Origin of the sequence: Bradyrhizobium sp. Leo170 (assembly GCF_004296405.1) — a bacterium.
Lineage (GTDB): Bacteria > Pseudomonadota > Alphaproteobacteria > Rhizobiales > Xanthobacteraceae > Bradyrhizobium.
In genome coordinates, this window is record NZ_PSRR01000001.1 from 56,442 (window position 1) to 104,710 (window position 48,269).

32 protein-coding genes and 1 pseudogene (1 of these 33 only partly in view) are annotated in these 48,269 nt (G+C 62.7%); 24 read left to right on the forward strand and 9 right to left on the reverse strand.

Going from position 1 to position 48,269, the window contains the following annotated elements; all coding sequences use genetic code 11:
* On the reverse strand, positions 1–2,155 hold the 5' portion of the coding sequence (locus CWO89_RS00265; protein WP_245475596.1) for a NosR/NirI family protein. Its footprint begins 116 nt before the window's first position; 2,155 of the gene's 2,271 nt are visible here — the first part of the coding sequence; the start codon lies at positions 2,153–2,155; its stop codon lies beyond the left edge, outside the window.
* 192 nt (positions 2,156–2,347) lie between these two features.
* Here CWO89_RS00265 and CWO89_RS00270 point away from each other — a divergent pair, with 192 nt between their 5' ends.
* Entirely contained in the window at positions 2,348–3,238 is an 891-nt protein-coding gene (locus tag CWO89_RS00270) for a ferritin-like domain-containing protein (protein ID WP_130576579.1), read from the forward strand.
* 68 nt (positions 3,239–3,306) lie between these two features.
* Here the strand turns inward: CWO89_RS00270 and CWO89_RS00275 are convergent, their stop codons facing one another.
* Together CWO89_RS00275 and CWO89_RS00280 are read right to left on the reverse strand one after the other, a co-directional pair.
* Positions 3,307–4,068, reverse strand: coding sequence for a slipin family protein (locus tag CWO89_RS00275; protein ID WP_130576581.1), 762 nt, complete (start codon positions 4,066–4,068; stop codon positions 3,307–3,309).
* The gene (locus CWO89_RS00280) at positions 4,058–5,458 is read right to left on the reverse strand and encodes an NfeD family protein (protein WP_130576583.1); all 1,401 of its coding nucleotides are present in this window, start codon (positions 5,456–5,458) and stop codon (positions 4,058–4,060) included. The genes CWO89_RS00275 and CWO89_RS00280 overlap by 11 nt, the downstream gene beginning before the upstream one ends.
* 261 nt (positions 5,459–5,719) lie before the next feature.
* Here CWO89_RS00280 and CWO89_RS00285 point away from each other — a divergent pair, with 261 nt between their 5' ends.
* The 8 genes from CWO89_RS00285 to CWO89_RS00320 all read left to right on the forward strand — a co-directional run bounded on the left by CWO89_RS00285 (position 5,720) and on the right by CWO89_RS00320 (position 15,140).
* The gene (locus tag CWO89_RS00285; RefSeq protein WP_130576586.1) at positions 5,720–8,578 is read left to right on the forward strand and encodes an ATP-binding protein; all 2,859 of its coding nucleotides are present in this window, start codon (positions 5,720–5,722) and stop codon (positions 8,576–8,578) included.
* A 215-nt stretch (positions 8,579–8,793) separates the two neighbouring features.
* Complete coding sequence (locus CWO89_RS00290; protein WP_245475597.1) at positions 8,794–9,786, forward strand: FAD-dependent oxidoreductase; 993 nt, start codon at positions 8,794–8,796, stop codon at positions 9,784–9,786.
* A gap of 146 nt (positions 9,787–9,932) precedes the next feature.
* Positions 9,933–10,793, forward strand: a complete 861-nt coding sequence (locus CWO89_RS00295) for a branched-chain amino acid ABC transporter permease (RefSeq protein WP_130576589.1) — start codon at positions 9,933–9,935, stop codon at positions 10,791–10,793.
* A 20-nt stretch (positions 10,794–10,813) separates the two neighbouring features.
* The gene (locus CWO89_RS00300) at positions 10,814–11,728 is read left to right on the forward strand and encodes a branched-chain amino acid ABC transporter permease (RefSeq protein ID WP_245475598.1); all 915 of its coding nucleotides are present in this window, start codon (positions 10,814–10,816) and stop codon (positions 11,726–11,728) included.
* Positions 11,718–12,488, forward strand: coding sequence for an ABC transporter ATP-binding protein (locus CWO89_RS00305; protein ID WP_130576594.1), 771 nt, complete (start codon positions 11,718–11,720; stop codon positions 12,486–12,488). Before CWO89_RS00300 ends, CWO89_RS00305 begins: the two co-directional genes overlap by 11 nt.
* On the forward strand, positions 12,481–13,185 hold the full coding sequence (locus CWO89_RS00310) for an ABC transporter ATP-binding protein (RefSeq protein ID WP_130576597.1): 705 nt from the start codon (positions 12,481–12,483) through the stop codon (positions 13,183–13,185). The genes CWO89_RS00305 and CWO89_RS00310 overlap by 8 nt, the downstream gene beginning before the upstream one ends.
* Positions 13,186–13,205: 20 nt before the next feature.
* Positions 13,206–13,964, forward strand: a complete 759-nt coding sequence (locus CWO89_RS00315) for an enoyl-CoA hydratase/isomerase family protein (protein ID WP_130576600.1) — start codon at positions 13,206–13,208, stop codon at positions 13,962–13,964.
* 33 nt (positions 13,965–13,997) lie between these two features.
* Complete coding sequence (locus tag CWO89_RS00320; protein ID WP_130576602.1) at positions 13,998–15,140, forward strand: acyl-CoA dehydrogenase family protein; 1,143 nt, start codon at positions 13,998–14,000, stop codon at positions 15,138–15,140.
* Positions 15,141–15,211: 71 nt separating this feature from the next.
* On the opposite strand, the gene CWO89_RS00325 is transcribed toward CWO89_RS00320, so the two are convergent.
* Together CWO89_RS00325 and CWO89_RS00330 are read right to left on the reverse strand one after the other, a co-directional pair.
* The gene (locus CWO89_RS00325) at positions 15,212–16,630 is read right to left on the reverse strand and encodes a cytosine permease (RefSeq protein WP_130576605.1); all 1,419 of its coding nucleotides are present in this window, start codon (positions 16,628–16,630) and stop codon (positions 15,212–15,214) included.
* 310 nt (positions 16,631–16,940) lie between these two features.
* Positions 16,941–17,435: a MarR family winged helix-turn-helix transcriptional regulator gene (locus tag CWO89_RS00330; RefSeq protein WP_349644853.1), complete on the reverse strand. Its 495-nt coding sequence runs from the start codon at positions 17,433–17,435 to the stop codon at positions 16,941–16,943.
* 163 nt (positions 17,436–17,598) lie between these two features.
* Between CWO89_RS00330 and CWO89_RS00335 the strand changes: the two genes are divergently transcribed.
* The 14 genes from CWO89_RS00335 (at position 17,599) to CWO89_RS00400 (ending at position 43,874) form a co-directional block, all read left to right on the forward strand.
* The gene (locus tag CWO89_RS00335; RefSeq protein WP_130576608.1) at positions 17,599–18,876 is read left to right on the forward strand and encodes an amidohydrolase/deacetylase family metallohydrolase; all 1,278 of its coding nucleotides are present in this window, start codon (positions 17,599–17,601) and stop codon (positions 18,874–18,876) included.
* Between the two features lie 129 nt (positions 18,877–19,005).
* Complete coding sequence (locus tag CWO89_RS00340) at positions 19,006–21,297, forward strand: xanthine dehydrogenase family protein molybdopterin-binding subunit (RefSeq protein ID WP_245475601.1); 2,292 nt, start codon at positions 19,006–19,008, stop codon at positions 21,295–21,297.
* The gene (locus CWO89_RS00345) at positions 21,294–22,130 is read left to right on the forward strand and encodes an FAD binding domain-containing protein (protein WP_130576623.1); all 837 of its coding nucleotides are present in this window, start codon (positions 21,294–21,296) and stop codon (positions 22,128–22,130) included. Before CWO89_RS00340 ends, CWO89_RS00345 begins: the two co-directional genes overlap by 4 nt.
* Complete coding sequence (locus CWO89_RS00350; protein WP_130576625.1) at positions 22,127–23,332, forward strand: xanthine dehydrogenase family Fe-S subunit; 1,206 nt, start codon at positions 22,127–22,129, stop codon at positions 23,330–23,332. The genes CWO89_RS00345 and CWO89_RS00350 overlap by 4 nt, the downstream gene beginning before the upstream one ends.
* A 77-nt stretch (positions 23,333–23,409) precedes the next feature.
* The gene (locus tag CWO89_RS00355) at positions 23,410–24,564 is read left to right on the forward strand and encodes an ABC transporter substrate-binding protein (RefSeq protein WP_130576627.1); all 1,155 of its coding nucleotides are present in this window, start codon (positions 23,410–23,412) and stop codon (positions 24,562–24,564) included.
* Between the two features lie 242 nt (positions 24,565–24,806).
* Complete coding sequence (locus CWO89_RS00360) at positions 24,807–25,679, forward strand: branched-chain amino acid ABC transporter permease (protein ID WP_028164695.1); 873 nt, start codon at positions 24,807–24,809, stop codon at positions 25,677–25,679.
* The gene (locus tag CWO89_RS00365) at positions 25,676–26,719 is read left to right on the forward strand and encodes a branched-chain amino acid ABC transporter permease (RefSeq protein WP_130576629.1); all 1,044 of its coding nucleotides are present in this window, start codon (positions 25,676–25,678) and stop codon (positions 26,717–26,719) included. Before CWO89_RS00360 ends, CWO89_RS00365 begins: the two co-directional genes overlap by 4 nt.
* Positions 26,719–27,501, forward strand: coding sequence for an ABC transporter ATP-binding protein (locus CWO89_RS00370; RefSeq protein WP_130576632.1), 783 nt, complete (start codon positions 26,719–26,721; stop codon positions 27,499–27,501). The genes CWO89_RS00365 and CWO89_RS00370 overlap by 1 nt, the downstream gene beginning before the upstream one ends.
* On the forward strand, positions 27,494–28,198 hold the full coding sequence (locus CWO89_RS00375; RefSeq protein ID WP_165420929.1) for an ABC transporter ATP-binding protein: 705 nt from the start codon (positions 27,494–27,496) through the stop codon (positions 28,196–28,198). Before CWO89_RS00370 ends, CWO89_RS00375 begins: the two co-directional genes overlap by 8 nt.
* Before the next feature lie 231 nt (positions 28,199–28,429).
* Positions 28,430–29,068, forward strand: coding sequence for an STN domain-containing protein (locus tag CWO89_RS00380; RefSeq protein ID WP_165420930.1), 639 nt, complete (start codon positions 28,430–28,432; stop codon positions 29,066–29,068).
* Positions 29,065–29,688, forward strand: coding sequence for an RNA polymerase sigma factor (locus tag CWO89_RS00385; RefSeq protein ID WP_130576637.1), 624 nt, complete (start codon positions 29,065–29,067; stop codon positions 29,686–29,688). Before CWO89_RS00380 ends, CWO89_RS00385 begins: the two co-directional genes overlap by 4 nt.
* On the forward strand, positions 29,685–30,695 hold the full coding sequence (locus tag CWO89_RS00390) for a FecR family protein (RefSeq protein ID WP_130576639.1): 1,011 nt from the start codon (positions 29,685–29,687) through the stop codon (positions 30,693–30,695). The genes CWO89_RS00385 and CWO89_RS00390 overlap by 4 nt, the downstream gene beginning before the upstream one ends.
* A gap of 157 nt (positions 30,696–30,852) precedes the next feature.
* Positions 30,853–42,951 (forward strand): filamentous hemagglutinin family protein, encoded by a 12,099-nt coding sequence (locus CWO89_RS00395; protein WP_130576641.1) that lies wholly within the window; start codon positions 30,853–30,855, stop codon positions 42,949–42,951.
* Between the two features lie 518 nt (positions 42,952–43,469).
* The gene (locus CWO89_RS00400) at positions 43,470–43,874 is read left to right on the forward strand and encodes a PAS domain S-box protein (RefSeq protein WP_130576643.1); all 405 of its coding nucleotides are present in this window, start codon (positions 43,470–43,472) and stop codon (positions 43,872–43,874) included.
* Positions 43,875–44,485: 611 nt separating this feature from the next.
* Here the strand turns inward: CWO89_RS00400 and CWO89_RS00410 are convergent.
* Positions 44,486–45,508: an LLM class flavin-dependent oxidoreductase gene (locus tag CWO89_RS00410; RefSeq protein ID WP_130576673.1), complete on the reverse strand. Its 1,023-nt coding sequence runs from the start codon at positions 45,506–45,508 to the stop codon at positions 44,486–44,488.
* Positions 45,509–45,746: 238 nt separating this feature from the next.
* Between CWO89_RS00410 and CWO89_RS00415 the strand changes: the two genes are divergently transcribed.
* Positions 45,747–46,568, forward strand: coding sequence for an LOG family protein (locus tag CWO89_RS00415; protein WP_207234366.1), 822 nt, complete (start codon positions 45,747–45,749; stop codon positions 46,566–46,568).
* A 51-nt stretch (positions 46,569–46,619) separates the two neighbouring features.
* Here CWO89_RS00415 and CWO89_RS00420 read toward each other — a convergent pair whose 3' ends face one another.
* The 3 genes and pseudogenes from CWO89_RS00420 to CWO89_RS00430 form a co-directional block, all read right to left on the reverse strand.
* Positions 46,620–46,856, reverse strand: a complete 237-nt coding sequence (locus CWO89_RS00420) for a hypothetical protein (RefSeq protein ID WP_130576649.1) — start codon at positions 46,854–46,856, stop codon at positions 46,620–46,622.
* Between the two features lie 166 nt (positions 46,857–47,022).
* A complete protein-coding gene (locus CWO89_RS00425) occupies positions 47,023–47,781 on the reverse strand; it encodes an SDR family NAD(P)-dependent oxidoreductase (RefSeq protein WP_130576651.1) in 759 nt (252 codons plus the stop codon).
* Between the two features lie 79 nt (positions 47,782–47,860).
* Positions 47,861–48,269 (reverse strand): annotated as a pseudogene (locus CWO89_RS00430) (ROK family protein); the annotation flags it as partial.

Here is a 48,269-nt window from a genome sequence, read left to right on the forward strand (position 1 = left end):
CGCCGGCACGCATCGAGGACGACGACATGGCCTGGAACTTCTCACGCTTGAGCCGCACCTGGATCATGTGCGGGCAGCGCTGGTCGTCGTAGTAGAGCTCCTGGCAGTGCATGCAGTAGATGCACTCGTTGACGTTGATGTGCCCCTCGGGATGGATCGACTGCACCGGACATTCCTTGGCGCAGCGCTGACAGGGCGAGCCGCACTCCTTCCAGCGGCGCAGCCATTCGAAGGTCCGGACGCGGCCGGGGATCGCCAGTGCGGCGCCGAGCGCGCAGAGGTAGCGGCAGAAGAAGCGCTCGATGAAAAGGCCGATGAAGAGCAGGCCGCCCGCATAGGCGACGAACGGCCAGCTACGGGCGAATTTCAGGATGATCGCGGTCTTGAACGGTTCGACTTCCGCGAAGGTCTCGGCAAGCGCAACCGAGTAGAGCGACAGACCGAACAGGGCGAGGAAGATGATGTATTTGATCGGCCAGAGACGCTCGTGAAGACCCCAGGGCACCGTGATCTGCGGCACCTTGAGCCATTTCGCGACCGTATTGGTCAGCTCCTGCAGCGCGCCGAACGGGCACAGCCATCCGCAGAACGGACCGCGTCCCCAGAACAGAAGTCCGGCAGCGATTGCCGACCAGAGCACGAAGATCAGCGGCGCGGCAAGAAAGAACTCCCAGTGAAAGCCGGTCACCAGCGCGTTCGTGAAGGTCACGACGTTGACGACGGAGAGCTGGGCGTTGGCGTACCAGCCAAGCCAGATCAGCACGAAGGCGAGATAGCCCCGGCGAACCCAGGTATAGAGCGTCGGCCGTCGCACCAGGATGTTCTGAAAGAAGAAGATGGCGGTCAGTACGATCAGAGCTATCGCCGTGATCGCGATAGAGGCCGGCTGCGAGCGCCAGATCCGCGTCCATAGCGGCTCTTCGCCGTCCTCCGCTGGCAGGGACACCTGTGCGCCCGGAGCGGAGGTTTGCGTCGCCGGCGTGCCGGACGGCACCGTCACCGGACGTTGCTCGGACCGCAGGTAGCGATCGGGCAGATTGTAGTCGAGGTCGAAGGTGAGAAACGCCTTGTCGCGGCTGCCGACGTTTCTTTGCACGAGCAACTGCAATTCCCAGGGCCGCGTCGGGTCGAGCGTGAATTCGGGCGGCGTGACGAACAATGCGATTTCGTGGAAGTCCGGCGCGCCGTCGGCGGCAAGCGCGCCCAGGCGCGTATGATTCCGGTCGCGGAAGCGGGTGCTGGAGCCTTCCTGAAGGATTTCGACGCGGTCGAAAATGCCGCCGCGCACATAGGCAGAGCCCTTGAAGGAATAGATGCCGTCGCCAGCGATCATGATCGCCTGCTGTCCCGGCTGCAGGCGCTCCTTCAGCCGCTCATAGCCCTCGTCGCCGAGCAGGCTGCGGCCGATCGTCTCGGCGCTGGCAAGCGTAACAGAGAGGTCGATGAAGGTATCGCCTGGCTCGCCCGCTTCAGGGTTCTGTGCGGCGGCCGTGTTTCCCGATTTCGCGAATGCATCATTGACCTCGCCGATCGTCAGGTGCAGCCGCCGCACCGAGCCGTCGCCGACAAGGCTGGCCCAGTTACGAATCTCGCTCTTTCCGAGGTCAAGCGTCTTGGTGACCGGCGGCAACGCCGCCGCGACGCTCCCGCCGCCAATTCGTCCGGTTCGAATCAGCCGTACCGCGGAGCGTACGATGCTGTCGCTCATGACCAGCACGGTCACGGTCGCGCCACTGATGATGTCGACCTGCGGCGGCCGTTCCGCACCTCGCGCGATCGGCCTCATATCCTTGCCAATCAAGCTGTTTACGGCGGCGACGATACGCGGCTCCGGAATTCCGATCAGGACGATCGGCTCCTTGTGGTCGATGAGCTTCAGGCCCCTGACGATGCCGTCGGAATCGATGCCGACCAGGATGTGGATCGGCTTGCCCGAGTAGCCGACCGAATTGGCGAAATCCGAGTTGAGATAGACAAAGCCCTGCAGTTGGTCGCCGCGATAGACGGGAACAATCGGCGGGTCGCCCTGCGGCGGACCGAAGCGATCCGCACCTGTGAAGAAGTCGCTGGGTTGGGCTTTTGGCAGATAGGTGGCGAGATCGCTCGCAGCCAGGGCCGCGCGTGTCCAGAAGATGATGCCAACGGCGACAATCACGGCCAGCGCGAATGCGACCGCTCGTCGGCGGCCATGACACGCTGAACTGGGACAAGGGGGCGTCGGCGCTAACAACCCTAAAGGGATCACCGATCCAACCACCGAAAGTTGACTCCTGTTCAGACCGGCTGTCTAGTCGTAACCGGGACACGCGAGTTTGTTCTGGATCAAACACAGCTATGCAGGTGGCTCATGCTGCTAACGCGAGCATTGCTTTTGAAAGACGAACCGGCGGGAACCTTGCAGTCGCTGCATGAGCTGTTTGCGCTTGCCAATGCGATGGAGAAGGAGGCCGCGGATCGCTATTCGGAGCTTGCCGAAGAGATGCGGGCGCAGGACAGAAATGATCTTGCGGCAGTTTTCGTGCAGCTTGCGGCCGCCGAGCGCGAGCATGTCGATAGTGTGACACGTTGGTCGCTGTCGCGCTGTGGCAAGGCGCCTGATCCGGCACTGGTGCGCTGGGATGCACCGGAGACTTTCGATGCCGAGACCATGGCCGAGATCAAGGCGTCGCAGCTGACGACACCTTATCGTGCCCTGGCGATGGCGGTGCGCAATGAAGAGCGCGCGTTTGCCTTCTGGTCCTATGTCGCGGCGTTCGCCGCCGATTCCGAGATCAGGAAGGCCGCCGAAGCCATGGCACGGGAGGAGCTTGCGCATGTGGCGACCCTGCGCAAGGAGCGGCGGAGCGCCTATCACCTTGAGCACAAGGAGCGCGCGGGTGAGGGGGCCGCTGACGCGGCAGCGCCGGTGGATGCCGGCGCGCTGGAATCTCGTCTGGCCGTGCGGCTCGCGGAGCTCGAGGCGCGCGTCCTGGGACGTTCGCAGAGCCGAGCTCATGAGCTTTGCGAAGAGGCCGAACTGATGTCGACCCGAGCCGCCGGATTCGAATCGTTTGCTGCGGCGTTGCAGGAAGCCGATGCCCAAACCATCGCCGAGGCTCTGACCGACGCCTATCTCGACGGTGCCGAACGCTCGGACGATCCGGCGCGTGTCGAGCTTCTGCAGACGCTGGCGGAGCGTGCCATCGCGCGGCTTGCCTGGCTGCGCAGCCTGGAGCCCTTTGTTAGGGCGAAAGCGTGATGAGCTTGGGACTCATCATATCGCGCTTGCATCACACAATTTCCGCCCCTTCAGGCACATGACCTTGGTCACGTTGACTCGCCCCGCAGACCGAGGCGATCAAACAGATTGATCGGGAGTGGGAAGACCACGGTCGAGGACCGTTCGCCCGCGATGTCGTGCAGCGCCGCGAAATAGCGTAGCTGCATCGCCTGCGGCTCCTGGGCGAGGATCCGGCCGGCCTCGACGAGCTTTTCGGCGGCCTGCTGCTCGCCCATCGCATTGATCACTTTGGCGCGTCGCAGCCGTTCCGCCTCGGCTTGCTTGGCTATCGCGCGCACCATGGTTTCGTTGAGATCGACATCCTTGATCTCGATCGACGTGACCTTGATGCCCCAGACGTCGGTCTGCTTGTCGAGGCTCTCCTGGATGTCGGCGTTTAACCTGTCGCGTTCTGCGAGCATCTCGTCGAGTTCGTGCTTGCCGAGTACCGAGCGCAGCGTGGTCTGTGCGAGCTGGCTGGTCGCGGCCATGTAATCGCCGACCTTGATGATCGCGCGCTCGGCATCGACGATGCGAAAGTAGAGGACGGCGTTGACCTTGACCGAGACGTTGTCGCGCGAAATCACGTCCTGCGGCGGCACGACCTGCACCATCACCCTGAGATCAACCTTCACGAGTTGCTGCACGACTGGAATGAGGATGATGAGGCCCGGGCCCTTCACGCCGGTGAAACGGCCGAGCGTAAAGACGACGCCGCGCTCATATTCTCGCAGGATGCGAACGGCCTGGGTCAAAAAAAGGATGACGATCAGCACAAGCGCTGCATAGGTCAAGTAATCAAGCATCATGATGTATCTCCTTCGCCGGTCGGGACTGGCGCCGCACCACCAGCGTCAGATCGATGATGTTGGCGACTTCAACCACCTCGCCCGGCTTGAAGGTTTCGGTGCCGCGCGCTTGCCATCGCTCGCCGTGCGTGAAGACATGACCTTCATTCTCGGACCAATCGAGGACCTTGGCGGACAGGCCTCGCATGGCTTGCGCGCCGACGCGGACCGGACCGCTGCGAGCGCGCCGAAGCGAACCGAGCACGACGAGAACAAAGCCGATGAACGTCGCCGTCACGATGGCGATGAGCCACCACGACAGTCGGTAGCCCGGCGCTTCGACCCTGAAGAGCATAACCGCTCCCAGCACAAAGGCGATGACTCCGCCGAGGCCGATCACGACCGTCGGGTTGAAGGCCTCGAAGGCGAGAAGCGCGATCCCGACCAGCATCAAGGCGAGGCCGGCGTAGCTGATCGGCAGCAAATTGAGGGCGTAGAGGCCCAGCAGCAGGCAGATCGTGCCGACGACGCCGGGGGCGACCGTGCCGGGGGACATGAATTCGAAGATTAGCCCGTAGACGCCAACCATCAGGAGAATGAACGCGACGTTGGGATCAGTGATGACCGCCAGGAACCGGGAGATCCATCCAGGATCGATTATTTCGACGACGGCGTCCTTCGTCGCCAGACGTTGCGTCTTGCCACTTGCAACCTCGACAACGCGACCATCGACCTTCGCGCGCAGTTCGACCGGATCGCGTGCGATGAGATCGATGACATGTTCGTGCAACGCGCCGTTGGCGGAGAGGGTGGCGGCCTCGCGCACCGCCTTCTCGGCCCAGTCGGCATTGTGGCCACGCAGTTCGGCGAGGCTGCGGATGAGGGCGACGGCATCATTCGTCACCTTTGCCGTCATGGCATCCTTTGGCTCGTGCTGGCGGTCGCTATCCTTGCTGTCTTTGCCCTCCTTGTCCGGGGTGCCACCCGGCAGACCCGGTATCGGACCGCCAATCTGCACCGGCGTCGCCGCACCGATATTGGTGCCCGGCGCCATTGCCGCGATATGGGTTGCATAGAGAATATAGGTCCCAGCGCTTGCGGCGTGGGCTCCGGAGGGAGCGACGTAACCGATGACAGGCACGGGCGAAGCGAGCACATCCGAGATGATCTCGCGCATGCTGGTGGTGAGACCGCCCGGTGTATTCAGACGCAGGATGACAATGTCTGCGCGTCGTTCGGCTGCTTTGGCCAGAGCGTCCTTCACGTAACTTGCCGACGCCGGCCCGATCGCTCCGTCGAGCGAAATAGTCAGTGCAAGACTGCGGTTCTCCTCCGCTAAGCCGGGAAGGAGCGAGACAACCAGAGCGACGATTGCAATCGCCGCAACGAGGGCCGCCTTTACGGTCTGCACGGCAAGCACTCCCTTGCCAAAAATATGGGGTTCCGTTCCGGAACCTCAATGGCCACGAACCACCGCACGCGCATGCCGTTGTGCAGTGCGATAGCTGGCACTCGCTTCCATTCTTGCAGAGCCTGAACCGATCAAGCGTGGCAAGCTTCGGCCCGGCGCACTCCTCACTTCGTTCTCGCCGGCGGCTTGTTTCTTTCGACCGGGCTGATGATAGGCTGCTAGCCTGGGTGGAAATTTAGAAACTCCTTGGGGCTTCTCCAAATGACGGCCGCATCAGGCCAGCGCCCCATCTATGCATGCGCGGGATGGGAAATCGATCTTGCCAGACGGGAATTGCGCTCTCAGGGAGCACCCGTACCTTTGGGCGGACGGGCCTTTGAAATCGTTGCAGAATTGGTCCAGGCAGAAGGCGAGCTGGTTTCCAAGAGTGATTTGACCAAGCGGGTTTGGCGGGGCGTATTCGTCGAGGAGGGCGCGCTTCGCGTGCACATCGCGGCGATCCGCAAGGCCCTCGGTCCGGATCGCGACATGCTGGCCACGACGGTCGGCCGGGGATATCGCCTTCTGGGATCATGGCTCATCCGGCATGTCGATGCGCCGGATCAGCCGGCCGCGCCCGAACTGTCGCCGTCGACCAACATTCCGGCCGCGACGTTCGATCTCATCGGTCGCGCTACGGCGATCGGTCATCTGTGGGAGCTTCTGTCAGCCTACCGAGTTGTGAGCCTCGTCGGGCCCGGCGGGATCGGCAAGACGGCGCTGGCGCTGCAGGCGGCCAGATCGCCGCCGTTCGGACTGACCGCCGACCGATTCCTCATCGAACTGGCCTCGCTTTCAAATTCCGAACTCGTGCCTTCAGCGGTTGCCGGCGTACTCGGCATCAAACTGGAAGGTGAAGAGATCTGCGCAGAGGCCATCGCGCGTGCCATCGGAGCACGGCAATTGCTGCTCGTTTTCGACAACTGCGAGCATGTGATTGGTGCCGTAGCCAGGCTGACCGAGACCATCGTCAGCCGCTGCTCCGGCACCACCATTATCGCGACCAGCCGCGAGGCCTTGCGCATCGATGGCGAGCATGTCTATCGCGTGCCTCCGCTGGAAGTGCCGCCTGAGCCTCTGCTCGCACCGGACGCCATCTTTGAACACACCGCAGTCGAGCTGTTCATGACCAGGGCGAAGGCGCAGGGCTCTAGTTTCGAACGCGACGAGGAGAACCTTGGCGCCATCGCCGCCATTTGCCGCCGGCTGGACGGCATTCCGCTCGCGATCGAGTTTGCCGCGGCACGTGCGACGATGCTTGGCCCGCCCAAGATTGCGGCGCTTCTGGACGATAGATTCAAATTCCTCACGACGGGCCGGCGCACCGCGCTGCCCCGGCAGCAAACGCTGCGCGCGACGCTCGACTGGAGCTATGACCTGCTGCCGGAGGCGGAGGCGCGGGTCTTGCGGCGGCTCGGCATATTTGCCGGAGACTTCCTGCTCGACGCGGTGATTGCGGTCGCCGGCGATCGCGAGAGGGGCGAAGTCACCGACCAGCTTGCCAACCTGGTCGCCAAGTCGCTTGCCGTCGCCGACATCCGTGGCGACCGGCCGCACTACCGCCTGCTGGATACGACGCGCGCTTACGCGCTGGAAAAGCTCCATGGTTCCGGGGAATATCCCGACGCCGCGCGCCGTCACGCGCAATATTATCGTGGCTTCTTCGCCAATGCAGAAGCCGAAAGCGAGTTGAAGCCGCAAGCGGAGTGGCTTGCCATCTACGGCCGGCACATCGACAACGTGCGTACCAGCCTTGATTGGGCATTCTCGCCCAGCGGCGATGCGCAGACCGGCGTGGCATTGACCGCGGCCGCGGTGCCGCTGTGGGTGCAACTGTCGCTGCTCGCGGAGTGCCGCGAGCGCACTGAGTTGGCGCTGGCAAGGATCGACGAAGCCACCCCTGGCATGTCGCGCCTGCGCATGCAGCTTTCGGCGGCACGCGCCTGGTCGCTGATGTACGGCGTCGGCAGGGCTCGCGAGGCCGGTCCCGCCTGGGCCTTGGCCTTGCAACTCGCGGAGCAACTCGGCGACGCCGACTATTTGCTGCGCGCGCTGTGGGGACTGTGCATCGATCAGTTCAACAATGGCGAGTTTCGCAAGGCGCTGGAATTCGCGTACCGCTTCGCCGAGGTCGCGGACAGCTCGAGCAACTCCGTCGACCTGATGATGGCCGACCGGCTTCTCGCCACCACGCTGCATTACCTTGGTGACCAGAACCTTGCGCATCATCACATCACGCGGACCTTGTCGCGCCTTTCGGATTTATCGCCAAAGCCGCAGGTGATCCGCTTTCGCTTCGATCTCCGGGTATCGGCGCACTATTTCCAGGCTCGCATCCTGTGGCTGATGGGGCTAGCCGACCAGGCCTTGCGCGTGGTCGAACACAACATCGAGGAAGGCCGGGCGAGCGGGCACGCCCTGACATTCTGCAGCGTGCTGGGGCAGGGCGCCTGCCCGATCACCTTCCTTGCCGGCGACCTCGATGCCGCGGAACGCTACTGTGCGCTATTGATCGAGCATACCGAGCGGCACCCGATCCGGCTGTGGAATTTATGGGCGCGCGCCTTCAGGGGCATGGTGATGGCAAGGCGTGGCGGCGTTGCCACAGGATTGCCGGTGCTGCGAAAGGCGCTCGAAGTGGCCGGCGAAGCGCGGTTCCTGCCACGCTTCCTGCTTCCGCTTGGCGAATTGGCAGCCTGTCTCGGCGAGGCCGGCGAAGTCGCGCAGGGGCTTGCCGCCGTCAATGAGGCGCTTGCGCGCTCCGAGGCGAGGGAAGAGCAATGGTACCAGGCCGAGCTGCTGCGTATCAAAGGCGAGCTGCTGCTCCGCGCCAGCGAACATCGCTCCGTTGTCGCCGCCAAGCAGTCCTTCGACAAATCGCTCCAGGTGGCGCGTAGCCAGGGCGCGCTGTTTTGGGAGCTGAGGACGGCAATCAGTCTTGCTCGATTGAGAGCCAGTCAGGACCGTTCTGCCGACGCACACCACATCCTTGCCTCCGTGTACGGAAAGTTCACCGAGGGTTTCGAGATTTCGGACCTGCGAAACGCAAGAGCAATGCTGGCGCAGCTTTCGACCGAGTGAGCCGCCTTGGCGCGATCCGCGGCTGCTCGCATCGTTCGGGTCGTACCAAGTCCCGCATTATCCGTTTTTCCGGGCCCATCCCATCGACAGCGCGCTGCTCTCGCCGCGCATGAGCTTCTCTTAATTTCCCGGTTTTTTGCGCCCGCGCGTCTTGCAACGGACGAGCGGTTGAGATATTTGTAATACATCACTACTATACTAATGAGGACTCAACGTTGGACGTTCGCGGTTCCATTCGAGTTGATAGCGATGTCTTGATTGTCGGGGGTGGAGCAGCCGGTGTTGCGGCGGCTATCGCCTCTGCGCGTCAGGGGCTGAGCGTTACGCTGGTCGAGCGCTACGGTTTCTGCGGCGGCGGTGCTGTCGCCGGGCTCTCAGGCACCGTCTGCGGTCTTTACGAAGCGACGAATAATATTGCGGCGGGCCCGCAACAGGTCGTTTTCGGTTTCGCCGACGAGTTTTGTCGGAGGCTCGAGGCGATGGGAGGGCTCGGCGCGCCATTGCTCTACGGCAAAACATGGGCTCGCGTCCACGACCCGCTGGTGTGGCGTGAGGCTGCAGATGCGATGCTGCGGGAAGCAGGCGTCCGCGTCATCTTCCATGCGGTTGCCCAGTCCGTGCGAATGGAGGGCGACAAGGTCGAAGGACTTGGCATCTGGACAAAGCAGGGGCCGGTGGATGCACGCGCGAAGGTCGTGATCGACGCGAGTGGCGATGCCGATGTGGTCGCGATGGCAGGGCTGCCGAATTTCATCGGCGACAACGGCGCGGTGCAAAATCCGACGATGATCTTCCGTATGATGGGAGTCGATGTCGAGCGCTTTGTCGGCGAATACGGCGTCGACACGATCATGCCGGAGAAGGTCTCCGCGATGATCCGCGCCAAGCACAATGCCGGCGACTACAAGCTCCCACGCGCCAAGATCTGGTTGTTTCCTACCACGCGTCCGGGAGAGCTACTGTGCAATTGCACGCGCGTGATCGGGCCGGATGGCCGAGAGCTGAACACGCTATCTTACCGGGACTTTACCGACGCGGAAATCGAAGGTCGGCTGCAGGCTCGCGAATACCGTCGACGATGTTGCCAAGATCCGGTCTGCGTTGCTGGCCATGACTTACGACGGGTTGTGGAAGATCCGATACGACAAGACCGGGGAGGCGGTGTTCGGGTTCGACGTGGTGCATGTGCGCAAGGGCGGCTCGATTGAAATCGTCAAATACGATCCGACCAAAGAATAGCTGAGATCGTCGCGCTTCGGCTTTCCCGGAATGTCTTCTTGGTCCGGGAAAGCCCCTCCATCGATGAGGGGAGGGGCATTTGCCATGGCGTGCTCTCCTAACGGACACAGTATCCATGTCGCAGCTAATTATCGGGCAGATGCTCAACGGCGTGATCGTCGGCTCGCTCTACGGCATCATCGCGCTCGGCGTGACGCTCACCTTCGGTTTGACCGGCATTGTGAATTTCGCGTTGGGCGCCTTCATGATGCTCGGCGCCTACACAACGTGGTATTTCTACGATGTGCTCGGCTTGCCGTATGCGTTGGCCGTGCTTGGCGCCGTCTGTGCCGTCAGCGTCGTCGGCTACGTCTCGGATCGCGCGCTGTTCCAATTCACGCGCGGCAATCTCGTCAATGGCTTGCTTGTGTCGATCGGCATGATCTCGGTATTCGAGGCGCTCGTGCTGGCGGCCTTCACCACGACGCCGAAGGACCTCACTTACGTGCTGCCTGGCGCGTTGAACATCGCGGGGATTATCCTTCCCAAGATCAAAATCGTTGTCTGCGTCGTCTTCCTGGCCGTGATATTCGGCACTTATCTCGCGTTGACGCGCACTTGGCTTGGCCGTGCGGCGTTCTCCTATGCGCAGAATCCCGAGGCGGCTGCGCTGATGGGGGTTCACACCGGACGATTGCAAACGATCGTCGTCGTGTACTCGACGGCGCTCGCAGGTCTTGGCGGGGGGCTCTACGCCAGCATGTACTCCATCGAGCCGACGATCGGCTCCGGATACATTCTAAAGGCGGTGGAAGCTGCGATCCTTGCCGGCGTCGGAAGCGTCATTGGAGCGTTGGGTGGCGGCATCATTCTCGGTATCAGCGAGAACATAGGATCCGTCTTCCTTCCATCCGCCTTCCGTGACGCCTACGGGCTCGTCTTCCTGATCGCGATTCTCCTCGTTCGTCCGGGCGGCCTCTTTGGAGATCGGCCATGAGATACGCCATCGCCATCGGATTGCTCGCCGCGCTGCTGGCGCCGCTCATAGCTCATAGCGATTCGGTTCTTGCCATTGCGATTTACGCCTTCATGGCTGCGTCGCTGGCGGTGAGCTTCAATCTGATATTCGGATTCACCGGCCAGTTGTCGATGTTCCACGCGGCATCCTTCGGCGTGTCGGCCTACATCGTCACGATCCTCGTCACGACGTTCGGCTGGAATTTCTGGTTGGCCATAGCTCCTGCCCTCGCCGTCGTTCTCATCCTGTCGCTGATCGTTGGAACAATTTGTTTCCGGTTCAAGCTGAAAGAGTTCTACTTCGCCGTGGTCACGATGGCGTTTTCGGAGGTGCTGCGGTTGATCATTCTGAACTGGAACGGAATGACGAACGGCTCACTTGGCATCACCGTCGTGGACAGGCCGAGCCTCTGGACGCCGATTGGAAACGTTGCGATTTCGGGCGGGGTTGCCTGGTACTACCTGACGCTGGCACTGTTGGTTGTCGTATACGTCGTCTGCCATGGGGTCCTTTCGTCGTGGATCGGACGGTGCCTTGCAGCGATCCGCCTGAACGACCAGTTAGGCGAAACCCTGGGTATCGATGTTTTCAAATACAAGCTGCTGAGCTTTGCGATCGGAAGCGTGCTCGCAGGCTTGGTCGGCGCCTTCTACGGGTTCTATTCAGGTTTCGTTGAGCCGCACTATCTCTCGATACCACTCGGGCTAGACATTATTGCGATGGTTCTGCTCGGCGGGGTTGGGTCGCTGATCGGGCCCGTGATCGGCGCCTTCGTATTGACGGCGCTTCCTCACGTCATCGAGTTGAGCGCGGAGCTCCGTATCGCGCTCTACGGTTCGATTCTGGTCTTTGTCATCCTGGTCATGCCGAAGGGCATCGTTGGCCTGATCGGGAGCAAAAGAAATGCTGCTTGATATCCGGAACCTGACCAAGCGCTTCGGCGGTCTGACAGCCGTTTCGAACGTCTCCTTCGGAATCGAGCGGGGCGAAATCATCGGAATCTTCGGACCCAACGGCTCCGGGAAGACCACGACGCTCAGTCTGATCGCGGGAATTCTCGTGCCGACGGACGGCAGCATTGTCTGGAAAGGCAAGGATATCAGCGCGGTTCCGCCGTTTGAAGTTGCGCAGCATGGACTGGTGAAGACGTTTCAGAATCCGCAACTGTTTCCCGAGCTGACTGTCGCCCAGCACATGCGCATTGCATGTCACCTCCATATCAAACGCGCATTAGGCTTCGGTCGCGTGTGGTCACTATTCGGAGGCATGCCCGCTGAGCTGAACGGCACGCTGACCCGCAAAATCGACCAGATGCTCGAATTGTGCAGGCTGGCCGATAAGCGAAACGAAGAGGCGGGAGCTCTGTCCTATGGGGGCGAGAAGATGTTGGGCGTCGCAATGGGAATGGTTTGCGAGCCCGAACTGCTGTTGCTCGACGAGCCGGCCTCGGGTCTCGGCCACGATGAGATCATGAACCTCGACGCGGTCCTGCGCGATTTGAGAACGCACGGGGTGACGCTCTGCATCATTGATCACAAGGTTGGGTTCCTGGGCCGGCTGGCGGATCGCTCGATCGCACTTCATCACGGCGCGGTCATCGCCACCGGAAAGACCGCAGACGTTCTCGCCAACGAAGCAGTCATCGAGGCTTATTTGGGCAAGAAGCATGCTTGATGTCACCGATCTCAACGTCAGTTACGGCAAGCAGAAGGTCCTTAGAGGAATATCCTTTGAGCTTCGGCAGGGCGAAGTCGTCACGCTGATCGGGCCGAATGCCGCCGGAAAATCAACGACCTTGCGCACGCTTGCCGGGTTGAAAAGGAGCGACTCCGGAAAGATCGCCTTCGACGGCGGTGACATGGCTTCCATATCGACAGCCGAGCGCGTCAAGTGCGGGCTGGTGCTCGTTCCGGAAGGCCGCCAGATCTTTCCGCGAATGTCGGTCCATGAGAACCTGTTGATGGGAGCTTACCATCGGTCCGATCGCGACCATGTCGAAGACGATATCGAACGCATCTTTTCCATGTTCCCTCGTTTGCGTGAGCGCAGCACGCAGCGAGCTGGCTCGATGTCGGGTGGCGAACAGCAGATGCTCGCCATCGGACGTGGATTGATGTCTCGGCCGAAGTTGATGCTGCTCGATGAGCCGACACTGGGTCTCGCGCCGATCATTATCGAAGAACTTGGGCGGATCATCCGCAATCTGGCCAAGGAGGGCCTTGCGATCCTGCTCGCGGAGCAGAATGCGGTGATGGCTCTGGGATGCGCGGATCGCGCCTACGTGCTCCAGTCCGGCGACATCGTGACGTCGGGTGATGCGAAACGGCTCTCGGAGGCTCCCGAGGTCAAGCAGATGTATCTTGGCGCGTGACGTCTATTTGCTGGTGATCCATGAGCGATAAGCAGGAAGTTGTTGGTCTGGAGAAGCGGGGTGACGTTGCGGTCGTCACCTTGTTGAGGTCTTCGCGCCGCAATTCGATGAATCAGGAACTCGTGGACGGGGTGAGGGCGGCCCTGATCGAGCTGGATCGCGATGAGAGTGTCGGCGCCATCGTTCTCGTCGGTGCGCCACCTGGCTTTTCCGCCGGCAGCGACCTGAAGTTCATCGGTGCGCTCGGTCTCGAGGCGATGGGGCGGTTCGAGCAGGAATGCGGGGACTTGGGCCGCCTGATCGGTTTCATCAGCAAGCCCGTCGTTGCCGCGGTTGAAGCGTTCGCGATCGGTGGCGGATTTACATTCGCCACGTGTTGCGACGTCGTTGTCGCTGGGCGCGGATCGAAGTGGAGCTTGCCCGAGGTGCCGCATGGATGGCTCACTCCCTGGGGCATCAAGTCGCTGGTTGCTCGCGTAGGGCTGGTCAAGGCTCGTTTGCTCTGCTTCTGCCTTGAGCCGCTGACCGCCGAAGGGGCGCGAGAACTCGGCGTCGTCGATTATTGTTGCGATGATGGCGAGGCGCTTTCGACCGCTGTCAGTATCGCCGAAAAGCTGGCCTTGCTCCCAAGGCCGGCAGTTGCGGCAACCAAGCGCTTCTTTTCTGGCTATCTGATGGAAAATGCCGAGGCGATGGACTTCGAAGCCAATCGCCTCTTCCTCGACAATTGTCGGGAGAGAGCCGCCCAGGCGACCCTTGACAAGTTCCGGCACCGCTGATGGCCGCCATCCCAACCAGAAAGGACTGGACCGATGCTCCTTGACCTCAATGAAGAAGAAAGACTGCTGAAAGAAGGTCTCGAACAGTTCGCCGAAGGTTCGATCCGGCCGAAGATCAAGCCGTTCGTGGACCGGCATGAGTTTCCCACCGAACTCGTCAGAGAGTTTCTCTCGCTCGGCTTCATGGGTACGGCCTACGATCCGGATTTCGCCGGCGGCGGACTTGGCACCCGAGGCGCGGCGATCGTGGCCGAGACGTTGGCTCGCGCAGAGCCGGGCTTCGCGGCGATCTATCTTTGCAACAGTGCGCCGATGACGGTGATCGCACGCTACGGCTCCGACGAAATCAAGAAGAAGTGGCTGGAGCCGCTATGCCGCGGCGATTTCATCGCCTCGTTTGGTGTCACCGAACCCAGCGGCGGGTCGGACGTCGCCAGCATCAAGACACGGGCCGTGGAAGATGGCGATTCCTTTGTGCTGTCGGGATCGAAGGTGTTCTCCACGAATGCCGGCACGCCTCTGCACGGAGTGTCGACGTTCGTCGCTGTCACTGACCCGGAGCTGGGCCCCAAGGGACTCTCGACCTTCGTCGTGCCGGTTGGAACGCCTGGCTTCAAGGTCGGCAAGCCCGGCCGCAAGATTGGCTGGCGGATTGCAGATTCGGTGGAGCTGTTTCTCGATGAATGCCGCGTGCCAAAAGCGAATATGATCGGCAATCGTGGGGACGGATTGAAGCAGATACTTACCACTCTAAGCATCGGCCGCATTCTTGTTGGCGCCACAGGCCTGGGGCTCGCCCGCAAGGCGATGGACCTCGCGAAAACCTACGGGGCAGGTCGCAAGATCGGCGGAGTGCCGATATTCAATCACCAAGGACTGACATTCCCGCTGGCCGACGCGCTTACGAAGATTCACGCGGCCGAACTCATGATCCGCAATGCTGCCTGCTTGGCAGACGCGGACCGGCCATTCCGTCTCGAAACATCCATGGCCAAGTTATTTGCGACCGAAATGGCGGATGAAGTTGCCGATATCGCTCTGCAGGTTCACGGCGGCTACGGTGCGTTCGAAGAGTATGAGGTGTCCGGGCTCCTCGGCGAAGCACGGGTCCTTCGTATCCTTGAGGGTACAAGCGAAATCCAGCGTCTGGTGATCGCTCGTGAGCTGATGGCGTAACGCACTGCTAAGATCGGATTGCCTACATGCCCGTTGCCCGGGGCGACGTCAGGTGATGATCCACTATCCCTTCACTGGCTCGCGCTGGTCGCGGCAATAGGCGTGGTGGCGGTCGCGCGCTTGCTGAGTGCCAGATATACTGCGGCCGATACGCCGATGCCGAACAGCCAGCTCAAATCCGCGCCGCCGAGGAGGCCGGTCGAGATCGGACCCTGCAGTGCGCTAACGAGGCCGTCTTCCACCGACCAGCCGGCAACGAGACCCGCGAAGAAGGCGATGATCCCGCTCCAATTGATGTCGCCATAGGCGCTGGTCTCCGGCGAGCGGTAGAGTTCGGCGACGTCGATCTTGCCCCTTCGCTTGATGTAGAAATCGGCGAGCACGACGCCGGCCCACGGGCTCATCCACAACAAGAGGCTGATCATCCAGTTGTCGAACGCCTTCGCAAACGACGGCGCGAAGATGAAGTACAGCGTGACCAGATAGCCGGCGATGCCGACGATGATCGCTAGCGCGACGCGCGAGAGCCTGAAGCCTGCGCTGAGCGCGGCGAGCGCAGCCGAATAGACATTGAGGATATTGGTCGCAATCGGTCCGTGCAGCACCATCAGCAGCACGAGGATGCTGGTCGGACCGCCGAACACCGCGCTGACCATCTTGGCCGGATCGGTATCCAGCGTTGTGCTGGCGATCGTCGCGCCCAGGATGGCGAGCCACACGCTCGGTACGAACATCCCGACATAGCTGTACCAGAACACAGAGCTTGACGGCACGCTCCTCGGCACGAAGCGCGAATAGTCCGATGCCCAGGTGACCCAGGAGATGCCCCAACCGACGCCGATCGCTGTCATCAACAGCGTCAGCATCGCCAGATGCGCGCCGCCCGAAAGGGAGGTGGTGAGGCCCCAATTGACGACGCCCGGACGCGACCACGCCAGCACGCTCATCAGGATCATGATGGCAACCGTCGCCGGCACCGTATATTTCTCGAAGGTCCGGATCGCGTAGAAGCCGTACACGCCGATCCCGACCTGAAGCACCATCACCAGCGTGATGATGATGATCTCGACCAGCCAGGTGTCGGGAATGCCGAACTGGCCAAGGATGGCGACTGCGATCTTCACGGGGAAGTAGGTGTTCACGCCGATCCAGCACAGCGTCATCAGGAACATCAGGATGCTCGGCAGATAGGCGCCGCGAACGCCGAAGGCCGAGCGGCTCAAGACCATTTGGTTGACGCCGGTCCTGTGACCCATCACGGTGAAGGACGCAAAGATCGCGCAGCCGATGATGTTGCCGATCACGATTACCGCGATCGTTTCCATGAGGCCGAGCTTCAGGATGATGCCGCGCGCGCCGAGCGCCCAGTTCACCGGCGCGATATTGGCGCCGGCCCAGATCCACATCTGCTGCGGTCCGGTGGAGTCCCGGTCGGCGTCAGGAATAGGCTCGGTGCTATGAATATCGGCGCGAAGCTCGGAATCCGTCATGACATCCCCCGTTCAATACGAAGCACGCTTCGTAATCGTCGGGCGCAGCAACAATCATGCCATGGAAGGAAGGCGCGTCCGCAAAGCGTGCCGCTCCGCACGCCGATGCGACGGGTGGTTCGAAGAATTGACGCTGTCTTTTCAAGGTCGAGACGGTGTCGCTCCCGGTCTATGTCGACGTGCAGGCCGGTCGTTGCAACGCTTGGTCATGCCAGTCCGGGCGTCGGCAGAGCCGGGACCGCAATAGCGAGCGTGCGATCACAGATTGTGCAGGCCGCGCCAAAAAGACAGCCAGCGACTCCCGTTCCATCTAGTCGAAAAGGGCAGCAGCGCTGTCGCGATTGGCGTTGCCCGCAACGATGCGTTGCATCATTTCGATGAACAAGCTGCGTTCCTTCTCTGTCAAGCCGGCGAGGGTGGCGTGATGTGCGGTCCGCGCCGATGCCTCGATCCGGGAGAGCAGGGCCGTTCCGGCCGATGTCAACCGGCAGAGCCGGGCGCGTCGGTCGTCTTTGTTGACGGCCCGTTCGACCAGATTGCGGGCAGCGAGCCGCTTCAGCGCGCCGGTCGTCGTGGTCCGATCCAGCGCGATATCGGCCGCCAATGTAGTCTGATCGGCGGTTCCTCGCGCCGCTAGCGCCGACAGCAGGCTGTATTGCAGCGGCGTTATCTCGAATTGGCCGCACGCTTCCTGGAACAGCGCGACGTGGATCTGATGCAGGCGCCGGATCAGGAACCCTGGCCGTTGTGACAATGGCCATGGGTGATGCCTGGTCTCACCGCGACGCTTCTTCGCTTGCTGCAACGCACAGTCTCCAGCCTTGGAACGTGGCGCGAGTAGCCCGATTCGAGTGCACGCGCCATCACCAGATCATGGCATGAAGCTTGCTTTTTGGAAAATACGAAGCATGCTTCGTATTTCCGCGAGAGCGGGATCAACCCGCCGGCGAGCCTTAAGGAGAACGTTCATGTCCATCAGCGCCAGCTTCGACCTGCTTTTGCGTGGCGGCCGCGTGATCTGCCCGGCCTCCGGCATCGACGGCATCCGGGATGTTGCCATTCGCAACGGCAAGATCGCGGCGGTACAGGCGGATATCCTGCCAACCAGTGCGAGGGAAGTGATCGACGTCGGTGGCAAGCTGGTGCTGCCGGGACTGATCGATACGCATGCGCATGTCTATCAATACGTCACCGGACGGTTCGGAATGAACGCCGACATGGTCGGGGTGCAGTCGGGCGTTACGACGCTGGTCGATCAGGGCGGTCCGTCCTGCATGACGCTGCCGGGCTTTCGTCACTTTGTTGCCGAGACCTCGAAGTCGCGCGTCTATGCGTTCCTGTCGGCCTATCTCGTTGGCGGGCTCGAAGGACATTACTATCCGCAGCTCTATAGCCCTGACGGAGTCGACATCGACGCCACCGTCAAGGCGGCGAGGGCCAATCCTGACATCGTTCGCGGTATCAAGGCGCATGCCGAGATCGGTGGCTTTGCGCGCTGGGGCATTCGCGTCATCGAAATGTCAGCGGAGATCGGTCGCCGCGCCGATTTGCCGGTCTATGTCCACTTCGGCCAGCTCTGGGGCCTGCCTGAAAGCGGCGCGAACGGTGAGGATGCCGACACCATCCTGACGCGTGTGATCCCGTTGTTGCGCGAAGGGGACATTCTCGCGCATCCGTTCACGCGCCATCCGGGCGGATTCGTCAACCGCGAGGGCGAGGTGCATCCCGTGATCCAAGCAGCGCTTGATCGCGGCCTCAAGGTCGATGTCGGTCACGGCAGCCATTTCTCCTATCGGCTCGCCAAGAAGGCGATCAGTGCCGGCATCGTCCCGACCACGCTCGGCGCCGACATCCACGGCTACAACACGCATGTGCCCGCGCCCGCCGGCACGCCGGACCAGCACGAGGACGAAGAAAACCATCCGTTCGCCGGCCAGGCAAAGTTCAGCCTGGTGCAGGCGATGAGCTCGATGATGGCGCTGGGGCTCTCGCTCGAGCAGGTGGTGCCGATGGTCACCTCCAATCCGGCGAAGATGCTCGGCCGGGACGAGGAGATCGGCGCGCTCAAAGTCGACAGAGATGCCGATGTCTCGGTGCTCACGGAGCAGACCGGGCGTTTCGTCCTTCGCGACAACGAGAAGACTGAAGTCATCGCCGAACGGCTGCTGCAGCCGGCGTTCTGTTTGCGCGCCGGCACGCGCTACGACGCGGTGGCGCCGATCCTGCCGCAAGCGATCGCGGCGTAAGGGGACCGTAGCAGTCCGACCGGGGAGAACGCCACCGTGCGTAACGAGCGTGACTTTTCCTCCGCACCAGGGGCAGGCGCCGGGCAGGGCGTCGGCGCGCGGCTGTCACGCAAGGAGGACGATCGGCTGATGCGCGGCCGCGGCCAGTTCGTGGCCGACATTCGTCTTGCCGGGCTGCAGGATGTTGCGTTCGTGCGCAGCCCGCTGGCCCACGCGCGTATCAGTGGCATCCATGTGCCCGAGCGCTATCGTGGAAAAGTCTTCACTGCCGCCGATCTCATCGGCGTCAAGCCGATCCGCGCGGTGTCGGCGTTGCCGGGCTTCAAGATTTCCGAACAGCCGGTGCTGGCCAGCGGCAAGGTCCGCCAGGTCGGCGAACTCGTCGCGATGTGCGTGGCGCCGACGCGCGCCGAAGCCGAGGACATCGCGGCTTCTGTCACGCTCGATCTCGAAGAGCTTCCCGCCGTCTACGACATGCTGAAGGCGCGCGAGCCTGGTGCGGCGCTGGTGCACGAGCATTGGGGCGACAACGTCTTCCTCGAGACCAACTACGAGGTCGACATCTCAACAGCGCTGGATGCGCCGATCAAGGTGACGCGCGAGATATCGACCGCACGGCAGTGCATGTCGCCGCTTGAGGGGCGCGGCGTGGTCGCGACCTTCGATCACCGGCTCGATCAGCTCACGCTCTATTCGGCCGCCCAGATGCCGCATGTCACCCGCAGCGGCCTCGCCAAATGCCTTGGCATGGAGGAGGGGCGGATCCGCCTGATCTCGCCCGATGTCGGCGGCGGTTTTGGCCACAAGGGAATTCTGCTTCCCGAGGAAGTCTGCCTCTCCTGGCTGACCATGCGCTGTGGTCATCCGGTGCGCTGGACCGAGGATCGCCGCGAGCATCTCACGGCGAGTTCGAACTGCCGGGAGCATCACTACAAGATCACGGTCTATGCCAACAGCGACGGAAGGCTGCGCGGCATCGATTGCGAGGCGACGGTGGATTCCGGCGCCTATTCCTCCTATCCGTTCTCGGCCTGTCTCGAGGCGGCGCAGGTCGCGAGCATCCTGCCCGGTCCCTATCTGATGCCGGCCTATCGCTGCCGGACTTTCTCGGTTGCGACCAACAAGTGCCCGATCCTGCCCTATCGTGGCGTCGCGCGCACCGGCGTCTGCTTTGCGCTGGAACTGATGCTGGATCTGGTCGCCGCGGAAGCGGGCCTCGAGCCCGGCGAAGTGCGCCTGCGCAACCTGATCCGGCCGGAGCAGATGCCGTTCGACAACATCACCAAGAAGCACTTCGACAGCGGCGACTATCCCGAGGCGATGCGGCGAGCTTTGGCGACGATCGATGTCGACGCGGTCCGCGCCCGGCAGCGCAAGCGAGAGGCTGATGGACGGCGGATCGGCGTCGGCGTTTCCATCTATTGCGAGCAGGCGGCACATGGCACCTCGGTCTATGCCGGCTGGGGCATTCCGATGGTGCCGGGTCACGAGCAGGCGTCCGCGCGACTGACGCCGGATGGTGGTCTCGAACTGCGCGTCGGCGTGCATTCGCACGGGCAGGGCATGGAGACGACGCTCGCGCAGGTCGCCCACGAGATGCTCGGCATTGATGTCGCCAACGTGCGTATCATCCTCGGCGACACCGCGATGACTCCTTATTCGACGGGCACCTGGGGTTCGCGTTCGATGGTGATGGCGGGTGGCGCAGTCGCAACCGCGTGCCGCGAACTCGGCGAGCGCGCCAGGCGCATCGGTGCCAAGCTGTTGCAGCACGATCCGGCAGCGGTGGTGCTGCAGAGCGGTGAGGTCCGCGGCGTCAACGGCAGCGTGACGTTGAAGGAGATCGCCTACACCTGGTATCGCCGCCCGCAGGATCTCCCTGCCGACGTCGATCCCGGCGGACTTGAGGTCACCTCCGGCTACAAGCCGCAGCGCGACAGCGGTACCTTCAGCTACGCCGCGCATGCAGCCGTCGTCGCCGTTGATCCCGATTTGGGTGAAGTCGAGATCCTCGACTATGTCGTCGTCGAGGATGGCGGCGTGCTGGTCAATCCGATGGTGGTGGACGGCCAGATCTATGGTGGCCTCGCGCAGGGTATCGGCACCGCGCTCTATGAGGAGATGCCGTTCGACGCATCCGGCCAGCCGCTTGCGACGACGCTCGCCGATTATCTCCTGCCCGGACCGACCGAGGTGCCCGCTGCACGCCTCGATCACATGGAGACGCCGTCGCCCTATACGCAGTTCGGGGTGAAGGGCATCGGCGAGGGCGGCGCGATCGCACCGCCGGCCGCGATCGCCAATGCCGTCAATGATGCGTTGAGACCGCTTGGCGTCGAGATGATGCAGTCGCCGATTACGCCGCACCGTATTGTCGAGGCTGTGCTCGCCGCTCGCGATGCAGAAAGGACGGCGGCATGAAACCCGCGCCCTTCGGCTATGAGCGTCCGCGCGACCTGCCGGCAGCGCTTTCGCTGTTGGCGGAAGCCAACGGGGCGTCGAAGATCATCGCCGGCGGGCAGTCGCTAGGTCCGATGCTCAACCTGCGACTGGTCCAGCCGGAACTGGTCGTCGACATCACCGGCCTTGCCGAGCTCAAGCAGGCCGAGCGACGCGGCGACGAACTCGTGCTCGGGGCCTGCATCACGCATGCCGACATCGAGGATGGACGAACGCCGGATGTGACGCGTGGCGCCATGCGGGGTGTCGCCGCCAACATTGCCTATCGCGCGGTGCGCAATCGCGGCACGATCGGCGGCTCGCTCAGCCATGCCGATCCGGCCGCGGACTGGGTGTCGGCGTTTGCGGCTTTCGGCGCGCGGCTGACGCTGCGCAGCCTCGCAGGAGCGCGTACCGTCGCGATGGAAGATTTCATCCTTGGCGCGCTTGAATCCATTTTGCGGCCCGGCGAGATCGTCGAGACCATCCATGTTCCGGCGCGGCCGGCATCGGCGCATTGGGGCTACGTCAAGAGCTGCCGCAAGACCGGCGAGTTCGCGCATGCGCTCGGCGCCGTGATGATCGATCCGAGCGCTGCGACGGCGCGCGTGGTGATGGGCGCGATCGACACCACGCCGATCGTGATCTCGGATGCCGCGGAACTGTTCGGCGGGCGCATCGCCGGCGACTACAAGGAGCGCTTTGACGTGCGCGTCGCCGACGCTCTTCTCGCCAAGGCCGGCATCGGCAATCCGGCCGACCGACATATCCATGTGAGCGTGCTCAGGCGCGCCGTCCGTGAGGCGGCCGCATGAACATGATTGCGCTCAACGTCAACCGACGTGCGGTACAGGCTGAGGCGGAGCCGCGCACGAGTCTGGCCGACTTCGTTCGCGACAAGCTTGATTTGACCGGTACGCATCTTGGTTGCGAGCATGGTGTCTGCGGCGCCTGCACAGTGCTGCTCGACGGTGTGCCAGCGCGCTCATGCATCACTTATGCGGTGGCTTGCGAGGGTGCCGATATCACCACGATCGAGGGCCTCGATGAGGATGACATCACGACCGAGCTCCGCGCCGCCTTCACCCGCGAGCACGCCCTGCAATGCGGCTATTGCACGCCGGGTATGCTGGTCTCCGCGCGCGACCTCGTCCTGCGCCTGACCGCGGCCGACGAGCGCCAGATTCGCATCGGCTTGAGCGGCAATCTCTGCCGCTGCACCGGTTATGTCGGCATCGTGCGTGCCGTGCAGTCCGTGATCGCGGCGCGGCGTGCCCGCAATATCGCGCCCGAACCGGACGGAGGCCGAAAGGTCCTGGGGCCAGCGGGCTCCGGGCGAAGCGGGCGAGAGGGCGCGATCCAGGCGTCGCGGCCAATTGAGGCTGAACCCGCCTATGCATCCGAGGCGGCGGTATCGCCGGCCGAGATGGCGGACTTCACGCCGGCCAACAGGCTGGAACGGGACTTCACGCTTCCATACCCGCCAAAGGATGTCTTTGCGATGTTCGACGACATCGCCGCCGTTGCGGCTTGCCTGCCAGGCGCGTCGTTGACGGCGGTCCCGAGCCCCGAACGGGTCGAAGGCGCCATCCGCGTCAAGCTTGGTCCGATCGCCGCGAGCTTCCAGGGGACGGCGCGCATCGAGCGCGAACCGAGGAATCTCTCCGGTCGCATCGTCGGCATCGGCAACGACCGGCGCAGCCGATCGGCGACCCAGGGCGAAATCCGGTACCGGTTGGCGCCGATCGAAGAGGGCGTGGCGACGCGCGTCGATCTCTTAATCGGATACACGCTGACGGGAATGCTGGCGCAGGTCGGGCGGCCGGGATTGGTGCGCGACCTCGCCGAGCGGCTGACCGCGGAATTTGCCGCCAATCTCGATCGCCGCATGTCGGGGGCCTCGCCCGAGCAGGCAACCGCGAAGGAGCTGGAGGGATTTTCGATGATTTCGGGAGTTTTGCGCGCGCGCATCGCGCGCTGGTTGGGTCGCTTCGTCAAGCGAGACGGAACGGCATGATGTTTCGGCGTCTCCCCATATCGCGGGGTGGCGAGGTTGGGACTGCGCGGAGATCAACAGAGGAATTGGAGAGCCACATGATAAGGACTTCCAGGATTGTTCCGGCAATTGCGCTGGTGACGGTTTTGCTTGGCAGCGGGGCCGAGGCGCAAACCATCAAGATTGGCGTGAACGAACCGCTCACCGGCGCGTTTGCCGCCTCCGGCACCTATGTCGTCAACGGTGCCAAGATCGCCGCCGACGAGATCAACGCCAAGGGCGGCATTCTCGGCAAGAAGATCGAGCTCGTCATCGAGGACAACAAGAGCAATCCGACCGAAGCGGCGGCCGTCGCCGAGAAGCTGATCACCAGCGACAAGGTGCCGGTGCTGATGGGCGCCTGGGGCTCGAGCCTGACGCTCGCGGTGATGCCGAAGCTGATCGAGTATGAGACGCCGATGGTCGTCGAGACGTCGTCGTCGAGCAAGATCACCACCACCGGAAACCCCTTCATCTTCCGCATCTCGCCGCCGTCGTCGGTCGAAGCCGCGGCCTTCAAGGGCATCGTCGACAAGCTCGCGTTGAAGAAGGTCGATTTCCTCGTCATCAACAACGACTGGGGCCGCGGCACCGCCGAGGATTTCAGCAAGATGATGAAGGAGAAGGGGATCGGCATCGGCCTGGTCGAGACCATGGACCAGGGCGCGCAGGACATGAGCGCGCAGCTCTCCAAGATCAAGGGCTCGGACTCCGAAACCGTCATTGTCACGACCGCGGTCGACCAGCTCACCTTGATCTTCAAGCAGGCGGCGGCGCTGGGCCTGAAGAAGCGCATCATCGCCACTGGCGGCTCGCAGAATCCGGATCAGATCATCGCGCAGGCGGGCGCCGCGGCCAACGGCACCATGCACTTGACGACCTTCCTGCCCTGGTTCCCCGAGAAGACGCCGAACCCGGAAGCGACCAACTATTTCGTGTCGGAATGGAAGAAGCGCGGCTTCGATTTCGCCGGCTGCACCGAGAGCTTCCGCGGCTATGACGGCATTCGCACCGCGGCGGCCGCGATCGAGAAGGCGGGCAAGGCGGAGCCCGCGGCGATCAAGGCGGCGCTGTGGGACATCAACGTGAAGGGTTTGAACGGCGATATCGTATTCCGCAAGTCCGGACCTGCAGGCAAGGAGAGCGGCCAGAGCCAGCCGAACGTCTACCTGATCGAGATCAGCGACGGCAAAGTCGACATGAAGACGCTGTGACGATGAGATTGAAGCGAGCAACGACGGCGCTCCGCTCCCTCTCCGGCGTGCGGGAGAGGGCTGGGGTGAGGGTATCTCCGCGAGTCGCCGTGTGGAGAGAGCCTTCACCCGGCGCGGAGCCTGTACTCGGACGGCGCGAAGCGCCGATCCGGGTGCGCCGACCTCTCCCGCAAGCGGGAGAGGTGGAGTTTGCGGACCGACCGCTTCAACCAATTCCTATCGCGCTTTAGCACGGAGCCGCCTTGAGCGAGTTTCTGCAACATCTGATCAACATGCTTGTCCTCGGCGGCACCTACGCGCTGCTGGGGATCGGGCTGACCTTGATCTTCGGCATCATGAACGTGGTGAACTTTACGCACGGCGTGCTCTATACCTTCGGCGCCTACATCATGTTCATCGTGGTGCAGCAGCTTGGGTTGAACTTCTTCCTCGCGTTGCCTGTCGCTGTCGTCGCGGGCTGGCTCCTGGGCGCGGTGATTGAACTGACCTTGCTGCGGCCGCTGCGCGGCTCCGATATCGATACCACCATGCTGGTGATGATCGGCGCCTGGATCGCGATGCAATCCGCCACGCTGTGGATATGGGGCGGGGTCGCGAAATCGGTCGCGACACCGTTTCCGGAGGCGCCGCTTGTATTGGGGCCTGTCTCCGTCTCCTGGCTGCGGCTGTTCGTCCTGGCGGCCGCAGCGCTTCTGATCGTGGTGACGTACCTGCTCATCAACCGCACCAAGCTCGGCTGCGCGATGCGCGCGACGTTCCAGGACCAGGACACCGCGTCGCTGATGGGGGTCAACGTCGATCTCATCTATACCTCGACCTTTGCGATCGGCTCGAGCCTGGCCGCCGCGGCCGGCGCGCTGCTCGGCCCGGTCTATGTGATCTTTCCCCAGATGGGCGATCTTGCCGCGGTCAAGGCGTTCGCGATCGTGATCCTCGGCGGGCTCGGCAACATCACCGGCGCGGTGATCGGCGGTTTCATCCTGGCGTTGGCCGAGGAACTCGGCGCCGGCTACATATCGTCGGGATATCGGGACGCGATGGGCTTCCTGATCATCATCGCGGTGCTGATCTTCAAGCCCACCGGTCTGTTCGCGCGTTCGGAGCGCGTGGGATGAGGGCAGCGATCACCATGCTCGCGCTCGCGGCCTTCGCATCCGTGCCGCTCTGGCTGCGCGATCCTTATCTCCTGAACGCGCTGATCACGACCGGCATCTTCATCATCGCTGCAATGAGCCTCAATCTCCTGCTCGGTTTCACCGGCCAGCTCAGCCTCGGTCACATCGCCTTCTTCGGCATCGGCGCCTATGTCAGCGCGCTGACCTCGCTCGGCTTCGATATCGGCCTGCCCGGCGGCTTCCGTCTGGTTCACGAACCATGGCCGCCGATTGCGGGGCTCGCGCTGGCGATCCTGGTCGCGGGATTGTGCGGCTATTTCGTCGGGTTACTTTCCTTCCGCGTCCGCGGCGCCTATTTCGTGATCGTCACGATTTCCTTTGCCGAGGTCGTGCGGCTGGTAGCGCTGAACTGGGTCGAGCTGACGCAGGGGCCGCTGGCGTTGACCAATATCCCGTCGATCGCGATTGGCTTGCCGAGTCTCGGTGAATTGACGCTGCGCACCAAGCTGCAGAACTATTATCTCCTGCTCGCAGTCGCAGTCGTCGCCTATCTCCTGATCGCGCGGCTTGTGCACTCCCATTTTGGCCGCGCCATGCGCGGGTTGATGGAAAACGAAACGCTGGCGGTGTCGGTCGGGATCGACGTCACGAAGACGCTCACGCTCGCCGCGGTCATTTCGGCTGCTATCGCGGGCGCGGCCGGCAGCCTTTATGCGCACTACATCCGGATCATCGATCCCGAGGTGTTCGCCTTCATCAACACGGTGACGATGGTGATCATGGTCATCAGCGGCGGCAAGGGCTCACTGGCCGGACCGGTCGTCGGCGGCCTGATCTTCGGATTGCTGCCGGTCGTCCTGCGTCCGATCATGGCGCCGGAAGCACAATGGATCGCCTATGGCGGCGTGCTGATCGTGATCCTCTTCGTACTGCCGCGCGGCATCGTACCTTCATTGGCGCAGCGGTTCGCCAGACGGAAGCGCCAAGCCGCAACGGTTGCTCCGGTTGCCTTCTCCGAACGTGCCAAGGAGCCTGCGTAGTGACCTCGCGTGCGATCGCCTTGGACGTGGAGCAGGTCGCCGTTCGCTTCGGCGGGCTCGTCGCGCTCTCGGATATGAACTTTACGGTAGGCGAGGGCGAGATCGTCAGCCTGATCGGCCCGAACGGCGCCGGCAAGACCACCGCGTTCAACGTCGTGACCGGCTTTCTGGATCCCGCCCATGGCAAGGTGAGTTATCGCGGGACCACGCTTAACGGACTGAAGCCGCATCAGATCGCTGATCTCGGATTGATCCGCACCTTTCAACGGACCAGTGTTTTCCCAAACGACACGGTTTACGACAATCTTCTGATCGGGTTGCACCGCCAGGGCCGGGTTGGCCTGTTCGAAGCGATTCTTGGCCTGCCGCGCGGACGCGCGTCGGAACGCCGGCTGCGCGAGCGCGCCGCCGAACTCGTCGAATGGGTCGGGCTCGAGCGTCGCGCCCACGACCCCGCAGGTTCGCTGTCGTATGGCGAGCAGCGCCTCGTCGGCGTGGCGCTGGCGCTGGCCGCGGAGCCGTCGATGCTGCTGCTCGACGAGCCGGTCTCCGGCATGAATGCGTCTGAGACCCACACGTTCGTCGAACTCATCCGCAATATCCGTGACCGCGGCGTTACCATCCTTCTGGTCGAGCATGACATGCCGATGGTGATGAGCGTGTCGGATCGGATCGTGGTGTTGAACTACGGCCGGATCATCGCGGAAGGACCGCCGGATGAGATCCGGAACGATCCTGACGTCATCGAAGCCTATCTCGGGCAGGGAGCCGCGCGTGCTTGAGATACGCGACATCGTCTGCGGCTATGGCGGCGTCACTGCGCTGCGGGGCATTTCGCTGCAGGTGAAGGCCGGGCAGCTCGTCGCTCTGATCGGCGCCAATGGCGCCGGCAAGAGCACGACGCTGCGCGCGATTTCCGGATTGGTACCGCTGCGTTCCGGACAGATGTTCTTTGACGGCAAGGATATCACCGCGGCGCGACCGCCGCGCGTGCTGGCGAGCGGGATCGCGCATTACCCGGAGGGGAGGCGCGTGTTTCCGCACATGACTGTCGAGGAAAATCTTGACATGGGCGCCTATCTGCGCAACGACGCGGGCGGGATCGCCGCGGACCGCGACCGCATCTTCACTGAGTTTCCGCGTCTTGCGGAGCGGAAGCGGCAAGCGGCCGGTACCCTGTCGGGCGGCGAGCAACAGATGCTGGCGATCGGCAGGGCGCTGATGTCGCGGCCTCGCCTCGTCATGTTTGACGAGCCGTCGCTTGGGCTCGCGCCGAATATTGTCGAGCGAACGTTTGCCATCATTCGCGGCATCCGCGATGCTGGCACGACCGTTTTACTGGTGGAGCAAAACGCCTTCGCTGCGCTTGAGATGTGCGATCAGGCTCACCTCATCGAGAGCGGTCGCATCGTTCTGTCTGGCGTCGGCGCGGAGCTGATCGCGAACGAGCATGTGCGAAAGGCCTATCTGGGTGGCTGATCCGCCGCGGTCGCTCGGACGGCGATCTGTCCTTTGAGCCGGTTGATCGAAAAGACCTTCGTCTGCACCAGCATCGGCGGCAATAACGTCAGTATCTATCCTGACATGTGGGTGCAATATGGGCGACTTAAGGTCCCCGCCGCCGCTATGACCGTCGCTTGAATCGTTGAGGGCAGCCAATTGTATGCGCAAGTTTCAGCGCAAAGCTGGTGTATGTGCCTAAGGCGCATATTGATTTTTGTCCTCGGTATTACCCTCTTGGCGCACGGCACCTTCGCCGAAGAGTTTCTTCTGGATTTCAATATCCGGGCGCAACCGCTGCCGGCGGCCTTGGAACAGTATGCCGAGATCACTGGTCGCAATATTCTTTATAATAGTGATCTCGTGGTCGGCCGGCGGGTGGCGGCAGTGCAAGGCCGTCTTTCGCCCGATGCGGCGTTGACGAGGTTGCTGGACGGAAGCAAGCTCTCCGCCGTACAGATCACAGCGACCTCGTTCACGTTGGTTTCTGCTCCGGTCGGGCACACAGTCCTTCCACAGCCCGTAGTGACGGATTACTATGGAAAAATTCAAGTAAGTTTGCATAACGCGCTATGTGGTGCTGGGGCGGGCCGGCCAGGCAACTATCGGATTGGAATGCGTCTTTGGATTGATAGTGCCGGAAGTGTCACGCGCTATGAGCGTCTCAATTCGACCGGCGTATCCGACATCGACGCGGGGATCGATCAGGCGTTGCAGCGTCTGAAGATCGGAGCCCGCCCGCCGGCAGAGCTGACGCAGCCGGTGTCAGTCGTCATTATCCCAAAAGGACCCGGCGTGACGATGTCCTGCGTCGAACCGGCTTCCAGTCACGCCGGAGTGCTGCCGTGACCCAATCGTCTCTGGGGCTGGTGCGACAGTTTCTGCTCGATCGCTATGATGATCTTAAGTATCGATTAACGGTTCGGCTGGGCTCGTCTGATTTGGCTGGGGACGCCTTGCAGGATGCATGGCTGAATCTGCAGCGCGCCAATGCGCTCGGCGCGATCCGCGATCCGGGCAACTACATCTTCGGCGTCGCGATGAATGCCGCGCGGGATCGGATGCGGGATGCCAACAACCGCCTTCTCAGCGCTGCGGAGGTCGAGGGATTGCTACAGATTGTCGATGATGCGCCGGATCCTGCCCAAACGGTAGAGGCGCAGTCGGACTGGCAGGTCTTGATAAGTATCTTGCAGGAAATGCCGCGGCGTCGGCGCGAAATCCTGCTGATGGCCCGGCTGGATGAGATGCCGCGGGCGGAAATTGCACGACGTCTTGGCATTTCCCAGCGTCTTGTCGAAAAGGAACTTCAACTCGCGCAGGAGTACTGCATCGCGCGGCGGCGCCAACGCTCAAAAATAAGAGTGCGGCTTGAGCCTTTGAAAAACGTCTTATCACTGAAGGGCAATGACCTCGGCACGGAGTCGGGTGATCGAGCGCTGCCCGATGAGGGCAAACAACGGCGATGACCGATGCCGGCGATCACGATCTCGGATTGGATCCCCTTGAGCGGGAGGCGGTCGCGTGGGTACGGCGGCTGACCTCCGGGCAAATGACGGTCGCCGATGCCGAAACTTTGAGAGATTGGCGCAGCAGGAGCCCCGCCCACGGGGCCGCCTTTGCAACGGCAAGTCGTCTCTGGAGAGATCTTGAGCCTGCCGGACGGAATTTGCGATGGCAGAGCCGCGTTTCGGGACCAGCGGAGATCGAAGAAAGGCAACGGCCGGCATCACTGAGCCGCCGATATCTGCTGGGGGCAGGGCTGGCGAGTGCAGCAGCAGCGGCGGCCTATGCCTTGGTCCGTCCGCCGTTGGACTTATGGCCATCGCTTACTGAATTGCGCGCTGATTATCGCACCGGCACAGGAGAGCAGCGCGATATATCGCTGTCGGCGGAAACGTCGGTACGGATGAATACCCAAACCAGTATTGTCATTCGTTCTCTCGAAAGCGATAACGAACGGCTCGAGCTGATCGGCGGTCAAGCATTGTTTTCAACGACTGCCCGCGAAGGACGATCGCTCGCAGTATTGGCGGCAGACCGCTGGATCACCGCCACCGAAGCTCAGTTCGACATTCGGCACCTGCACGGCCGCACGGCCCCGCTGGTCTGCGTCACTTGTATGCAGGGGAGCCTCGCCATCGTGCGGGACAGCGAAACGACGCCGGTGATCCCGGGACAGCAGCTTCGTTATGACAGCAACGGGCCGGCGCGTTTGGAGACAGTTGATCCGGAGATCATATCGGCATGGCAGCGCGGCGTTCTGATCTTTCGAGCCACGCTCCTTTCGGATGTCGTCGAAGAGGTCAATCGCTATCGGCCCGGCCGTATCGTCGTGGTCAATTCAGAACTCGGGCGGTCGCCAGTGAGCGGTCGCTTTCGCATCGATAATCTCAACGAAATTCTGGATCAGATCGCGCGAGCCTTTGGCGCGAAGGTGCGATCGCTCCCGGGCGGACTTGTTTTGCTGAGCTGATCTCCGCCGGTGGTGACCGGTTCGGTGACATGAAACTGTCATAAAAAACCCGTGCGGTTTTCGACGTGGGCCTACGTCAGCTCGGTAGGGACGTGTCTATGCCGCGCCGCGAGGTTGCAAATACGGGCATGTTCCCACTGTTGCTGGAGAACCCGTCGTGCCCATTTTCCGTTCGAATGCCCCCCGCTGGACCGCCCACCGTGCAACGCTTCTGGCGGGCATCAGCGTGCTGGCCTTGCTGGTCCATGCTGCTCCGGCCGAGGCCCGCCCGCTGGGCTATTACGCGACGACCTCCGCACCAACGATTGCGACCGATGCGGCACTTGCCAATGCGCAACAGGCGGCACAAGCGGCGCAACAGGTCCAGCAATCGCTCAATCGCGCGACGCAGGCGTTGCAGGCGATCCGCAGCCTGCAGGACGCTGCCCGCGCGGCGGCGCAGGGCGTGCCGCATTCCGCAGGGCTGAACCTCAATGTTCCGAACGGGCTGACGTCGGGTGGCCTCATGCCCGATCCGGTCGCCGGATGGAGCGGCGCCAACACGCCGACGCAATCGGTCGCGGGCGGGCGGACCAACGTCAACATCGACCAGACCCGGCAGCAGGCGATCCTGAACTGGAAGACCTTCAATGTCGGATCGCAGACCACGCTGACCTTCGACCAGCACGGCAACGCCAACTGGGTCGCGCTCAACCGGGTCGATGCCAACACCGGGCCGAGCCAGATCCTAGGCAACATCAAGGCCGACGGCCAGGTCTATGTCATCAACCAGAGCGGCATCATCTTCGGCGGCGCCAGCCAGATCAATGTCGGCGCACTGATCGCCTCCACCGCCAGGATCACGGATCAGCAGTTCCAGGCCAGCGGCATCTACTCGGCCCAGAGCAACAACGTCTATTTGCCGAGCTTCACCGGGGCCGACGGCAAGGTCGTGGTCGAAAGCGGCGCGCAAATCACCACCAGTGCGCCGGCCACGGTAACGTCAGGCGGCGGATTCGTGCTGCTGATGGGAACGGAAGTGCGAAACGCCGGCTCCATCACCACCCCGAAGGGGCAGGCCGTGTTCGCGGCGGGTGACGACTTCATCCTGCGAAAGGGCTACGGCACCGACGCCAACCAGAATTCCACGACCCGCGGCCTCGAAATCTCTCCCGTCATCGATGCCGGGAGCGCCAGCGGCCGCGTCAGCAACACCGGCCTGGTGTTTGCCCAGCAGGGCGACATCACCATGGCCGGACGCAACCTCCTGCAGGACGGACTCCTGCTGTCGACCACTTCGGTCAACCAGCGCGGCACCATCCATCTGCTGAATTCGGCCAGCGACGCCAGCGGCAATGTCACGCTGACCGCCAACGCCGTCACCGCGATTCTGCCCGAGCTCGATTCCAGCGACACCGCGCTGAACTCGCAGCGCGACGCCCTCATCGCGGCGTCCGGCGGCAACTCGCTGGCGATCGGCCAGTTCGACAATCTCTCGCCATTGGCCGATCGCAAGGACCGCTCGCGCGTCGAGATCGTCAGCGGTGGTACCGTCAACTTCCAGAACAACTCGCTCACGCTCGGGCAAGGCGGCGACGTCGCCGTCAGCGCCGGCAAGCGCGTGTTCGCCGAGACTGGCGCGACCATCGACGTCTCCGGCACCCAGGGCGTCGTGCTGCCGGTCTCCGCCAACGTCATCAAGGTCAATATCCAGGGCAATGAGCTGCGCGATTCGCCGCAGAACCGCGACAGCGGCGCGCTCATCAGCCAGGACGTCTGGATCGACGCGCGCGATTTGATCCTGGTGCCGGCGGGAACCGGCGGATACGCCACCGACCGCTACTACACCGCGGGTGGCCTGCTCGAGGTCTCCGGCTATCTCAACACCACCGCGCACAAGATTGGCGAATGGACCGCGATCGGCGGCTCCATCACGCTGGCCGCACCCGAAGTGGTTGCGCAGAAGGGATCGACCTTCAACATCTCCGGCGGCTCGGTCCAGTACGAGGCCGGCTACGTCAGAGAGACGATGCTGCTCGGCAGCGACGGCCGGCTCCACGGCGTCAACGATGCCCGCGCCGACATGACTTTCTACGGCGTTGGAGAGGGCTTCATTCGCAAGCATGAGCGCTGGAACGTCACCGAAGTCTGGACCAGTCCGTTCGGGAGTGGCCGCGAGCGCGTTCGCTGGGAAGAGGGCTACACGATCGGCCGCGACGCCGGCCAACTGATCCTCTCCACGCCGACCTCGGTGTTCGAAGGCGATATCGTCGCCCAGGTCATCACCGGCGAGCGTCAGAACAGCGCGCGGCCGGCCGGGGCCACCGACGGCTACAAAATCGGACAAAACCAGGCGGCGCTGGCGGGGCAATTGGGCATCGGCCAATACACCGGCCAGGGGCTGACCGGTGTCTATGACAGCGCCATCGTGGTCGGCGACATCGCCGGGATGACCGCCGGCATCGGCGCGAACGACACGCTGCCATCTGATCGCAGCAATACCGTCTATCTCGATGCCGGCATGCTCAACAAGGCGGGCCTCGGCGGCCTCAGCGCCGTCAGCGGCAAGAGCATCTCGATCGATGCACCGCTGACGCTCGCCAATGGCGGCCATGTCAATCTGCAGGCACCTCTCGTCGAGCTCAATGCGGATGTCACCGCCCACGGCGGCAGCATGTCGCTCGGCAACATCATGCACGCGTTGCCGGTGCCGGGCGGGAACGTGATCTGGTGGGCGCTGACCGATGCCAACGGCAAGGCCAACGTCGTGATCAACGCGACGGTCGACCTGAGCGGCCTGTGGACCAATGCTTCGAACGGCGCTGACGACAATTCGCGGCTCGCTTATCTCGACGGCGGCGACCTGACGATTTCGAGCACCCGTGCGATCACGCTCCGGTCGGGCTCCGTCGTTGACGTCTCCTCCGGCGGCGCCATTCTTGCCAACGGGAAGACGCGGGGCGGCTCCGGTGGCGATGTCAGCCTGCTGACCAATGACTATTCGCATTTTGCGGACTCGGAATTCATCGGCGCCGATCTATCGTCGCCGCTCGCGCTTGATGGCAAGATCCGCGGCTATGGTTTCAATGGCGGCGGCACGCTCACCATCAATGCGGGACAGTCTGTCGTCATCGGTCAGGCCACATCGGGATCTGGTGCACAGCTGGTGCTGGCGCCGGCACTGTTCCAGTCAGGCTTCACCCGTTACGACATCCGCAGCACGTCGGGCATGACCATCGCTGACGGCACCAACGTTGCGCCCGTGGTGCCGGTCTATCGTTTCACGTCGGCTAGCTACAGTGCGTCGACCGGGACCGCCACGGCAGCCGCCGCGGAGATCTGGTTGCCGCCGACTTATCTCGACGATTCCGTTGCGAGCAAATTGACCCAGCGCGTCGGCGCCGATCTGACGCTGACGAGCCTATATGATTTCGACATGCGGCCGGGGTCCTCGATTTCGCTCGATGCAGGCCGTGCCGCGACGATCTACGCCAATCGCCAGACCACGATCGATGGCAACATCACGGCGCACGGCGGCAAGATCCTCATCACCAGCCTGCAGGACCAGCCGGGCGACATCCGTTACAACCAGGGCAATGGCATCTACACGCGGACCCGGTCGATTTGGATCAGTGATGACGCCACGCTCGACGTTTCGGCGCGTGCGGCGACAGCGACGGGCACGAGCGGCATGATCTATGGGGTCGTGCCGGACGGCGGTTCGATTGCGCTCGGCGGCACTGGCGCGACGGACAAGTACGGATATCTGATTCCAAGCAATGCCTTCGTGATCATCCGCCCGGGCGCTGTGCTCGATGCGTCCGGGACCTCGGCGTTGCTCGATATCTCGTCCGGCGGCGGCCTGCAGCGGGCGCAGGTGGCAAGCGATGGCGGCACCATCGCCCTTTATTCGGGGCTCGGCATGTACATCGACGGGACGCTGCGCGCCGCGGCCGGCGGCATCGGCGCCTCGGGCGGCACGCTCCTGCTCGCCGCGATCAGCCCTCTGTATTATGCGGCGCCCGCCAGTCCGACCAATCCTTATGGGATTGGCGACATACCGGCTGACATGCAGACGATGCGCAATCTCACGATCACGCAGCATCAGCGGCCGAGCGGACTTGCGTCCAATCTCGCGCCGGGCGAGGCCGACCCGACGCTCAAGGTCGGCGAGGCTGCCATCAGTGTCGATCAGACTCACGCCGGCGGTTTTGATTCGCTGTCTTTGTTCACGCGCGACCTATTCGTGTTCAACGGCAATGTCGATCTTGCGATGAATCGCAGCATCACGCTGACCGGCGGCATTCTGAGCGCGGCTGTGGATACCCCGCATATCGCGGTCAAGCTGACGGCGCCCTATGTAAACCTGACCGGCTGGCACGGCTTCGATCACGGTTCGTTCGCGGGCTATGATCCTGCGCTCAACGTCTCAGGTCCGAGCATGAACACGGCTGCGGACGCGACATTCACGGTCTCGGCCAGCCTGATCGACATTTCTGCCGATGTTCGTTTCGGTGTGCACGGGCTGCACGGTATGGGCTACATCAGCGTTCCGGATCCAAACAGCGGCGTATTGGCTCCAATTCTTCCCGTGGATGCGCCCGGCTTCAAGCACGTCACGCTGCAGAGCACCGGCGATGTGCGCTTTGGCTCCGGCAACGTTGTCACGCCCGGCGATCTGACGATCCAGGCTTCACAGCTCTATCCGCTGAGCAACGCGACCGCGACCGTGACGGTTGGCCAGGTCTTGGGGCCGAATGACAGCATAACGACTGATCTCGATACCGTGCTGACGATTCGCGGCAATGGCGGGCCAGTGCCGGATGTTCCTCCCACCGTTTTCGGAAAACTTGCATTCGTCGCAGCCACGATCGATCAGGGCGGCGTCGTGCGTGCGCCGCTGGGGGCGGTGTTGCTGAACAACAATTACGGCCTGAACGCCAACGTGCCGCCCGCGACGGTGATTTTCCGCGCCGGCAGCATCACGTCGGCCAGCGCGAACGGGCTGACGTTGCCGTTTGGCGGCACCTCGGATGGTATTGCCTACCAAGGTGCGGACGGCACGCTGGTTGACCTTGGCCTCCAGAAAAGCGTGAACGGCAACGTCATCATCACGACCGGCATCTCGGTGCTGGCCACGTCGATCGTGGGTGAGAAGGGCGCGATCCTCGATCTCTCGGGCGGTGGCAACCTGACGGGGGCCGGCTTCATCAGCGGCCGCGGCGGCTCGGTCGACGTGTTGAGGACGGCGCTCGTCAACGCCAATCCGGTGAACAGCTACAGTTCGGCAAACGCGAAGGTCTATGCCATCGTGCCGGGCTACGCGTCGGCCTACGCGCCTGTGATCGCGACCACGGGCGCCGGCGATCCGGCGATCGGCCAGCAGGTCACGATCCCCGGCGGCGTGGCGGGGCTGCCGGCCGGGACGTACACGCTCATGCCGTCGAGCTATGCGCTGTTGCCCGGTGCTTTCCGTGTCGAGCTCGGAGCGACGAGCAATACGGTCGTCTCGCCGGTCAGCCTGACCAACGGCTCGATCGTGACGTCAGGCTATCTCGGCGTCGCCAACACGGGCATTCGGGATGCGTTGCCGACGCAACTGATCCTGACATCTGGTCGAACGGTGCGAAGCTATTCTCAATACAATGAGATGAGCTACAGCGAGTTCGCGCGCAGCCAGGCCGCGACCTTCGGTGCCGTCCGGCCGCGTCTGCCGGAAGACGGCAAGGTGCTGGAGCTGATGCTTAACGCATCTTCGGGCAGCGGAAAATCGCTCTCGTTCCAGGGCACCACCTTGTTCGGCGGCATCAGCGACGGTATCTCCGGCAGTCTGTTCGTCTCTTCCACGGTATATGGAGGGCAGATCGACATCACCGCGCCCGGCGCGGCGCCGATCGCCGGCCATACGTCGATCTCGAGCGATGCTATCAATGCCTTCAATGCCGACACCTTGCTGATCGGCGGTTACAGCACCTACTACAACGATACGACGAGGGGCACCGGCGGACGCATCTACTTTTCGAGTGAGTCCTCTGTGAACGTTCTCGATGGCGCCGCCGTGCGCGCTGGCCAGGTGTTCCTCGTCGGCAAGAACATCGATGTCGCAAGCGGTGCCACGATCGACACCCGCGGCCTCGGTGCGCGCGGGCTTGATTCGAGCCTGGGTTACATGTTTGGCAACGTAACGTCAGAGGCCAACTCGTCCTTGTTTGCGAGTGCGCCGGCGGTCCTGGCCGTCGCAAACGGCACGTTCAATTTCCTGCCCGTGGTCGGAGCGGGTTCGATCAACATCAACAGCGGCGCCACGCTGCTTACCGATGGCAGCATCGTGCTCGCCGCTCCTGGTTCACTCACGATGGGCAACGTTAATTTCGGTGCGCGTTATCTGACCGTGACGCAGGATGTAGTCAATGCGGGTACCGACGCGGCGCTCGCCGCTGCACAGGCCGCGGGTCAATTGCCGTCAGGCTGGAATTTGACGCAGGCCGCACTCGACAAGCTGCTGCATCCTTCGACAACCGCGGGCGTCCCGGCGCTTGAGCAGCTCACGTTGACGGTTGGGGGCTCCTTCAACCTCATCGGCAGCGTTGCGCTCGACGCGCGCGGTCAGTCCGCTGGCAGCAAGGAGGTGCAGTTCGTCATCAACACGCCGGCGATCTACGGCCTCGGGAACGCTGGCGACACTGCGAGCATCACCGCAGATACCCTGATCTGGAACGGCATCCGGACCGGCAACGGCCTACCCGACACGGGCGGCGTGCCCTATGGGAGCAAGGCGCCGGCAGCGGTTGTGCCGGGCGGCCCGGGGACGGGCAGCGGAACGCTCAACATCGCCGCCAAGGACATCGTCTTCGGCTACGACGCCAACAGCCGGATCACCGATGGCGCGACGCTCGAACGCCTCGCGCTCGGATTTGCCAACGTCAATGCCTCGGCCAGTGACAGGATCTCCGCCAATAGCGACGGCTCGCTAAAGGTCGGGCTGTCAAAGGATGGTTCCGGCAATCTGCAGGGCGGCAACCTTACTCTCACGACGCCACTGTTGACTGCGACAGGCGCCGCAACGATGGCCTATAACGCTGGTGGCGTGGTTCGCGTTGTCGCGCCTGCGGGTGGCGCGGCCGCGACCGGCGCAATCGCGGATCTTGGCGGCACGGTCTCCATCAGCGGTGACACCATATTCCTTGACACCGCGGTTGCTTTGCCAAGCGGCAAGCTGACGTTGAGCGCAACGAACAACATCGATCTCGGCGCCAACGCGGTGATCGACCTTTCCGGGCGCAGCACCACCTTCTACGACGCCACCAAATATAGCTGGGGCGGCGATCTGATACTGCAAAGCGCCCATGGCAACATCGCGCAGGCCGCCGGTTCGAGCATTGATGTGACGGCGGCGAACAACGACGCCGGGACCATTATGGCCACCGCCACTGACGTGGCGCACGGTCTCGTGCAACTCGGTGGCACGCTGAAGGGGGCTGCGACCGGCGGCTACAATGACGGCCAGATCAGCATCGCGGCGCAAAATCTCGGCGACTTCGCGGCACTGAACCTGAAGCTGAACGACTCCGGCTTCTTTGGCGCGCGCACCTTCAACATCAAGCAGGGCAACCTCGTTGTCGGAAACGAGGTGAGGGCACACAACGTAACCATCTCCGTGGATGGCGGCAGCCTGACGGTCAATGGCACCATCGATGCCAGCGGCGCCAAGCCCGGCAATATCCGTCTTGCAGCGCGGGACGATGTCACACTTGCATCCTCGGCTGTCTTGGATACCCACAGCACGGTTCTGCAGACCGACAGCTACGGTGCTCCGATCGAGGCGAACAACACGGCGCACGTTGAACTCACGACAAAGAATGGCACGTTGACATTGTCGCCGGGCGCCACCATCGACATGCGCGTCACTGATCCTGCAAATGCTGACGGATCAGGCAACCCGATTGCCTATGGTCATCTCGAACTCAACGCGCCCCGGATCGGAACGGCCTCCGGTACCAGCGCAACGGGTAGCGACGGACCGGCCAACGCCACAGGCGACAGCATCGCTGTTTCCGCGACGGGACCGCTCAACATCGTGGGCGCCTCGAGCATCGCGCTGAACGGGTTTGCGACTTACAAGAATGCGCCAGTCGATCCGAACGATGCCAATGGCCAGATCATCGATCAGGATTGGCTCGATCTCGTCAACCAGGACAGCAAAACCTTCATCAGTAACATCTATGGCGGCAACGTCGCCGGCGGTCAGCTGACCGATGAGCTGAAGACCAAGATCGCCGGGCTGCTCGATGCCAAATACAACTCCGGATTCCATGTCCGGCCCGGCGTCGAAGTCCAGAGCAAGACCCCGAACGGTAATCTGTCCACGTCAGGCGACATCGATCTGTCCGGTTACCGTTATGGACCGAACGTGACGTCGGTTCGCGGCTCAGGCGAACCGGGCAAACTCGTCGTTCGCGCCGGGGGCAATCTCAACATCAACGGCAGCATCAACGACGGCTTCGCGCTGCCGCCGGACTCGCCGGATGCACTCACCACGCTGCTTGCCCCGGGCACGCTCACGGACACCTATACCGTGACGGATAGCGGCGCAATCTTGACACGCGGATCCAGTCTTCCGAACACCGGTAGGATCAACATGGCTCTGCCGCTCGCCGGCACCGAGGTCGACGATACCCCGCTATTGTCGAATCCAGTTCCCGTCGATCTCGTTTTGACGGCGGAGTTCGACCCCCTCCCGGGCAGGAAGCTTATGGCGGGCACAATCTACAATCCGGACGGGACCGTGATGTATAAGGCCGGCGATACTATCCCGGCGACGACATGGCCTATCGGCACCAAGGTCTCCGCTGGAGTCTACTTCAATAGGATATTGGTGAACACAAGCTTCCCCTGGTTCGTTAACGGCACTCTTCCGCCGGGCGCCGATCTGAGTATTTTCGGCGGCTATACTTTCACGCAGGATACAGTAATGCCGGCGGGTACGGTGTTGCCGGTTGGAACGGTTGTCGTCAGCTTGACCGCTGCAGGCGATCGGAAGGTGTGGGCGACGTCGCCGATGTTGGCGCCCGGCACGCAATCGTGGTCGATGCGGCTTGTCGGCGGCGCCGATCTTGGCAGCGCCGACAGCCGGACGTTGCAGACAACGTCAAGCCTTGCAGGCGCGGGCAATGTTGTGCTCTCCGATCCCTTCACCGTGAATCTGCAGGGCAGCGGAAGCCCGAGTGCCGGCTTCAGCGTCGTGCGCACCGGCACGGGTGATCTCGAAATCCTCGCTGGTGGCAACTACACGCAAAGTTCGCCGTTCGGCGTCTACACGGCTGGTACCGCGATCGCCGAAACAGGAACGTCGGCCAATGATCCCTTCAATGTCGCCCGCGGACGCATGCCTGATGGGACCGTGCTTGGTGCGGCCAACCCGGCCTATGAGGCCACGCTTAACTCGCAATTCATGTACTACACCGAGCACGGCGGTGATTTCCTGCTGACGGCGCAAGGCGATATCAGCGGAAATCAGACCCAGGAGTCGGCCGTGGTCGGCGACTGGCTCTGGCGGCAGGGCGGCGCTGGACTTGGCCAGGCGACAGCTTGGGGCACCAACTTTGGTAGCTATACCGCAGACCTCGTGAGTTCGAAATCGATGCTAAAGCTGTCGGGCTTCTCGGGCATGGGGGCACTGGGCGGCGGCAATGTCACGCTGCGGGCGGGGGGCGACATCGGTAATGCCGGCCGGGGTGTTGTCGTTGCCGTCGGCGGCAGCGGACGTGTCATCGATGGTCGTCTTGTTCAGACCGGTGGCGGAACGCTGTCGGTGAGGGCGGGCAACAGCATCGGTGGCGGCGGCAACCAGTTTGTTGATCTGCGCGGCGACATTGGCGTCACGGCCGGCAGTTTCGGCAGCCTGAATGCAACAAATTTCGGCTACTCTCTTGATGATCCGCGGCCGCTCAATTTGCTCGTGCCTTACGCAATGATCAAGGTCTCGGGCGGATCGTTCGCGCCGGGGGATGGTGCCGTCGACATTCGCGTCCGCGGTGATCTCTCCGTCGGCGACATCATCGATCCCGGCCGCGCCGGCGTTAATCAGCAGACGGACGCCAGCACGTCAGTCGGGGCCGGTCAGGGCGTCGCCTGGTTCACGCTCTGGACGGCACGGACGGCGGTCGATCTGTTTGCGGCAGGCGGCGACGTGTCGCCGCTATCCGATACCGGCGGATTGGTACCGCAATCCAAGACGCTTTTCCTGCCATCGATCCTGCGGGCCACTGCGGCGAACGGAAGCATCTATCTCAACGGCGGCAACGAGATGTTGCCGTCGCCGTCCGGGCAGGTTGAGTTGCTGGCGCGAGGATCGGTCATTCAGGTCGGCCTCGGCGGGGACACGCTCGGCTTCGGCCCGCTCTCGACCTCGTTGTCATCTCTTGCCACGCCGTTCAATCCTGGCTGGGCGCTGCTCCAGGGGACCAATCAGTGGGCCCTTGTCGATTCGAATTATTGGGGTGATCCCAACTCGCCGGTCGACGCCCCCGGAGGCTGGCGCGCGTACCGGTACGACTATAATTCGCAAGGGCACGCCTATGATGGACCAGGTGGCTATCCATTCGTGTTCGGACCGAACACCGTGACCGATGCCAGTGCACTCGGCGGCCCGCTATCGCGTATCTATGCCGTCGACGGCGATGTTCTCGGTATTCGCTATGGCGAGATCTTTACCAGCAGCCAGTTTATCAACGGCAGGACCGTGACAACGGACAATTACCGCGCGGCGAAGCCGGTGCAGATCTTCGCTGGCGGCGACATTGTCAGTGTAAAGGGACTGATCCTGCAGGACGATCCGACCGCCGTTTCGATGATCGTCGCGCAAGGCAGCGTCATTTATCCCAGCCTTGATGTTGCAGGCCCCAGCACGCTCGAGGTGACGGCGGGCAAGAACATCTATTTTGGATCGACGGGAAACATCGAGAGCATCGGTCCGTTGATGACAGGCGATAACCGCCTGGGTGCCAACGTGGTGCTGCAGGCCGGAGTCGGTGCGGGCGCGCCGGGTGTCGGGCAGGTGGATTGGACCGGCTTTGCCAAGCTCTATCTCGATCCGGCCAATCTCGTTGGTCCAGGCGCGCTTGCCAATCAACCCGGCAAGGTCGCCAAGACCTACGACCAGGAGCTTTTACAGTGGCTCAAGGACCGCTTCGGCTATGCCGGAGCGTCGGAGGGTGCGCTGAGCTTCTTCCTGACCCTGCCGGGTGAGCAGCAGCGGGTCTTCCTGCGGCAGGTCTACTACGCCGAACTGACGGTCGGCGGCCGCGAATACAACGATCAGGCGGGTCCGCGCCACGGCTCTTATCTGCGCGGACGCAATGCCATCGCAGCACTCTTCCCCGCGGAGGACGCCTATCGCGGCGACATCCGGCTGTTTACCGCCGCCTCCGGGGTCGGAGCGAAGGTCAACAGCGGTTATGTGCACACCGATCGCGGCGGCGACATCCAGTTCCTGGCGCCGGGCGGCCTAGTCACCATCGGCACCGAAGGGCTGGCGCCGGGAGCCGATGCGGGTCTGATCACCCAGGGCAAAGGCGACATCCAGATCTATTCGAAGGGGAGCATCCTGCTCGGCCTGTCGCGCATCATGACGACGTTCGGCGGCAATATTCTCGCATGGTCCGCCGAAGGCGACATCAACGCCGGCCGTGGATCGAAAACCACGGTGATCTTCACCCCGCCGCGCCTCGTCTACGACAACTATGGCAATATCAGTCTCTCGTCGCAGGCTCCCTCCACGGGCGCTGGCATCGCGACGCTCCAGCAGATCCCTGGAATGCCGCCCGGCGACGTCGACCTGATCGCGCCGCTCGGCATCATCGATGCGGGCGAGGCGGGCATCCGTTCCTCGGGCAACGTCAACCTGGCGGCGCTGCAGATCCTCAACGCCGCGAACATCCAGGCCCAGGGCAATGTCACCGGCGTTCCCACGGTGCAGGCGCCGCCGGTCGCGGCATTGGCCTCCAGCAATAACATGACGGCAGCGACGCAACAGGTTCAGCCGACCGCGCCCAGCAACAATGATCGTCCTTCGATCATTATCGTCGAGTTCTTGGGCTATGGCGGCGGCGACAAATCGATGCCTGAAGATACCGACCGAGGTGATACGCGTGACCGACGGAGCGAGAACCAGACGCGTTACGACCCCAACAGCATGTTCCAGATCGTTGGCAGCGGCGAACTTACTGACGAGCAGAAAAAGTTGCTGACGGGCGAAAAGACGGAAACGGCTCATTGATCCGCAATTGTTGCCGTTGCCCAGGCCTTCTTCACGCTCAAGTTTGTCCATGATGGGCTGGGCGGACCCGCAGTTGCTCTAGCGGGCCAGCGCAACATCAGGCAGGTCGTCCCCATCACCGCTGTGGCGAGCACGGTCGACCAAAGCGCGGCGTCGCTGGCCAGTCCGACGTAGCGCTGGCCGAAGGTCGGGAAGTACCACGTTATCGGGCCTTATGACCGCTTTCTGCCGGCTGCACAGAGAGAGTTTCCGCCTATCGTTCCGTCATGCGAACACTCGGGCTGGACCGCTGCGTCATCGTCCAGCCAAGCATCCGGTGCGCTATCGTGCCATGCCCGGCGACGGCGATGTGCTCGATGCCTTGTGGGCGTGGCTGCCGGACGAGCAAACCGTGAGACACGTGCTCGTAGAAAATCCTGAAAAGCTCTATGGCTTCGCCGCAAAGCCGTGACCATCATGCCATGTAAGCCGAGTTGCGCAGAAAGATTAGACGTGACAGAACCAAACAGGTGCCCCCCATGGAAGAGCGCTCCGAGTTAGCGGAAAGAATTCTCGATCAAACGGCCGATGCGGTGATTTACGCCGATCGCTCCGGCACGATTGCCCGCTGGAATCCCGCCGCCACCGCGTTGTTTGGCTATTCGTTGGAGGAGGTGCTCGGCCAAAGCCTGATCATCCCGGAGCATCTGCGGGCCGCGCATTGGCGCGGCTTTGAGGCCGCAATGACTGGCGGCGTCATGAAGCTTCAAGGCAAGCCCACGCTGACCCGCGCCTTGCACAAGAGCGGACGCAAGGTCTACGTTGAGATGACATTCGCGATCGTCAAGGACAGCGCCGCTGGCGAAGTGCTTGGCTCGGTTGCCGTGGCACGAGACGTGACCGAACGCATCGAACGAGAGCGTGCCGCGACCCGTGCCTCCTGAGATGTTCGCAGATGCCACTTTCAACCGGCCCGGCAGGATCGTTGATGCGTCCGTGATAGCCAAGTTTTCTTGGACGTCCGGCAATGCCGCCATCGACGCTGCGTCAATCACGGCCCTCTAAGGCACCCTTGATCGAGGCGGGGGCCTGCGCGAAAACGAGGAAGTCTGCTATGCGGTTGTCTAGAGTCGCTGTTTTGATGCTTAGCGCTGTAGCTACAGGCTCAATGTCCGTATCTGTAGCGATGGCCGCTTCTGACTGTCCCAGATTACTGGAAGTAGCGGATTGGGGCGAGAATTCGACCGGCGACATTAGCGTCACCTCTGGAGAAAGTTGCCTATTTCCGATTACGATACGCGGCACGGTGAGTAGCTCGGACATTTCACAGAAGCCGGCGCACGGCAGCTTGAAAAAGCTTAACATGACGACTTACGAATACAGGGCGAAGGCTCGGTATAAGGGAAGCGATACCTTTGCCATCAAAGCAGTGGGACAGGGGCCGACGGCTTCTGGCACATCGGTAATCACTGTGCACGCGACGATCAAATAGCGTTGCGCGGGTCCACAGCGCCAGTGCCCGCACCGGGTTGCCGGTGTAACCCCACAATAGAGATTAGCGCCAACCAAGCGCGGGAGCGATGTGAGTCAGGATCGCCTCGATGACGTGCGCGTTGTAATCCACGCCGAGCTGATTGGGCACGGTCAAGAGCAGCGTGTCGGCCTCCGCGATAGCTTCGTCCTTGGCCAACTGCGCAATCAGCACGTCCGGCTCGGCGGCATAGCTGCGGCCGAAGATTGCTTTGGTTTTTTCGTCGATGAAGCCGACCTGGTCCGCGTCCTGACCACTGTGTCCAAAGTAGGCGCGGTCCCGGTCGTCGACCAGCGCGAAGATGCTGCGGCTGACTGACACGCGAGGCTCGTGCTTGTGACCAGCCGCGCTCCAGGCCTCGCGGAAAGCCCGGATCTGGTTGGCTTGCTGGACGTGGAACGGCTCTCCGGTCTCGTCGTCCTTCAGGGTGGAGCTTTGCAGGTTCATGCCCAGCTTGGCCGCCCAGACCGCGGTGGCGTTCGACCCGGCGCCCCACCAAATGCGGTCGCGCAAGCCTTCCGAGTACGGCTCGAGGCGCAAGAGGCCTGGAGGGTTCGGAAACATCGGATGCGGATTGGGCTTTGCGAAGCGCTCGCCGCGCAGCAGCTCGAGCAGGATCTCCGTATTGTGCCTGGCCATGTCGGAAGCGGTCTCGCCGTCGCGTGGAACGTAGCCGAAGTAGCGCCACCCATCGATAACCTGCTCGGGTGATCCGCGGCTGATGCCGAGTTGCAAGCGCCCGCCGGCAATGAGGTCGGCCGCGCCCGCATCCTCGGCCATGTACAGCGGGTTCTCATAGCGCATGTCGATGACTGCCGTACCGATCTCGATCCGGCGGGTCTTGGCGCCTACGGCTGCCAGCAACGGAAACGGCGAGGCGAGCTGACGAGCGAAATGATGCACACGGAAATACGCACCGTCCGCTCCCAACTCTTCGGCGGCAACGGCAAGATCGATGGATTGCAGAAGGGCGTCGGATGCCGATCGCGTCTGCGATTGCGGTGAAGGCGTCCAATGCCCGAACGATAGAAAGCCGATCTTTTTCATAGACATTCAGTGTAAACCCTTGGGACGCATGTTCGAGGTTGCTGCCCGTTGGCAATCCGGATCAGATGCGCGCGATCGCGTGAACGCCCTGTGCGCACGATCCGCCGCAGCAGGTTGCGAGCGTCGATAGCATCATTGACCTATATTTTGATACATTCGATGAGGCAATATCCCGTCGTCATGGCCTGCGGTGCCGTAGAACGTGTCGAATTTAGTCTGCAGAATGGACAATAGCGAGATGAATGAACAGACCCCGCATGGCCCGCGGAGCACGCTGCTGGCGGTTGAAGATACCGAATTTCTGCTTCGCGACGAGATGCGATCGATCCGCTTTGCCCTCGAATATGCCAAAGCCGAACTCGCGTTGCGGGATTGGGGGATCCGCTCGACTATCATTGTTTTTGGCAGCGCGCGTGTGCCGTCTCCGGAGCAGGCCGCGGCCGCCGCCGAAGCGGCTCGGACGGAGACCGAGAAGAGGGTGGCCGAGAGATTGCAGCAGCAAACCGAGTTCTACCAAGTCGCGCGCGAATTCGGGCGCATCGCTTCGCAGCGCGGCGGCGCCTTCGATCCCAAGAACCGGTGGCGCGACAATGTTGTCGCTACTGGCGGCGGCCCCGGCATCATGGAGGCGGCAAACCGAGGCGCGTCCGACGTCGGTGCTCCAAGTATCGGATTCAATATTACCCTGCCACATGAGCAGATTCCCAATCGCTACATCACGCCAGAGCTCAGCTTCCGATTTCACTACTTCGCAATGCGAAAAATGCACTTGGCCATGCGTGCGAACGCTCTGGCGATTTTTCCCGGCGGTTTCGGAACCATGGACGAGATGTTCGAGGTGCTGACGCTGCAGCAAACGCAGAAGGCCCCTCCAGCGCCCATTGTGCTGTTCGGCGAGAGCTATTGGCGCAAAATCATTAACTTCGAGGCCCTCGTCGAGGAGGGCATGATTTCTGCGGCCGACCTCGGTCTCTTTGAATTTGCGGAGACCGCGGAAGACGGTTGGGCCTCACTGGTTCGCCGTGGCTTGCGTGCGCATGGTACTACCCCAGCCGGTTGATCGGCGACGGACGGCGCGGAGCAAACGGTATCCGCTTTTCCGGATCATGCTCTAGTCGTGCAGGAGCATGTCGCCCGCCACCGGATCGCTGACGCGCACGCGTTCTGCCTTCGATGCAATTTGCAAGTCAGACCTTTCCGCGAGGGGGAGGGCGCAGGCTGAATCGTCGTCACGAGGTTGCCGCGGCAACAGCAGCAAGATTGAACCTGTCAAAACCAGGGCCGCAAGCCGGATTGCGATCACACCCAGCAAGACATCCGATCCGCTTGCGGCAGAATGATTTTTCATCATCGCAGCATGACCGACACGGGTAGGCTGGACAATCTGGAAATACCGGCGACTGCCTTCGCCAGGAACGAAGGCTTATCGCGATTGTCTGACTGCGACGGTGCACTTCAGGCTCGACACGCATCCGTCTAGCTCGCCAGATCTCGTCGGCGCAGTCGGCAATATGTTAGACCCAGCCACCATCGACGATGTAGTTCTGGTTGGTGCAGGCGCCGCTGTCGTCGGCGGCGAAGAAGAGGACGACGCGGGCGATGTCGTCCGGCACCAGCTTGCGCTTAAGGCATTGCCGCTGCATGATTTCGGCCTCACCTTCGGGCGTCAACCACAGATCCTGCTGTCGCTGGGTCATGATCCATCCGGGCAGGATGGAATTGACCCGCACATTGTTGGGCCCAAGATCGCGGGCGAGCGCACGGGTTAGGCCCTGAACCGCCGACTTGGCGGTGGTGTAGCAGGGCATGTTGCCCTGGCCGATTACCCAACTCACCGAGCCGATATTGACGATCGAACCGCCCCCTGCCTGGATCATATCCGGCGCGACCGCCTGGGCGCTAAAGAACTGATGTTTCAGATTGACCGCGATCCGCTCGTCCCAGTATTCCGGCGTGACGTCCTCGATCGCGTGACGGTCGTCGCGGGCCGCGTTATTGACCAGGATGGTGATCGGTCCGAACGCCTCGCGGACGCCTGCGACCGCGCGTTTCAGGGCGGCGATGTCGCGCAGATCGGCGTGCTCGAAGTGCACACTCGCATGCGCCGGCAGGCTGGCCAGTAGCCGCTGTGAGGCCTCCACATCGATGTCGATGAAACCGACCCGCGAGCCTTGGCTGACGAACCGGCGGACGATGGCCTCGCCGATGCCGGAACCGCCGCCGGTCACCAGTACAGTCAGGTCCTTGAGACTTGGATAGATGGCGCCCTGCATTGGCATCCTCTCGATTTTGCGCCTGAAGGGCGTCGGTTGCGTTGGCTGCGGCTCAAACAAGGGCCACGGCTCCCGGTGTTCACTCGGTCGTCTCGATGTGGCTTCGGTCCACGACCCGCAGCGTCCGCCGCACCATGCCGTCGACAATTGCCGCCGACTCGCTTGGACGCACATATATTGCCGTGGACTTGAGCAGCCACGGTAACACAGCCTGGTCGAGCCGCTCCTCATAGGCGCGGCGCATCATGTCAAATGCCTGCAGGCCGGGGCCCGCCAGGATGACATGGTGCGGGCGCAGCACCGATATCGTTGCGGCGACCGCCTCTGCAAGCGCGTGGCCCGCCTGCCGGAATAAGTGCTCGAGACGGGGATCGCCGCCCAGTGCTCGCTCGCGTAGCAGAGCCATCTGCGCCTCGGACGGCTGCTGCGACGCCGCCGGCGGCAGGTCGAGAAAGGTGCGGGCGTCGCGGTAGAGCGCATAGTCGGCG

Bases quoted from the DNA above. Each gene is read 5' to 3' on its own strand.
- CWO89_RS00355 (WP_130576627.1), top strand. From the start codon at position 23,410: ATGATAAGGACTTCCAGGATTGTTCCGGCAATTGCGCTGGTGACGGTT.
- CWO89_RS00305 (WP_130576594.1), top strand. From the start codon at position 11,718: ATGCTGCTTGATATCCGGAACCTGACCAAGCGCTTCGGCGGTCTGACA.
- CWO89_RS00410 (WP_130576673.1), bottom strand. From the start codon at position 45,508: ATGAAAAAGATCGGCTTTCTATCGTTCGGGCATTGGACGCCTTCACCG.
- CWO89_RS00270 (WP_130576579.1), top strand. From the start codon at position 2,348: ATGCTGCTAACGCGAGCATTGCTTTTGAAAGACGAACCGGCGGGAACC.
- CWO89_RS00345 (WP_130576623.1), top strand. From the start codon at position 21,294: ATGAAACCCGCGCCCTTCGGCTATGAGCGTCCGCGCGACCTGCCGGCA.
- CWO89_RS00420 (WP_130576649.1), bottom strand. From the start codon at position 46,856: ATGAAAAATCATTCTGCCGCAAGCGGATCGGATGTCTTGCTGGGTGTG.
- CWO89_RS00350 (WP_130576625.1), top strand. From the start codon at position 22,127: ATGAACATGATTGCGCTCAACGTCAACCGACGTGCGGTACAGGCTGAG.
- CWO89_RS00425 (WP_130576651.1), bottom strand. From the start codon at position 47,781: ATGCAGGGCGCCATCTATCCAAGTCTCAAGGACCTGACTGTACTGGTG.
- CWO89_RS00340 (WP_245475601.1), top strand. From the start codon at position 19,006: ATGCGCGGCCGCGGCCAGTTCGTGGCCGACATTCGTCTTGCCGGGCTG.
- CWO89_RS00415 (WP_207234366.1), top strand. From the start codon at position 45,747: ATGAATGAACAGACCCCGCATGGCCCGCGGAGCACGCTGCTGGCGGTT.
- CWO89_RS00390 (WP_130576639.1), top strand. From the start codon at position 29,685: ATGACCGATGCCGGCGATCACGATCTCGGATTGGATCCCCTTGAGCGG.
- CWO89_RS00310 (WP_130576597.1), top strand. From the start codon at position 12,481: ATGCTTGATGTCACCGATCTCAACGTCAGTTACGGCAAGCAGAAGGTC.
- CWO89_RS00325 (WP_130576605.1), bottom strand. From the start codon at position 16,630: ATGACGGATTCCGAGCTTCGCGCCGATATTCATAGCACCGAGCCTATT.
- CWO89_RS00320 (WP_130576602.1), top strand. From the start codon at position 13,998: ATGCTCCTTGACCTCAATGAAGAAGAAAGACTGCTGAAAGAAGGTCTC.
- CWO89_RS00365 (WP_130576629.1), top strand. From the start codon at position 25,676: ATGAGGGCAGCGATCACCATGCTCGCGCTCGCGGCCTTCGCATCCGTG.
- CWO89_RS00335 (WP_130576608.1), top strand. From the start codon at position 17,599: ATGTCCATCAGCGCCAGCTTCGACCTGCTTTTGCGTGGCGGCCGCGTG.
- CWO89_RS00275 (WP_130576581.1), bottom strand. From the start codon at position 4,068: ATGATGCTTGATTACTTGACCTATGCAGCGCTTGTGCTGATCGTCATC.
- CWO89_RS00315 (WP_130576600.1), top strand. From the start codon at position 13,206: ATGAGCGATAAGCAGGAAGTTGTTGGTCTGGAGAAGCGGGGTGACGTT.
- CWO89_RS00285 (WP_130576586.1), top strand. From the start codon at position 5,720: ATGACGGCCGCATCAGGCCAGCGCCCCATCTATGCATGCGCGGGATGG.
- CWO89_RS00400 (WP_130576643.1), top strand. From the start codon at position 43,470: ATGGAAGAGCGCTCCGAGTTAGCGGAAAGAATTCTCGATCAAACGGCC.
- CWO89_RS00295 (WP_130576589.1), top strand. From the start codon at position 9,933: ATGTCGCAGCTAATTATCGGGCAGATGCTCAACGGCGTGATCGTCGGC.